Annotated in this window: 29 protein-coding genes, 1 pseudogene and 1 riboswitch; of the genes and pseudogenes, 10 read left to right on the forward strand and 20 right to left on the reverse strand. The window is 34.2% G+C overall.

Translation table 11 applies throughout. The features are described from left to right. Positions 1 to 783 precede the first annotated feature (783 nt). The 3 genes from B0A65_RS18070 to B0A65_RS18080 all read left to right on the forward strand — a co-directional run bounded on the left by B0A65_RS18070 (position 784) and on the right by B0A65_RS18080 (position 3,351). The gene (locus tag B0A65_RS18070) at positions 784 to 1,959 is read left to right on the forward strand and encodes an IS3 family transposase (protein WP_074663826.1); all 1,176 of its coding nucleotides are present in this window, start codon (positions 784 to 786) and stop codon (positions 1,957 to 1,959) included. A 73-nt stretch (positions 1,960 to 2,032) separates the two neighbouring features. After that, complete coding sequence (locus B0A65_RS18075) at positions 2,033 to 2,641, forward strand: IS3 family transposase (RefSeq protein WP_074663828.1); 609 nt, start codon at positions 2,033 to 2,035, stop codon at positions 2,639 to 2,641. A 176-nt stretch (positions 2,642 to 2,817) separates the two neighbouring features. Beyond that, the gene (locus tag B0A65_RS18080) at positions 2,818 to 3,351 is read left to right on the forward strand and encodes a DMP19 family protein (protein WP_074663831.1); all 534 of its coding nucleotides are present in this window, start codon (positions 2,818 to 2,820) and stop codon (positions 3,349 to 3,351) included. Between the two features lie 595 nt (positions 3,352 to 3,946). Here the strand turns inward: B0A65_RS18080 and B0A65_RS18085 are convergent. The 10 genes from B0A65_RS18085 to B0A65_RS18130 form a co-directional block, all read right to left on the reverse strand. Then, complete coding sequence (locus tag B0A65_RS18085; protein ID WP_083370538.1) at positions 3,947 to 4,927, reverse strand: glycoside hydrolase family 43 protein; 981 nt, start codon at positions 4,925 to 4,927, stop codon at positions 3,947 to 3,949. Next, complete coding sequence (locus B0A65_RS18090; RefSeq protein WP_074663834.1) at positions 4,924 to 5,952, reverse strand: glycoside hydrolase family 43 protein; 1,029 nt, start codon at positions 5,950 to 5,952, stop codon at positions 4,924 to 4,926. The genes B0A65_RS18085 and B0A65_RS18090 overlap by 4 nt, the downstream gene beginning before the upstream one ends. A gap of 20 nt (positions 5,953 to 5,972) precedes the next feature. Continuing rightward, entirely contained in the window at positions 5,973 to 7,148 is a 1,176-nt protein-coding gene (locus tag B0A65_RS18095) for an aldose epimerase family protein (protein ID WP_074663837.1), read from the reverse strand. A gap of 74 nt (positions 7,149 to 7,222) precedes the next feature. Continuing rightward, positions 7,223 to 8,251 carry a glycoside hydrolase family 43 protein gene (locus tag B0A65_RS18100; RefSeq protein ID WP_074663912.1) on the reverse strand — a complete coding sequence of 343 codons (1,029 nt, stop codon included), beginning with the start codon at positions 8,249 to 8,251 and terminating at the stop codon, positions 7,223 to 7,225. Positions 8,252 to 8,488: 237 nt separating this feature from the next. Further along, on the reverse strand, positions 8,489 to 10,303 hold the full coding sequence (locus B0A65_RS18105; protein WP_074663915.1) for a glycoside hydrolase family 2 protein: 1,815 nt from the start codon (positions 10,301 to 10,303) through the stop codon (positions 8,489 to 8,491). 125 nt (positions 10,304 to 10,428) lie between these two features. Beyond that, a complete protein-coding gene (locus B0A65_RS18110) occupies positions 10,429 to 12,183 on the reverse strand; it encodes a sugar-binding protein (RefSeq protein ID WP_074663839.1) in 1,755 nt (584 codons plus the stop codon). Continuing rightward, complete coding sequence (locus B0A65_RS18115; protein WP_074663842.1) at positions 12,184 to 13,227, reverse strand: glycoside hydrolase family 43 protein; 1,044 nt, start codon at positions 13,225 to 13,227, stop codon at positions 12,184 to 12,186. A 39-nt stretch (positions 13,228 to 13,266) separates the two neighbouring features. Next, complete coding sequence (locus B0A65_RS18120) at positions 13,267 to 14,394, reverse strand: cellulase family glycosylhydrolase (RefSeq protein ID WP_074663844.1); 1,128 nt, start codon at positions 14,392 to 14,394, stop codon at positions 13,267 to 13,269. Between the two features lie 82 nt (positions 14,395 to 14,476). After that, positions 14,477 to 16,003, reverse strand: a complete 1,527-nt coding sequence (locus B0A65_RS18125; protein WP_074663846.1) for a RagB/SusD family nutrient uptake outer membrane protein — start codon at positions 16,001 to 16,003, stop codon at positions 14,477 to 14,479. 16 nt (positions 16,004 to 16,019) lie between these two features. Then, positions 16,020 to 19,037, reverse strand: a complete 3,018-nt coding sequence (locus B0A65_RS18130; RefSeq protein WP_074663849.1) for a SusC/RagA family TonB-linked outer membrane protein — start codon at positions 19,035 to 19,037, stop codon at positions 16,020 to 16,022. A 390-nt stretch (positions 19,038 to 19,427) separates the two neighbouring features. Between B0A65_RS18130 and B0A65_RS18135 the strand changes: the two genes are divergently transcribed. The 3 genes from B0A65_RS18135 to B0A65_RS18145 all read left to right on the forward strand — a co-directional run bounded on the left by B0A65_RS18135 (position 19,428) and on the right by B0A65_RS18145 (position 28,025). After that, on the forward strand, positions 19,428 to 23,378 hold the full coding sequence (locus B0A65_RS18135; RefSeq protein ID WP_074663853.1) for a hybrid sensor histidine kinase/response regulator transcription factor: 3,951 nt from the start codon (positions 19,428 to 19,430) through the stop codon (positions 23,376 to 23,378). A gap of 1,341 nt (positions 23,379 to 24,719) precedes the next feature. Continuing rightward, on the forward strand, positions 24,720 to 25,913 hold the full coding sequence (locus tag B0A65_RS18140; RefSeq protein ID WP_074663856.1) for an SIR2 family protein: 1,194 nt from the start codon (positions 24,720 to 24,722) through the stop codon (positions 25,911 to 25,913). 6 nt (positions 25,914 to 25,919) lie between these two features. Next, the gene (locus B0A65_RS18145) at positions 25,920 to 28,025 is read left to right on the forward strand and encodes an ATP-binding protein (RefSeq protein ID WP_074663859.1); all 2,106 of its coding nucleotides are present in this window, start codon (positions 25,920 to 25,922) and stop codon (positions 28,023 to 28,025) included. Between the two features lie 190 nt (positions 28,026 to 28,215). On the opposite strand, the gene B0A65_RS23625 is transcribed toward B0A65_RS18145, so the two are convergent. The 4 genes and pseudogenes from B0A65_RS23625 to B0A65_RS18160 all read right to left on the reverse strand — a co-directional run bounded on the left by B0A65_RS23625 (position 28,216) and on the right by B0A65_RS18160 (position 32,784). Continuing rightward, positions 28,216 to 28,338 carry a hypothetical protein gene (locus B0A65_RS23625; protein ID WP_262490036.1) on the reverse strand — a complete coding sequence of 41 codons (123 nt, stop codon included), beginning with the start codon at positions 28,336 to 28,338 and terminating at the stop codon, positions 28,216 to 28,218. 146 nt (positions 28,339 to 28,484) lie between these two features. Then, positions 28,485 to 29,966: pseudogene (locus tag B0A65_RS18150) on the reverse strand (aminotransferase class V-fold PLP-dependent enzyme). Positions 29,967 to 30,043: 77 nt separating this feature from the next. Continuing rightward, positions 30,044 to 31,033, reverse strand: coding sequence for a TlpA disulfide reductase family protein (locus B0A65_RS18155; protein ID WP_074663862.1), 990 nt, complete (start codon positions 31,031 to 31,033; stop codon positions 30,044 to 30,046). A 279-nt stretch (positions 31,034 to 31,312) separates the two neighbouring features. After that, positions 31,313 to 31,412: riboswitch (SAM riboswitch) on the reverse strand. Between the two features lie 583 nt (positions 31,413 to 31,995). Beyond that, positions 31,996 to 32,784: a CPBP family intramembrane glutamic endopeptidase gene (locus B0A65_RS18160; RefSeq protein WP_074663864.1), complete on the reverse strand. Its 789-nt coding sequence runs from the start codon at positions 32,782 to 32,784 to the stop codon at positions 31,996 to 31,998. A gap of 74 nt (positions 32,785 to 32,858) precedes the next feature. On the opposite strand from B0A65_RS18160, the gene B0A65_RS18165 reads away from it, so the two are divergent. After that, the gene (locus tag B0A65_RS18165; RefSeq protein WP_207556453.1) at positions 32,859 to 33,314 is read left to right on the forward strand and encodes a helix-turn-helix domain-containing protein; all 456 of its coding nucleotides are present in this window, start codon (positions 32,859 to 32,861) and stop codon (positions 33,312 to 33,314) included. 416 nt (positions 33,315 to 33,730) lie between these two features. Here the strand turns inward: B0A65_RS18165 and B0A65_RS23325 are convergent, their stop codons facing one another. The 6 genes from B0A65_RS23325 to B0A65_RS18190 form a co-directional block, all read right to left on the reverse strand. After that, complete coding sequence (locus tag B0A65_RS23325) at positions 33,731 to 33,874, reverse strand: hypothetical protein (RefSeq protein ID WP_207556454.1); 144 nt, start codon at positions 33,872 to 33,874, stop codon at positions 33,731 to 33,733. A gap of 618 nt (positions 33,875 to 34,492) precedes the next feature. Further along, the gene (locus B0A65_RS18170; RefSeq protein ID WP_207556455.1) at positions 34,493 to 36,586 is read right to left on the reverse strand and encodes a RagB/SusD family nutrient uptake outer membrane protein; all 2,094 of its coding nucleotides are present in this window, start codon (positions 36,584 to 36,586) and stop codon (positions 34,493 to 34,495) included. 50 nt (positions 36,587 to 36,636) lie between these two features. Then, the gene (locus B0A65_RS18175) at positions 36,637 to 39,792 is read right to left on the reverse strand and encodes a SusC/RagA family TonB-linked outer membrane protein (protein ID WP_074663869.1); all 3,156 of its coding nucleotides are present in this window, start codon (positions 39,790 to 39,792) and stop codon (positions 36,637 to 36,639) included. 78 nt (positions 39,793 to 39,870) lie between these two features. After that, on the reverse strand, positions 39,871 to 42,279 hold the full coding sequence (locus tag B0A65_RS18180) for a glycoside hydrolase family 2 TIM barrel-domain containing protein (RefSeq protein WP_074663872.1): 2,409 nt from the start codon (positions 42,277 to 42,279) through the stop codon (positions 39,871 to 39,873). A 44-nt stretch (positions 42,280 to 42,323) separates the two neighbouring features. Next, the gene (locus tag B0A65_RS18185) at positions 42,324 to 45,617 is read right to left on the reverse strand and encodes a glycosyl hydrolase (RefSeq protein ID WP_074663874.1); all 3,294 of its coding nucleotides are present in this window, start codon (positions 45,615 to 45,617) and stop codon (positions 42,324 to 42,326) included. A 63-nt stretch (positions 45,618 to 45,680) separates the two neighbouring features. Then, on the reverse strand, positions 45,681 to 49,355 hold the full coding sequence (locus B0A65_RS18190) for a polysaccharide lyase family protein (RefSeq protein WP_083370537.1): 3,675 nt from the start codon (positions 49,353 to 49,355) through the stop codon (positions 45,681 to 45,683). A gap of 1,007 nt (positions 49,356 to 50,362) precedes the next feature. Here B0A65_RS18190 and B0A65_RS18195 point away from each other — a divergent pair. The 3 genes from B0A65_RS18195 (at position 50,363) to B0A65_RS18205 (ending at position 56,774) form a co-directional block, all read left to right on the forward strand. Continuing rightward, positions 50,363 to 51,394 (forward strand): GntR family transcriptional regulator, encoded by a 1,032-nt coding sequence (locus B0A65_RS18195; RefSeq protein WP_242670309.1) that lies wholly within the window; start codon positions 50,363 to 50,365, stop codon positions 51,392 to 51,394. 400 nt (positions 51,395 to 51,794) lie between these two features. Beyond that, positions 51,795 to 52,751, forward strand: a complete 957-nt coding sequence (locus B0A65_RS18200; protein WP_074663882.1) for an aldo/keto reductase — start codon at positions 51,795 to 51,797, stop codon at positions 52,749 to 52,751. A gap of 366 nt (positions 52,752 to 53,117) precedes the next feature. Continuing rightward, complete coding sequence (locus B0A65_RS18205; RefSeq protein WP_074663885.1) at positions 53,118 to 56,774, forward strand: two-component regulator propeller domain-containing protein; 3,657 nt, start codon at positions 53,118 to 53,120, stop codon at positions 56,772 to 56,774. Positions 56,775 to 57,671: the final 897 nt, after the last annotated feature.

Genomic DNA, 57,671 nt, shown 5'->3' on the forward strand with positions numbered 1-57,671 from the left:
CAATATGTCTACGAACGTGTGTTTCTTTTTGTTTCGCTTGTCTCTCAAAGCGGGTGCAAAAGTACACAGTTAATCAGCATTTACAAGACTTTCTGCCGATTTTTCACAATCTTTTTCAATACTTTTTCTTAACTTTCTGATAACAGTAAATTTAGATATTGGAATTTTATAATTATTTGAAAGTATTTTCCTGTATTAATATTTTTTAAACAAAAATACCCTAAAAAAAAGCACTGTATTTATGAAATATTCACCCAAATCCATATCATTATGTGATTTTTCAAAACACTATATTTTAAAAAAACATACATAATCGAATTGCTCACTAATTTGCTACAAAAAGTTAAGGATGTCAAGCTGGTCTTAACTATTATTAATATTGTTAGTTATTACAGCAAAATCATGGCTGAAAAATCTTTCAAAACTATAAAATCAATACTGACAAGGGCTTTAAGGTTTAGGCTCGAAACTTTATAACATCCTCGAAACAAAAAAAGACTAATTTCTCATTAGTGTTTTTTAATGTAAACTATCTGCTTAACAGTATTTATAAAACGCCGGAAAGCCACAGAATCTCACCTAATAGAAAAACTACAAAATCGAATACTTTGGGATTTGTAAATTGGGCAGCCACAAAGAATAATTATCTCCAATATCAAAATACAAAATATACTCTTCAAGAAAATAAAGTTCCATCAATTTAGATCTTCAAATACTGTTCAAACAGAAACTAATTTACTACATTGGAAGACAGATAGTTAAAACAACAACAAGTATTCAATTATGACAGAAAAACGCAAAAAATACGATTGCATTTTCAAAATAGATGCCGTAAAGTTAAGTTTTGAGAGAAGTAGTCTTAAAGAATTTGCAGATGAGCTCGGAATATCGCCTTGCCTTCTAACCAGTTGGCGCAAGACATATCAGAGATTTGGTGCTGGAAGTTTTCTGGGATCCGGTTACGCAAGAGTCCATCCTGAGGACATATTTACCTATGGGCTTGAAAAAAAAGCCAAAGAATCAGCACTCCGGTATGAGATTTTAAAAAATGCATCTCCGCATCTTTGTAGTGGAAAATTAGCGCTTTATCAATTCATTAAAAGTAACGAAAAAAAGTATCCAATAGCCAAAATGTGCAAAGTGCTTAACGTATGTAATGGAACATATATTACATGGAAATATAAAGGGATTCCAAAAAAACAGCAGCAGATAGCTCTGTTAAAAGAAAATATCGCAGCAATATTTTTACATTATAAGAAATATTACGGAAGAGCTAAAATTATAAAGGAACTAAGTGCTCAAGGCTATACAATATCTCCCAGAATGGTCAATACATATATGAAACAATTGGGATTGCGTAAGATTGCAAAAAGAAAATTTAAAGTAACAACCGATTCCAAACATACTCATTATATTTCTCCAAATGTTCTAAATAGAGCCTTTACAGTAAATTCCCCCTCTAAAATCTGGGTATCTGATATTACCTATATTCAAACTAAAAAAGGCTTTTTATACCTTACAATAATTATGGACTTATATGACAGGAAAATAATTGGCTGGAGTTTAGGTACCCGCCTCTCCACCTTGAGAACTACTTTAGCTGCCTGGGAGATGGCTATAGTTAACCGTACAGTTTCAAAAGGATTAATTTTTCACTCCGACAGAGGTGTTCAATATGCCAACAAAGCATTTACGAGTAAACTCAATTCTTACCAGTGCATAAGAAGTATGAGCCGTAAGGGCAATAGTATAGACAATGCAGTTTGCGAGAGTTTTTTCAATTCATTAAAAAGGGAACTAATCTATCGAAAAAGCGAACTGATTAATCAAAAGCTCATGAGAGGGGAAATATTTGAATTTATCGAAAATTGGTATAACAAAAACAGAATGCATTCTGCATTAAATTATAAAACAATAGAGCAGTTTAATACAAACAGAGATATGAAATCCCCATGGTAATTTTTTTAATTAAATGTAAAATTTACTGGCTCTTCAATAATAAAAATGACATAGCTTCTTATAAAATTTAAGTATGATCAAGAGAAAAACTCCAAAAAAATATGATTTTGCTTTCAAAGAAAAAGCAGTGCTTTTGAGTTATGAGAGACACAGTACAAGTTTAGCAAAACTAGAAAAGGAACTGGGCATATATACAGCCGCATTAAGCACTTGGCGTCGGGAATATGCAAAATTCAATACTGGGGATACCTCAGAAAACAACTACGTCAAGGTGAATATTGAAAAACAAAAAATTCAGGAGTTTGAAAAAAAAACTAAAAAATCAGATCTGAAATTTAAAATTTTAAAAAGTGCCGGAAAATATCTTCATCAAGGGAGACACATGGTTTTTTGTTTCATGGCAAGCAACGAAAAACTATATTCTATTAGATTAATGTGCGAAGTTTTAGATATTCACAGATGTACTTATAGACGATGGAAGAGCGGATATATTACAGAGAGGCAAAAAAGAAAAAGCCTAATACAGAAAGAAATAACATATATATTCTTTGCTTTTAAAGAGCGTTATGGATGTACAAGAATTACAAAAGAACTCCAAAATGCGGGATATAAAATATCATGCAGCACAGTATATGAATATATGAAAGAATTAGGTCTGTCCAGCAAAGTAAAAAAGGAATAAATGGCTTTATAAATAATTATTGAATATTAAGGTAAAGAGTAATAAATATAATTTATTAAATTTATTTTGAGTTAGTTAAACAAACAAAACCATAATTATACTCTCAAATATTTAATTATATTTGAGTATACAAATAAGAATTTTGCTAGGTATTATTAAAATATGTAATGCGAACGATGATGAAACAAGATAAAGACACATTTTATATAAACAAAACAGATAAAAAAACATTACCGCACATTAACATTGAAGAATTAATAAATGATGATACATGGGATTTATTCTTTAAGTTAATTTCTAAATATTATAAACTTTTGGATAACCAAATAGAAGAGCATGATCTTACCGATGCACAGCGTACCTTAATGGCTTTTAATATATTATATGGTGAAATTACAACTGGCGGTTTTTTAGAACTAATCAAAAATAGTCACTGCAATTACATTTTTGAATTCAAATTCTCTGAAACATTAAAAAAATGGGGAGCAATAGAATTGGCAGCAATTATTGATCAGGCCAGAAAAATATACTTTCTAAAGAAAATCGAAATTGAAACAGCAATAACTACTCACGAAATTTTTGAAATATATAATCATTATCCCGAGTTTAATATTTTAGATAATGGGTTCTTTAAAATTATGAATGTGGAAGCTGATAAAATTAAACGCTACATTCAGCTTCATATCGATGAATTTGTTATTGTTGTTTAATTTGACACCAGAATTATTTGTCCTTACAAAATGGTTACTGTTTTTAGTCTTTTCTTTTATATGTACTTGCTAATTTCATTTCCAGAAATTAGGTTTGTACTATTAGGATAAAATGCTGAAGTACACATAATATACAATATTATATATCATTACTTAAGACAAAAAGCGATACTTTGAGTTTTGTGGCAGAATCGTGGCAAATGCTATTTTTGGAAACTATAAATTCAGAAAAATCAAGCTCTAACAAGTTTAGGTTCGAAACTTAGAGTCCTTTACTAGCCTATCTTCGGCAATAAACTACTAAAACTCAATCTCGCAAACATCCGTATAGGCAGTACATTATTTTGATTGTTTAGAAGCCTTTTTTGGTTTCAAAGATTTCCATTTATCCCTTGAATAGAAATAACAACAGGTGCTTCAATTACCAGAAGCAATATCGGGGCCTAATGTTAAAAACAATTATATCAAAACGGTTTGCCTTAATAATATTTAAATGAACAAACATTCATCCATTTTTTGATTAATAAAACAAGAAGTTATCTAATTAACAAATATGAAGTTAAAAAAATAGTCACCTTTTTAATTTATAAAAAGATTATTCCAAATTTAAAAATCTGAAACTTTTACTATCAACTTTTATTTTATCGTCAATAAAATCGATAAAAATTATTCCTGTTTTCCTTGGTGAAACAGTGCTTTCGTTAAAATGTGTATGTAAAACATAATGCATTTTTTTGTTTTTATCCCAAAAAACATCACCATGGCCAATACCATTTTGTTTTACATTTTTTCTGCTAATAATTGGGCTTTCAACTGCCTTTTCCCAAGGCCCGTACGGACTTTTGCTTGTTGCATAACCAACGGCATAATCAGGATTTCTAAAATCATTCGCCGAATAAATTAAATAATACAGACCAACGTGTTTTAGCACCGTTGGCCCTTCTGTAACTGGCCAGGGTACATTTTGTGTGTTTTCCCAAGGTAAAGTTCCGGAAATACATTCCGTCAAAGTTTCTGGTTTAATACTTTGAAGATCATCGTTTATTTCGGCAACAAAAATTCGATTTCCGTTTGTTAATCGCACATGATACAAATATTTTTTTCCATCTTCATCAATAAAAATAAATGGATCAATTTGATTTCCTGTTTCGATAATTGGTTTTTGAGATTCGTTTTTAAATGGCCCTAACGGACTATTACTGCTCGCAATGGCAATATTTTCGTTAGCCGTATAAATCATATAAAAAATGTTTTTACACTTTAAAACCTGAGGCGCCCAAAATCCTTTATCGCCAAAAGAATCCCCTTTTTTCAAAGCCAGTCCATTTTGAGAACCTGCCGGACCATTCCATTTTTTTAAATCTGTCGAAGTATATACCATAAATCCTTGCCCGTTTAACGGCGTGTCACCGCCAGTAGTGCCGTATAAATAATAGTTTCCGTTCTCATAAAAGATTGTTGGATCTGCTAAAAGAATATTTTTTAGTTGCGGTTCTGTTGTCTTTGAAGCATTATTTTCCTGCGAACAACAAACGAAAATACACAGCGAACTAAGCATCGTTAATATTTTTCTCATTTTATTATAGGTTTTAGCATATTTGTACTTGATGGCGTTCCTGAATTTACAATCGGCCATCCGTTTTTATAGCTTATTTTATCAATCAGAACAATGCGTCCTCCATTTGGATTTTTTGAGTCTATCGCATGATAAACCATCCATTCCTGACCTTTTTCATCGGTTACAACTGAATTATGTCCTGGCGCAATCCATTGATCATTCTTGTTTAAAATTACACTGTTTGAAGTTTTTTCGGCTTCTGCCAAAGTTTCAAAAGGTCCTTCGGCATTTTTAGATCGGGCAACCATAACAGCATAATGGGCTTTTTCGCCACAGCAATTATCACCTGAATAATACAGATAATAAAATCCGTCATGAAACGTGACCCAGCTTCCTTCAACTAAATTTTGATAATTGGACGGATCATTATTGATAATCTGATTAACTAATTTTTTGACGCTGCTTGCTGTTTTAAAACTCAAACGATCTTCTGAAAGTTCCCGTACTTTTAAAGCTTCAAAACCAGAACCCCAATACAGTAATTTTTTTCCTGTTTTTGGATCATCAAAAGCCATTGGATCAATATTGATGAAACCATTTCCGCAAAGCAAAGGTTCTCCTTTATCGATAAAAGGTCCACTTGGTAATTTTGAAGTTGCAACGCCTAAACACTTCCCTTCCTTACTATCAGATTCTCCGGAATAATATAAAAAATACGTTTTCAATTTGGCATCGTACAAAACATGCGGCGCCCAAAAATCTTTGTCTGCCCATTTTGGTTTTGTAGGAAGTGCATCTCCAATAAAAATCCAATCAACCAAGTTTTTAGATTTTAGAACCTGAATATGAATATTTTTTCCGTCTAAAACTGTATTGGTTCCATAAGCATAATAATAGCCATCAGCCGCTTTAATCACAGTGGGATCTGCAAAATCTTTATTATAAACCGGATTTACAAATGTGTTTTGTTGTGCATTCGATTCTAATCCTGTTAAGCTTAAAACTGTAATTAAAAAACAGTAATATTTTTGAACAACATTCATAATCTTAAATTGATAAATGATTATTTAGCCGAAAACTGATAATAAGAAACCGTATGATATTTTTGTCCTGGCTTTAAAACTATCGGTGCAAATTTTGGCTGATTTGGAGCATCTGGAAAATGTTGTGTTTCTAAAGCAAAAGCAGTTCTGAAATCATCTTTTGCACCCGATTTAAAGGTGTTTTTAGATTGCATGAAGTTTCCGCTGTAGAATTGTAATCCAGGTTCTTGTGTATAAATATCCAGCGTAATTCCTGATTTATCTCCCGAAATTGTGGCGGCATGATTCAGTCCGTTTTTCTTAGATCCGTTTAAAACATAATTATGATCGTAGCCTTTTCCGAATTTTAACTGCTCGTCTTTGGTTTCAATTCGTTCGCCAATGGTGTGTTTTGAAGTAAAATCAAAAGGTGTATTTTGAACCGGTTTTAATTCGCCTGACGGAATCAAACCTTCATCAACCGGAGTAAATTCATTCGCATAAATCTGAAGCTCGTGATTTAATATTGAGCCACTTCCTTCTCCATTCAAATTAAAAAAGGCATGATTGGTCAAATTCACTAAAGTGGTCTTATCTGTCGTGGCTTCATATTCCATTTTTATGGTTTGATCTGCTTCAAGCGTATAAGTCACTTTAACCGTTAAATTTCCGGGAAAACCTTGTTCTCCATAGGGTGAAACATAACTAAAAACCAATGTGTTTTCATTCGTTTTACTGACATCCCAAACCACATCCTGAAAACCTTTTATACCGCCATGCAAAGCATTTTTGCCATTATTCAAAGGCACCTGATATTTTTTTCCTTCTAAAGTAAACTGACCTTTCGCGATACGATTTCCAACACGTCCGATTGTTGCGCCAAAATAAGGCTCGGTCGAAGTCTTAAAACCTTTTGCGCTGTTCATTCCCACTACAACATCCGTTTGTTTTCCGTTTTTATCAGCAACCCAAAGTCCAATTAATCTTCCTCCGTAATTGGTAAAAGCAGCTTTTATGCCTTTATTTTCTATCCAATACAAATTGACTTTTTTGCCTTCCATTATGGTGTCGAAATTTTTATTTGCTAAAATGGCTTTAACCGAATCTGTTTTTATTTCTGATGTTGTTTCAGAAGGTTTCACTTCCTTTTTATTGTCTTTACAACTAAATTGAAAAAGCGCCAGCAAAACAACCGCTGCTATTTGAATATTTTTCATTTTTATGTCATTGCGAGGAAGATTTGTTCGCCGGGGCGAAAGCAATCTCATCCTCTGGTTCATATTTTTATTTATTATTTTGATGGAATAGCCAATTTTGTTTCTTCGCTTACAGGTTCTCCCAAAACCGGAAGACCATTTGCATCCCAATTGATTTTTTGCATTCTTGGTGATCTTTGATTTCCGCATCCCTCACCCGGATTTGAATTGGCGTGATATAAAATCCAGTCTTCTTTTCCGTCTGGAGATTTAAAAAACGAATTATGCCCCGGAGCATAAACTTTATTTTTGTCCGATTGTTTGAAAATTGGTTCTGCAGCTTTTTCCCAGGCTGAAGCATTCAATAAATCGTTTCCTCCTTTAAAAGTTAATAATCCTAAAGCATAGAAATCTGTCCAGCAACCACTGGCCGAAAACACTATAAAAATTTTATCTCCCTTTTGTAAAAATTGCGGACCTTCATTCACATTTACCTGAGGCGGATTAACCGGATCATTCAATGCTCCGTGGGTTTCCCATCCGTGTGTTGGTGACGAAATCAAAACACGATCGCCTTCAATTCCAAGTGGATTTTTCATTTTGGCGATGTAAATATTCTGCTGCCCATTTGTGTCGCCTGCCCAGCCTGCCCAAATCATGTACAGCTGTTTTTTATATTCAAATACGTTTCCGTCAATCGCCCATTTGTCTGTTTTTGCAGCAATTTTTCCCTTAAAGTCCCATTTTCCTTTAAACGGATCTGAGGTTTTATTTTCCAAAACATACATTCTGTGTGTATTGTTATCCCCATTATCTGCAGCGAAATACGCATACCATTTTCCGTTGATGATATGAAATTCCGGCGCCCAGATTTCTGCCGAATAATCCGTTCCTTTTGGAGCTTCCCAAATCGTTTTACTTTCAGCATTTTTTAAATCAGATAAGTCTTTTGTTTTCCACAAAACCAATCTGTTCCCTAAAGTATTTGTATAATAATAAAAACCTTTATAATATGTACTGTAAGGGTCTGCACCCGAAAGTAAAATTGGATTTGAGAATGTTTTTTGCTGTGAAAATCCAGCAGAAACAATCATCAGCAAAAAGAGAATTAGGTACTTTTTCATTTTAATTTTAATTTTTATTTTTTGGCGTGTTTTTTTAACACATATAGACATAGTTTTTCTTTGTCTGTAAAGGCGTTTTACTTTTTTGAAAAAACATAGCTTTACGGTAAGCTTTGTCAAAGTTTTAAACTTTGACAAAGCTACTTCACGTAGAAACACCCTCAGCTATGTGTGGAAACTAGTTTCTTTTATCTCCTTTTTTCAACACTAAATCCTATGTTTCTATGTGTTTAAAACTTATTTATGATTTAAGGCATTAATGACTTCTGTATTAATGTCCTTAACCTTTTTAAAGTCCATTTTATCCACTTTTCTATCGTAGGTCATAAAGCCGTTTACTTCACCTTCAACATCTGTTGTTTGTGTGTAAACCGCTGCCGAAAATCCTGATTTTACGTAGTTTTTTAAAATTTGTGCATACTTGATATATTCTGCTGTAACTTCATTTTCATTTTTGAATTTTACGTATCCCCAATTGTCATTGGCACGCCATAAGTGTCCTTCAAGAGGCAAACCTATTCCGCCATATTCGCCTAAAACTGTGACTCTTCTTGCATCATATAAATACATTTCCGGTCCCGGATAATTGTGCAAATCTAAAATATCTCCAGTCTGGAAGTGGTTTCCTCCGCTTGAAGAATTTGTTAAGCGGCTTGGATCATGATTTTTGGTCCATTCTGTAATTTCAACTGTTTTAAATTGTCCCCAGGCTTCGTTAAACGGAACCCAAACGACAATACTTGGATACGAATACAAATGATCCATGATTGCTGCCCATTCCTTTTTATAAATTTCTTCAGACTTTGCAGTTCTTTTTAATTCGTTTCCTTCAAAATAGGTTTTGTTTTGCCAGGTTGGCTGTTCGTCGCCGCTTGGCATATCTTGCCAAACCAAAATTCCTAATTCGTCACAATGTGTATACCAGCGCTCCGGCTCTACTTTTACGTGTTTGCGAATCATATTAAAACCTAATTCTTTTGTTTTAATAATATCATATTTCAAAGCTTCGTCTGTTGGCGCTGTATATAATCCATCCGGCCACCAACCCTGATCCAATGGGCCGAACTGGAAATAATCTTTGTTGTTCAATTGCATTCTGATAATACCAAATTCATCTCGTTTTGATGAAATTTTTCGCATAGCAAAATAGCTTTTTACTTCGTCAATCACTTTATCATTGCTGATTAAACTGATTTTTGTCTGATATAAAAACGGACTTTCCGGCGACCATAATTTCAGATTATTTAAAGTAATGTCTAAATTTTCTCCGACGACTGCTTTTTCATTGGCGATTTCTTTTCCTCCGTCAAAAACAGTAATTTCAATAATATCTCCTTCTTGCGCCCCAACAACATCAGCTTTTATGCTAATAGAATTTTGATCAACATTTGGAGTTGTTTTTAAATTGGTAATGCTTTTTTTGTTTACAGGTTCGATCCAAACCGTTTGCCAAATTCCGGTAACGGGCGTGTACCAGATTCCTTCCGGATTTTTAACTTGTTTGCCTCTTGGTTGTGGTCCATCGTTTGAAGGATCCCAAACTTTTACCACCAGTTTTTGATTTTTGCCTTTTTTAACAAAAGGAGTAATATCAAATGAAAACGGAGTATAACCACCTGTGTGTGAGCCAACTTTTACGTTGTTTATCCAAACTTCCGTTTTCCAGTCAACAGCACCAAAATGCAATAAAATGTTTTTCTTTTTCCAGCCTGAATCTATGCTGAAAGTGGTGGAATACCAAAGTTCCTTCTCTGCTCCTACTTGTTTCATAACGCCGGATAAGCTTGATTCAACCGCAAACGGAACCAGAATTTGCCCATCATATTTTGAAGGTGCCGTTTTTCCTAAATCCTGAATGGCATAATTCCACAAACCATTCAAATTTTTCCATTGGCGACGCTCCATAATCGGACGGGGATACTCAGGTAAGGTTTTGTTCGGATCAACCTGTGCTGCCCATTTTGTTTTGATTTTATCTCCCTGAGGCTTCCATTGTGCATTTGTTATATATCCTAAAAACAGGAAAAGAAGCACTATTATTTTGTTTTTCATTATAATTTTTTCTGTTTTTAAATTTTTAAATAAATTACCAGGCCATCTCCACATAGCCTGGCAATTACAAACTAACTTAACTAACCAATCTTTATGTGAACTTTAGTTCACGTATATTTTAATGCTTATTTCAATTTGATGCTCGACCACGAATAAGGTTTGTCAGCGACATTGCTCGAAATATTTTCCAAATAACTGCTTGCTCCTTTTGATCTTAATTCTATATTGCAGCCTATTCTCGTTTGCTTGGCAGGCATTCCTCCTAATAAATTCCACGGAATTTTAGCTTCAATCTGATAACCATTTGCAGTTTTTATTGTTGTTGAAACAATTTCCTTCGTTTTATCTGATTTTTTCCATGTACTGTTTTCGCCTTCGGAGATTGAAAATGTGGCTGTCTGTCCAAATTCCAATTTAAAAATTGAATTTCCAGGTGCTATTAAATTCTGGTTTTTAGGATCTAAATACAGATTAAAACCGTCGCTATCGGCAACATTGCTTACATTAATAATCTCGCTGTCTTTTACTTTTGCAAAAACATATAAAAATGACGTATCAAAACTAAAATTTGCTTCAAGCTGCGTTGTTCCATTTTGGCCGATGAAAACTGGACTTGCCTTTTTCCATTCGGCTTCGTTGCTTTGTCCGTCAATTACAGCGGTTGCATTTACTGCATTTATTTCAGGCAAAACATGGCCTTTAATCATCCAGATTTGAGAGGAATTCCCAAACGAGTTTGTAGTAGTCAGCGCGATAATGGTGTCGTCATCTAATACAGAAATACTATTCCATAAACCCGATTTTCCAGCGCCAATTAAAAACGGAACTGATTTGCGATCGAAATTTTTAGCCTGGTTGTTTCCAATAACGACTTTCATTTCAGCATTATTAATGTCGTTTGAAGCTCTGTTTTCCGTTCCCTGATAAGACATTAAAACTTCTCCTGTACTTAATTGAGCCAAATAAGGCGCCCCTGCATACACAGCGTTATTTATTTCTTCTGCTAAAGCATAATTTCTGTTATTGCTTACTGCATCAACGGTCTGTTTCCAGTTTTCTGAAATTGTATTTCGAATGATATAAGGTTTGAACTGATTGTCGACACCATTATCTTCTATTGAAAAAACAATCTCATTTTGATTTTTCAACAGAATCGGCGATGGCATTCCGTCTCTTTTTCCAGCTCTAAAACTTACAATTTCAGGTGTTCCTGACCAAGTAGCACCATTATCAGTCGAACGCAGCAATGAAATATTTTGTTCATTTGAACTTTTATATACATTTTCATTCGAAAAAAACAATTGTACTTCTCCACTCGGAATTTGCAATGCTGAAGGTTCCCAACAGCCGTTTTCAAATTCGGAAGTCGCTTCATAAATAACTTTATTTTCGATCCAGGTTAATCCTCCGTCAATACTTTTTATGGTGTTTATAGAAAATTTTGCACCACCTGTATTGCCTGCAATAGGTCTTGGATTATAACAAATCAAAATTGAATTGTCTTTTAATTGCAAAATATCCGGCGTTGTCATATTCACAGCAGCCGTTCCTGAAATTACTTTTATGGGCGTACTCCAGGTTGCACCCAAATCATCGCTGATTTTGACTAAAATGGCACCACCAGATTCGTAAGTACACATTAATTTTTTGCTGTCTAATTGAATTAATCTGGCGTAACCATTATATTCAGTACTGTTTTTATCTGAAATTTGAGTCATCGTTGTATAATCCCAAGCTATCCTGATGCCTTCTGATGCAGGTTTTGATCCAATTGGTGTTACAACAACAGGTTCATCGACAACTGGATCGCTTGAAGAATCACTGCAGGAAAGCAACGGAATGAACATTAATCCCAGCAAAAAATTATTTATATTTTTCATTTATTTTTTAGATTTTGATTCTGTTTTGGTCAAGCCAAATTTCTTCACCAAACTATCATATTCATTTCTCGAAATGGTGACCATGCAGCCGTGGCGTACTTTTTCAGGGAAACTGTATTTGTCCCAATCGGCAAAAAAAGTGTAGCCAGAAGCCTGAAACCATGGTCCGTTTAAATTATCAGCAATTGATAATCCGTAAGAAACTCCAGGATATTGTTCGTAATACATGTACCAAATTTTATCATCTGGAGAAGGAATCAACATTGGCGCTTCCCTAAAATTTGGACTTATAGATTGTTGGGGCAAAGAATACGGTCCTAAAAGCGATTTCGATTTTGCAATTCGGATGGTTTTTCCGGTTGTCCAATACAAAGTTGGATAGGTTTCATCTTTGATCACGGCGTAGTAGGAATCGCCGATTTTACGGATAAAAACATCAATCGTTCCCATATCCCAATCGAATAAACGTTTTGGAGTTCCTTCAAAAGTTTTTAAATCTTTAGATAGAACATACAACGTTCTCTGGCTTGCCCAATAACGTTCCGGATCTTCTTTTGTTCCGTCCAGATGCGGAGTGTGCCAAGTCATGATGAATTTTTCAGAAGCTGCGTCGTAATATAATTTTGGAGCGCCAATTCGCTGCAAAGCATTCGCATAATCTGGCGTGCTTTTTAAATCGGGCGTATAATCTGAATGTTTTTTCCAGGTAATTAAATCGTCTGAAACCCAAATGTTAATGCTTTTTGCGTCATCGCCTGTGTTTCCGGCAATGTAATATTTACCATCTGGACCTTTGCAGATATCCGGATGTCCTTTATAGTCTTCAAAAACTCGTTTTCCGTTATTTAAATTGTCCCAATGCAAACCATCCAAACTAACCGAATAATACAATCTGCCGTAATCGTTATGCGTCATGTGCGCAAAAAGATAAGCTTCATTTTTAGGTTTTTCATTTCCTTTAATTTGTCCCGGCGGATCTGGTTGTTGCGCTTTCGCAGAAAATCCGATAAGAATTGCTACTAAGAAATATAGTCGTTTTATCATATTATTGGTTTTATTTGAATGTGCCAATTAGATAATTATCTAATTCTTCTTATTAGCCTCAGCTGTCATCTTTTTAATCAAATCCGTTTCAGCTTTAATGTATGGCGTTCCGTCGGTATGAAACACTTCGTGAAACCAAACTTCCGGATCTGCATCGTATTTTTTAGTCCAGCTGTCCCAGGCAAATTTTGTTTGTGTTTTTCCGTCAACCAGTCCCCAGTTGATCATACCCACTTTGTATTTTTGGGCGATTGGCAAAAATCCTTCAAACGTACTTCCATTTGGTCTGGCCATGTATTCTGTGCAAATCAGAGGTTTTCCGTAACGTTTTAATTGTTTAATTACCTTTTCAAAATCCTGTGGCGTGTTGTAATTGTGAAACGAAATAACATCAGACTGCTCGATTTGCAGTTTATGCATTGGCAGCATTTTCTTTGGATCACTCCAATCTCCAACCCAAACTCCAGAGGTTAAAGGTTGTGAAGGCTTACTTTCTCTTGCCCAAACAAAAACTTTCCTTAAAAGCGGTAAAATCAAATCGGCTTTGTTCTTAATTTCGACTTTTTCATAAGAAGGCCCAGTCATATTATCCGGTTCGTTCCAGACATCCCAACCTAAAATACGATCGTCTTTTTTGAATTTCGAAATCGTTTCTTTTACATATTTCTCTAAGCGAGGATATTGCAAGGAATCTTTCAGCACTTTTTGCCCCGGACTTTGTACCCAGCCAGAATTGTGCGTAAAAGGTTTTGGAGCTCTTTGTTTGCCTAAAGCAGGAAACGGATCCCAGCAGGAATCAAACAAAACAAATAAGATTTTGATATGATGTTTGTCTGCAATTTCAAGGAAAGTGTCCATTCTTTTATAAAGCCCTTCTGCATCTTGTTTGTGCAATAAATCGTGCAGGTAAACACGCATTACATTCATCCCGATACCTTCGGCCCAGCCTAATTCCTGATCAATTCTTTTGGGATCAAAGCTGTCAGCCTGCCACATTTCCAGTTGATTAATGGCTGTACTCGGAGCATAATTTGCGCCTACCAGCCACGGTTGTTTTCCGTACCATTCATTAGCTTGTTCTTTTGTCCAGATTTCTCTTTTTTTGTCACAGCTGAACAATACTAGTCCAGCCAACATTAAAGTTAGATACAGTTTTATCTTTCTCATTATAAATTTTCTTAAGTATGAACAATCGTTCGTTATGATAAGGGAATCTGATTTGAAGATCAGATTCCCTTAAAAAATAGTTTTAATATTGTGGGTTTTGGTCTAAGTTTGGATTGTTATCCACATCAACCTGCGGTATTGGCATTCTTTGATTTTTACCTACTTTAAAGTTTTTAAAATCAGGATCACGAAGCGAAATTTTGTCAACAGCAGCCTGAGAATCTAAATCTCCCCAACGTTTTAAATCTTCCCAACGAACACTTTCGCCAGCCAATTCTAAAACTCTTTCTGTTTTTAATCTTTCTAAAAATTTATCATGATCGTTTCCAATTTCAGGATGAGCAACCGCTAAAGTATTCATGTTTACACGTGCTCTCACCTGATCTACATATTGATAAGCTCCGGCAGTATTTCCTGTTTCGTTTAATACTTCTGCATAACGCAATAAAATATCAGCATAACGAACCAATCTGTAATTTACCTGGCTGTAATAATCTTCATTATTTCTGTAATAATCACGGCTTCCTTTTCTGAACCAAGCTTCATCTGCACCCCATTCCCAATTTTTACCGTACGTTTTATCTCCAAAATCGGCTAATAAATTTGGATAAAATAAAGTCCATCTTAAGCGATCATCAAGATTACCAGTCTTATTTTTTTCTTGTTTGAAAGCATTTACTAACCAGAAACGAGCCTGACCGTCAGACCATCCAATTCCTCTTGGTGCAAAAAACTGACTACGGTTACTGGAAAGTGCAGCATTTTGATCTTCTCCTGTTCCACCTTTTCTTTGATCTCCAAACTGAATTTCAAAAACAGATTCGGAATTGTTTTCATGTGTATCAGTAAAATTGTCCCTGTAATTTGTAGCTAAACTGTATTTCGCGCCAGGACCAGAAATTAAATATTCAAGAGCTGTTTTTGCCTCCGGCCATTTGTGTTGCTGCATGTATGCTTTTGCCAAAAAAGCTTCTGCTGCGCCTTTATCTGGTCTTCCTGTTTGATCTGCAGGCCATGAAGCAGGCAAATCGGCTAAAGCCTCATTTAAATCTTTTTCAATTTGAGCCCAAACTTCGGTTACATTTTTTTGCTGTGGTAAATCGGCTGGCGTAGATGGTTCTAGAACCAACGGAATATTTTCCCAAAGAATGGCTGCATAGTAGTAATGCAAAGCTCTGAAGAATTTTGCCTGAGCAAGAATTTTCTTTTTATCATCTTCATTTTGGAATGTGATATTCGGAACATTGGCCAATACCTGATTGCATCTAAAAACAGCTTTATAGGTATCTCTCCATGTTACTGCATTTCCTTCCCAAAAATTATAATTGATATAATTGAATCTCGTCCAGTCTGCTAATTCTGTCCACGGACTATTACTGAATCCTTCGTCAGAAGTTAAATCCAGACGGAAATAAATCCATCTTGCCCATAAACCATCTTTATAAAACATGGCGTAAATTGAATTCACACCGGCTTGTGCATCACTTTCCGTTTTCCAATATTGATCTACTGTGATATCATTTGGGCTGTTCAGATCTAATTCCTTTTCACAAGATGATGCAAAAAAGAGACCTAGAAAAACTACGGTTGTTAGTATTATTTTTTTCATTATCCTATTTTTTTAATTAAAAGCTAAATTCAACACCAAGAGAATATGTTCTAAGATTCGGGAAAGATCCGTTATCAACACCTCTTTCAAAAATTCTATTATCGCCTGTATTACTGAACTCAGGATCTAAGCCTTTGTATTTTGTAATGGTAATAATATTTTGTGCCGATAAGGTTAATCTTGCTCTTGCTATTCCAGATTTATTCAAAACACTTTCTGGCAAATTATAACCAAACCCAATGTATTTAAGTCTGATAAAATCACCACTTTCTAAGAAACGGTCACTATCTCCTCTTGAATTAAGAGTTGAACCTTTTGTAATTCTAGGAAAATCAGTATTTGGGTTTTCAGGTGTCCAGGGCTGTACGCCCGCTCTGTAATTACTATTGTCGTCAAAACGGTCTACAACACTTCTATATCCGTCGTAAACAGTAGCGCCGTGAGAAGCAATCCAGTTCATCGAAAAATCAAAACCTTTGTAGTCTGCTCCGGCATTAAGACCCATTTCGAATTCAGGCCATGGACTTCCAACAACAGCTTTGTCGTCACTGGTAATTTGTCCGTCACCGTTAACATCTTTAAAACGAATATCTCCAGGTACTGCACTTGGCATAATTACTTTTCCATCAGCATTTTTATAGTTGTTAATTTCATCCTGATTTTGGAATAATCCATCAGTCTGCAGTACATACCACATTCCTACGGGTTGTCCGTCGCGGGTCATTGTGTTTCCAATAATGCTTTCATTTTGTCCGTTACCTAAAGAAACCAGCTTGTTGTTTACTTTTGTAAAGTTTACAGAAGCGTTGAAAGAGAAATCGTTGATTTTTTTACTATAAGCCAATTCTAATTCAAAACCTTTGTTTTCAACAGTTGCTGCATTTGAAATCGGGTTTCCACCGTCGTTTCCTGTAGTCAATAAAATTGGAAAACCAAACAATACATCTTCTGTACGGGCAATAAAATAATCTGCTGTAAGACGTAGATCATTATTTAAAACACCAAGATCTAATCCAATATTGGTTTGTTTTAATTTTTCCCAACGTAACTGAGAATTGGATAATTTAACTTGGGTTGCAGACGGATATGTACCTTGTCCATTTCCTAAAACAATTTGTCCAAAATTATTGATGAAACTTTTAGATTCATACTCTCCAATATTTCCAGAACCTAATTCTCCGTAACTCGCTCTTAATTTTAAATCTTTAATGAAGTCTGATTTAAAAAACGATTCGTTGCTAATTCTCCATCCTGCAGAAAGTGAAGGGAAATTTCCCCATTTATTACCATCACTGAATCTTGAAGATCCATCACGTCTGATCACGGCATTGAATAGGTAACGATTATCATAATTGTACTCTAATCTTCCTAAATAAGATGCCAGAGAAGCCTCGTTGATAAAACCACCAACTACCGGTGTATCTCCCTGATTTAAAACCTGATAATATTGTCCTGTTCCTGAGTTGATTGGGATATTTCTCTTTTGTCCGTAAATTTGCTCGTATCTGTCTTTTTGAAAAGTTTGACCCACTAAAACAGTTACATCATGTTTTCCAAATTGTTTCTTGAAATTCAATGTATTTTCAAATAACATCGTTTCTGATCTTGCTTTATTTTGATCAATGATAGATGGATCTGCTGGCTGATTTAATGTCCAGTTCCCTACTTTTCTCAAAAATTTATACGAATCAAAACTAGTTTCATATCCAAAATTGAAACGGTACTTTAACCAAGAGGCTAATTTTAATTCGGACCACACATTTCCTCTGATTCTAAAATTTTCATTTACAGCATTCGCAAAATCAGCAATAGCTAACGGATTTGTACCAAAAGTATCTGCAACACCTTGTTTTCCATAACCATAACCTCCTGGATTTGCAGGATCGTAAAGCGGAATCGTAGGAGTCATTCTGTACACATCAATAATTGGATTTCCAGATATTTCATCTGTTTTTGAATTACTGATGGCCAAATTTTCTCCAATACTGAAAATTCCTTTTGAACCGCTTGAATTTACTCTGAATGAAATTCTGTCAAAATCAGTTCCAACAACAGTTCCTTCATTTCCAAAATAATTTCCCGACATAAAAAAGGTTGAATTATCGCCACCGCCAGAAGCACTCACATTATAATCCTGAATCATTCCGGTTTTAAAAACTGCATCCTGCCAGTCTGTATTTACTGCCATATTAAGATTTTGTCTCGGATATCCAGCATTATCATAGGCCTGATTATTTAATTTTGCAAATTCTTCAGTTCCCATTAAATTATATCTAGGCATAGTTGTAAGACTGGATTTGGCAGAAGCTTCAATCTTAAGCGGTCCTTTTTTACCTTTTTTGGTTGTAATGATAATTACACCATTTGCCGCTCGGGAACCGTAGATTGCTGCGGCAGATGCATCTTTTAAAACCTGAATACTTTCGATATCGTTCGGGTTAAAATCTCTGTTTGCAGAAGTAATCAATCCGTCAATTACATATAAGGGATTTGTATTTTGAAGATTTTTAAGACCACGAATTTCAATATTCGCTTCTTGACCCGGACGTCCGCCGCCACGAACTTTAACACCAGTTACCAAGCCTTGTAATCCGTCAGCAACAGTTGTAACCTGTCTTTTCGAAATTTCGTCTGCTTTCACCAGAGAAACTGCTCCTGTAAGATCTTTTTTCTGTTGCGAGCCATAACCTACAACTACTATTTCGTCAAGCTTCATGGCATCTTCTGCTAAAGTTGCATTTACAGTAGTTTGATTGTTAATAGCAATTTCTATGGTTTTATATCCTTGCGAACTAAAAACCAAAGTTTGGTTTGATTTAGCTACAATAGAATATTTTCCGTCAAAATCGGTAGCAGCACCGTTTGTTGTATTTTTTATTAAAACATTAGCAAAAGGAATTGGATCTCCATTTGCTGAAGTAATTGTTCCTTTAACAGTAATTTGCTCTTGGGCATACGTTTGTTGTAATAATAAACTAAAGAAAAACAAGAGGTAATATCTCTGCTTTAAAATTTGAGTGAACTTTGTTTTCATTGATTTTTCATTTTAGATAGTTTTCATTTTGTGGTTGGTTTTACATTTAAATTTTAAAAATTCTAATCATCTCTGATTCGAGCAAAAAAATAATTAATATTGCTCATTAGTAATAATGTGTTCATTTAATTTGAAAATTGTGGTTGATGTAATTTTTCAAACCTAATTTTATTGATACTATATTTTTTTTGCCTAAAAATTATCAATAATGTTTATTTGAAAATCCAAAGTAGATGATTTTAATTCAAAACAAAATGCTTCATTTGTGTCAATATCTCTCTCAAATGATTCAAATTGTATAAATATTTGGAAATTTTCAATCTCTTGCAACATTTTGTGGAAGATTGACACGATTTGAGGAATCCTATTTTTAGTCTAAAAAATATAACAATGCGTAAATTCTTTCTTTTTTTAGTTTTATTCTTTTTTTCGATAAATTTTATCCATTCACAGGAATATTATTTTAAGCATTTCCAGGTAGAAGACGGGCTTTCCAACAACACCGTAATTACTTCCATGCAAGATGAAGACGGCTTTATGTGGTTTGGTACTAAAGACGGCTTGAACCGATTTGACGGCTACCGATTTAAAACCTATCGCAGCCAATCTGATCCTCTTCATAGTTTGGGAAGCAATTATATTCAGTCTCTGCATGAATATAAAGGTGTTATTTGGGTTGGAACAGATAAGGGTTTGTATCATTATGATAAAAAAACGGATCGCTTTACCGTACTCAATGAGGCGATAAACGACAGAATAAACGACATCAATCATGATAAAAAGGGGAATATTTGGTTTATCTCTGGAAACATTCTGTACAAATATTCTACTTCTAAAAAAGAAACCAAAACTTTTAATCCCAATAAATATTTTATTACTACATCGATTACCAGAGATGAAAACGGAGAGATTTGGGCTTCTTCAATGAATAAAATCTATCATTATTCTGAAGAAAGTCTTTCGTTTGAAAATATTCCGTTAAGTCCTCCAGCCAATAAAGCCAGCTTTAGAATTACCGTTATTTATGCTTTAGACAAAAACAATATTTTACTGGGCACTCAGGATCATGGCGTGCTAGTCTATAATAATAAAGACAAAAGCACAACATCATTGCCGTTTGCTGATAAAGAACCCGTTTTTGTGCGCCAGTTTAAAAAGAAAGGAAATGAAGAACTCTGGATTGCTTGTGAATCTGGTGTTTACGTTTATAATCTTAAAACTAAGAAAAGCGTTAACCTCAAAAAAAACTACAATGATCCATATGCCCTTTCAGACAATGCGGCCTACTCTATTACGATTGATAAGGAAAACGGAATATGGATTGGAACTTATTTTGGAGGAATTAATTATCATCAGAAACAGTACACACAATTTAAAAAGTATTTTCCGCAGAAAAATCAGAATTCCATCAGCGGAAGCGCAGTCAGAGAAATCCATAAAGATGATTACGGCGATTTTTGGATTGGTACAGAAGATGCCGGTTTAAACCGATTTAATCCAAAGACACAAAAATTCACCTCTTATTTGCCCAACGGAAGCAAAAATGGCGTTTCCTATTATAATATTCATGCTTTGCTGCCTCGAAAAAACAAAATCTGGGTGGGAACTTTTGAACATGGTTTAGATGTTTTAGATCAAAAATCTGGTGCTGTAATTAAGCATTACAGCGCAAACGATCCGTCCACAGGATTGCGAAGTAATTTTATCTTTTCGTTTTCTGAAACAAAAAATAAAGATTTGATTGTCGTAACTACAATGGGATTGTACCGTTACAATGAACAAAATGACAATTTTGATACTTTAAAAATGTTTCCTGAAACTACGCATTATACCAATTTCAAAGAAGACTTTGATGGAAACTATTGGGCGGGAAGTTATAGAGACGGTTTGTTTTTCTATAATCCGAAAACACACAAAAGAGAGGTTTTTATATACGATTATAAAAACAGTAAAGGCATTAGCAATAATTCCATCAATTCAATTTTTGAAGACAGTCACAAAAATTTATGGTTTGCAACCGAAAATGGTTTGAATCTTTTTGATAAAAAAACGAGAACATTTACCAAGTTCACTACCAAAAACGGATTTCCGAGCAATGTGATTTATTCTATTTTAGAAGATGAAAATAAAAATTTATGGTTGACTACTTCAAAAGGTTTGGTAAAATTTAGTCCCAATCACAAAAACATTAAAATATATACCACTGCTAATGGTTTATTGAGCGATCAGTTTAATTATAGTTCGGCTTTTAGAGATACAAGTGGCGATATGTATTTTGGAAATCTAAACGGAATGATCAGTTTCAATCCGAAGAATTTCACCAAAAACAAGTATACGCCTTCAATGTTCATCACAAATCTTCAAATCAATAATAAAGATATTGACGCCAATGAAAATGATTCGCCTATAAAACAATCCATTTCGCATCTTGACGAACTCGAACTCAATAACGATCAATCTTCATTTAATCTTGAATTTGCCTCTTTAAATTACACGGCACCGGAGCTTACAGAATATTGGTATAAGCTTGAAAACGTTAACAATGACTGGGTGTATCTGGAAAGAAACAATAAAGTTTTCTTTACAGAATTGGCTCCTGGAGATTATGTATTTAAAGTAAAATCATTGAACAGTTTTGGTGTCTGGAGCAAAGAAGTGAAACTAAAAATCGTAATTCTGCCTCCTTTCTGGGCGAGTTCTTATGCTTATTTTTTCTATTTTCTGTTGATTTGTGGTTCGTTTTATTATATCATTCGTTATTCTCAAAATTTGACACAGATTAAAAATAATAGAAAAATAAAGCATCTGAATGATGAAAAAGAAAAGGAAATCTATCAGGCTAAAATTGACTTTTTTACGAACGTTGCCCACGAAATCAGAACGCCCTTAACGCTTATAAAAGGGCCTCTGGAGAAACTTTTGGTGATGGAACATCAATCACCTGAAGTGCCTCAGAATCTTTCCATAATGAAGAAAAACACTTCCCGATTATTGAAATTGGTAAACGAATTATTAGACTTTAGAAAGTCGGAAATTGGCGGATTGAAACTCACTTTCGTGGAAGCCAATATTTCTTCTCAGGTTCGTAATTTACATTTGAGATTCAGTCCCTTAATTGAAGAAAAGGGAATTGAATTTGAATTAGAACTGGGTGAAAAAGACATTTTTGCTTTTGTAGACAAGGAAGCTTTCAAAAAAATCCTGAGCAATTTAATTAGCAACGCCATTAAATATTCTAAAGACAAGGTTTCTATATCTTTATTCAGGGATGACAAAAAACTGACTTTGGTAGTTAAAAACGACGGAAATTTGATTCCGTTTCAACTAAAAGACAAGATTTTCGAACCGTTTTTCAGAGTGGATAATATGGATTCGACTTCCGGAACCGGAATTGGACTTTCGCTGGCGCATTCGCTAACACAATTGCACAACGGAAATTTACAATTGATTCCGGATTCAGAACTCAATGTTTTTGAACTGATTGTACCATTGCATCAAAAAGAAGAATTTATGTTGTATACCGATTCTGAAAAAGAAGAAGTTCAGACTAAAATTGAAAAAATTGAAACCGAAAGCAAAAATGAAAAAGCACAAATTTTAGTGGTGGAAGACAACGAAGATTTATTAAATTTTATTACTTCTGAATTAACTTCAACCTATACGATTTTAAAAGCTGATAACGGAGAAAACGCACTAAAAATTATTCATAACGAAAATATTCAGCTTGTTATAAGCGATGTTTCCATGCCGGTTATGGACGGAATTGAAATGTGCAAAGAGATTAAAACGAATCTGGTAACCAGTCACATTCCGGTAATTTTATTGACGGCTAAAAACTCCCTTAAATCACAAATTGATGGTTTAGAAGTGGGTGCCGATGCCTATATCGCAAAACCATTTTCAATGGATTATTTAAAAGTTCAGGTCAATAATCTGATTGAAAACAGAAAACAGATCATGAACTATTATGCGAGTTCTCCGCTTTCACATATCAAAAGCATTGCGCACAATAAAACAGATGAAAAATTTCTAAAAAAACTGGATGATGAGATCCTGCAGAACATTACGGATCCTGATTTAAGCGTAGAATCTTTAGCAGAAATCATGAACATGAGCCGTTCAACTTTATACCGAAAAATCAAAGATATCTCGAATTTAAGTCCGAATGAACTGATCAATATTGTACGATTAAAAAGAGCTGCTGAATTACTTTTAAATGAAAACTACAAAATGTATGAAATCGCCGAAATGGTTGGTTATAAATCACAGACAAGTTTTGGAAGAAATTTTCAAAAGCATTTTTCAATGTCGCCTTCTGAATACATTGCAAAAAACAGATAATCATTTTGTGGAATTGTCTTCAATTTTGCCACAAAAACTTAAGACTATCATTTTTAATATGTAGAAGTAATTTATCTAGAAAAAACTACTTCATCTATAATATTTTTTTCCGTTTCAAAATTTTGGTGTAAATTTATTCCCATCTGCTGCCCAGATCAAAAGAGGCTATCGTTCTTGTGTTTGTGGAGTTGATACTATTTACTATCAAATAAATGGAGATAAACCTGTAGAGATTATTATCATTATTGGAAGGCAAGACTTTTAAAACCGTTCAATTTTAGAAGAGGTTTCTTTTTTTTTAACAAAAAGCTAAAGCAGTCTGTCTTAATATTTTTAAACCAAATACAAATCCTTAAGTAAGTTGAATCACACTATCGGCAAAAAATAGGTACTCATTTTGCTAAATTTTATCATATATTGCCGATAGCGGAACTTTTTAAAACATTAAATATTAGTCACAATAATTAAAAATCAGTTCTAAATCATTTCGAGATAGCAAACTAAAACAAGACAAATGAATCAATTTTATAAATAAAACACCTTATATTTACAACAAAAAGAAGGTTAGCAATCAAAAACAAGTCAACTGACTGAAAATCAAAATATTACACACGTAAAATTAACAGTTTCATTTTCGTGGCAAAATCGTGGCAACACATGTTTAAGAAAAGTAAAAATGCAGTAAATAAGAGGGTTCCGGGCTTAGGGTTCGAATCCTGCTCTCCCCACGGAAAGGCCTAAAAGGAGGAAAACTTAAAGTTTTCAATCTTTTCAAAAAGCCACAAAAAATGTCTGAAGACCTGCAAATTCAACGATTTGCAGGTTTTTTTTATTTTAGGCCTGTTTTCAATATTTATAAATCCTCACAAAATTAAAGGTGCAGAATCGGTGCACTTTCCGGCTGGAGTGAATACCTTTTTTGCCACAAAAAGCTAAGGCGTTTTTTTAGAAATATTTCTGCAAGCTTTCAAAAACAAAATTAGATTTAAAATATTTTGCTAATTACACCTTCAGAAATTAAATTTCCAGCTATGACCAAAGTAAAAGGAATTCGAGATACAGGTAAGATATATCGTAAAGAAGTACAATGGTAAATCGATTTTGATTTATTTTACTCAAGATTTAATACTTAAAATTTTATAGTAAAGTCCCAATAATTAATAAGGTTCGAATCCCGTTCCCGCTACTAAGACAAAAAGCTTCAGAGAAATCTGGAGCTTTTTTTTGTTTTAACTATCTTTGGCAAGATTCGTTGCGTTCACGAGTGGGACGCTCGCGCCAGCAGGGGAATCCCTAGCCGAAATATTTTCTAGAGAGAATTAAAACTAAACTAACCAAAAAATGATCGCAAACAATATTGAAAATATCAAATTAAGAATTAAAAAATATCTTGAGCTGGAGAATGTAAGTATTTTATTTGGTGCTGGTTCAAGTTTTCATTTAGGTGCACCAGTTATTAGAACTATTCCTCAAGAATTAAAAAGCGCATGTCTAACAGAAATAGCTAATTATTTTGGGGAGGGTGCTGATCCTTCATTTGAAGATTTATTTAATTGTTTACAAGCAGATCGCTATTTACATGAAATGAGAGGTCAGGATATTACAGCTATTAACGCATCAATGGTAAAAATGCAAAAATGGTTATTTGAGCAATGTGATACCAATAAAACTACCATTAATAGTAATTATAAATCAGACTCTAAATTACTTAATAATAGATATCATTATCACGAAGTTTTAGTTAAAAAGTTATTACAAAGACCAGTACATTTAAAAAGAGTCAATCTTTTTACTACTAATTATGATATGGCATTTGATTATGCTTTAGATAATTTAGGGGTGCATTATGTAAATGGCTTTATGGGGGTACATAATAGATGCTTTCGTCCAGAAGTATACGATTACGACTTGTACTATCCCGGTCAAAGTGTAATAGGAAAAGTACACAGAGCTGAAAAGGTTTTACGTTATTATAAAATGCATGGTTCATTATCATGGGTATCTTCTCCTCCATCTATTTCAAATACTTATGGTATTAAAGAAATTCCTTTGAATGGAAATTTTACCCCTGATGAAAACAATGAAATAATGATTTATCCATGTGTTAGTAAAAAATCATTTACGTTAGATTTACCTTACTCTGAATTGTTTAGACAGTTTTCTCATGCAATTAACCAACCACAGTCTGTATTGATTTGTGTTGGTTATTCATTTTATGATGAACATATAAATGATATCATTAAGCAGGCATTGTCAATTCCATCATTTACTTTAATCATAGCAAATTTTTCCCCTTCTATAGATCAAGATTCTGAAATTGAAAGATTAAGAGCTTTAGGTGATAAACGAATTATCATTTTAGATCAAGAAGATCCCAACCAGTCAACTTTTATAAGTTTTGTTGACAAAATAATGCCTGATTTGTACGAAGAAGAAGAACTTTCTTATGTAGCAGAAACATTACAAAAACTTTATCCATCAAATAGCGAAGAAGAAGTAAAATTTGATGAAGATAGCGAAACTAAACAAAACTAATTTCTAATGAGTAGCGATAATAGATTGATTGGAAGGGTTTTATCTGTAGATAATTTTAGGGTTTTTATAAAAATTGAAGATGATTTAAGAGGAACATATAAAAGTGGTGTTTTAGATATATATGAAGTAGCTAGAATTAATTCTTATCTAATAATTCCTGTGGGAGCAGATCGCGTGGTGGCTTTAATTACAAGGGTAACTATGAAAGAAGAAGTTGAATTCGGAAAAAATTCTACCTCTATTTCATTACCCACTTCTTCAAGATATATATCAGCTACTATGTTGGGGACTATTGCAAATAATGATAGTAATGAGAAATTTGTCCAAGGAGTCTATAATTTCCCAACATTAGATAACCCGGTATGGTATGTAACTGAAAAAGATTTGCTTCATATTTTTGATGATAAACTTGATGTAGCTCAAATAAAATGGGACAAAGATTTTTATTTACCAGTAGGAACCTCACCTGCATTTTCTAATTATAAAGTAAAAATTTCACCAGACCAGTTTTTTGTAAAACATGCAGCAATTTTAGGAAATACTGGTTCGGGTAAGTCGTGCACATTGACTTCAATTTTGAGGAATTTGTTCAGATACGATTATAAAGGAAGTAATCTTAATAATGCACATTTTGTAATTTTCGATACAAATGGTGAATATAAAGATGCATTTTTGCCAGAGCAAGAAGTTTTGACCACTTTAGATGATAAGACCCAAAAGGAATTAGAGTTAATAAACGCGAATTATTATGGTGGCGAAGATAAAGTTCAAGTTCCCTATTGGCTAATGAATTGGTCTGACTTTAGAGCATTACTAAATCCGAGTGATGCCACACAAGCTCCTTTATTAAATAGTGCAATTGGTTTAGCAAAAAATAATGAGGAGAGTTTAAATATTTCAATTTTACCAATTTATTTAAAAGCCGATGTGGAAAGCATTTTATCTTGTTCAACTGAAGAACTTAAAAAAAGGACATGGGATGCGGGAGGAAATTGGAGATGGAAAGCTAATAATGAAATTTTGAATATTGCAGAAGCTATACGCCCATTTGATGATGAATTGGCTACTTTGCTTTCTCATTTGGGAGGAGAAGTAAATTTTAATAATGCGGGATTACAGACTCCAATTAGAGAATCTATTTATAATCGGTTAAATAAATTACTTACACTAGCAGTCGACATTCAAATTACAAGTTCACATAATATCGATCTACCTATCTATTTTAATTACCAACAACTTTGTAATAAATTTTTAGATGCTGCAATTAAAAATGAAGGCTCAGGAAATACAAGATTGAATGAATTTATTTCAACTTTGCGATTAAGGATGAATAGCTTTTTAAATGATAAAAGAATGGCTATTCCTTTGATGCTAAAAAATACAGAAGAAATAAATAAAAATGTATTGCCTCAGTTTTTAGCTTTCCTTTTAGGGGATTATAATAAGGTCTTTTCATCTGAAACTGAAAACCATTTTGTGAAAAAATATAATGATTCGACAGGTTTTTTTGATTTGAAAAGAACACATCAAATAAATATCATAGATGTTTCTCAATTGCCTTTTGAAGTTTTAGAAACTATAACAGCACTATTAGGCCGAATTATTCTAGAATTTGTTTCCTATTTTGTTCCAAGTGATAGGGGTAAATTTCCGATAGTAATCATATTAGAAGAAGCTCAAAACTATATTGCTGAAAACAAATATTCTGTTGCAAAAACAATATTTGAAAGAATCGCACGTGAAGGTAGAAAGTATGGTATTTCATTAATCGTAAGTAGTCAAAGACCTTCAGAATTATCAAAAACAGTTTTATCACAATGTAATTCATTTATCATTCATCGCTTACAAAATCCAGAAGATCAAAAATATATAAGAGGACTCGTTTCTAGTGCTAATGCAGATATTTTAGAACAACTACCCGTTATTCCACAACAACATGCAATTATCACAGGTGATTGTGTTCGAGCTCCAATTCAAGTTAGAATTGATGATGTTCATCCAACACCCAACAGTCATAATCCAAAATATATTGAAAGTTGGTTGGCTTCGAGTACAATACCATATGAGGCAACAGTTAATAAATGGATAGGAAATTCACAATCAGCGGAATAATATTTTTTTTAAAATAAAAATAATAAATCTACTTAACAGCGCAGAAATGTATCTGAAATTGAACTGATCTACAAAACAAAAGTAAAAAACTCCGAAAGACTACAAATCTAATCTTCAAAAAATGCATACAAACTAGCTCTTTCATCTGGGACATTAGAATAGAAATTCTAGGACAGTTTAACCCCCGAATTTAATACGGAATGATATTTATTTTCTTTAAATCATCCACAAAATGGTTCGGAAATTGTCCCGTTAGGGCTACTAAAACAAAAGCTTCAGAGAAATCTGAAGTTTTTTTGTTTTTTAATTTCATTGAAAGTCTAATTTGTTACGTTCACGAACTTGATACTCGCGTTAGCGGGAAATTTAGTAAAATGGGGAATTACACATAGACAAAAAATTATTGAATCTCTTAAATAATAAATTCATAACCTTTCAGGTTTAACCCTATTTAAACATTTAATCCAACTTAAACCATTCATTTACTTCTTCGGCTATAGTTTCTTTAATTTCAGCATTTTCAAATTCATTTGTTATTGAATTATATTCGTAATCTTTCTGCCATTTTTTATAATGTAAAGACACTTGTTCAATTGCATCGCAAACAAAATTCAGTTCATTATTAGTCATAATCGGATGCAGTGATAAACGTACCCAGCCCGGTTTATTTATTTGATTTTTCTCTAAAAGTTCGTTTGTAATTATTGCTGATTTCTTTTCGTTTATATTAAATAAATAATGCGCATAAGTACTTGCACATGACTAGCCGCCGCGAACCTGAATCCCGAAACGGTCATTTAAAAGCCTTACGATTAAATTATAGTGAATATCTTCAATTACAAAAGAAACACAGCCGATTCTTTCCGTTTTTAAATCTCCTAAAATTGACAAACCTTTTACTTTTTGAAGTCTTGAAAAACAAAGAGCAAGCAGTTCTTTTTCTCTGTTTTTGATGTTTGAAACTCCCATCTTGTCTTTTAATTCTAAAGCTAAAGCAGCTCTTATTACTTGTAGAAAGCCTGGTGTTCCGCCATCTTCTCTAACTTCTATGACCTCGCTATAACAATATCTGCCTAACGGATTTGTCCATCTTACATTTCCACCGCCCGGATTATCGGGAAAATCTGCTTTGTATAATTTTTCATTAAAAACCAAAACGCCGCAAGTTCCCGGGCCGCCTAAGAATTTGTGAGGAGAAAAGAAAATGGCATCTAATTGCTGTTCCGAATCTTTTGGGTGCATATCGATTTTGACATACGGTGCCGAAGCTGCAAAATCAACAAAACAAAGTCCGCCGTTTTGATGCATGATTTTGGCCAATTCATGATAAGGCGTAATAATTCCTGTAACATTTGAACAAGCTGTAAATGAGCCTATCTTTAAGCTTCTGTCAGCATATTTTTTAATTTCTTCGGAAAGAATATTGGGATCCACTAAATTATTTTCATCTGGTGGTAAAATCACAACATCAGCATTTGTTTCATACCACGAAACCTGATTGGAATGATGCTCCATATGTGTAATAAAAACAACTGGTGTATCGTTTTCATCATCTTTTCGTAAACGCATAATGCGATGTAATTTTGACAAAGCAGCCGTCATTCCGGTTCCGGTTGTTACTAAAACATCAGAATCATTTGCGTTTACTGACTTTTTAATTATATCTCTCGCATATTGATAAGCATAAGTTGAAGTCTTTCCTGTCTGACTAGAAAGTGAATGCGTATTGGCAATCATTGGTCCAATTTTATTGAGCATAATATCTTCAATTGGTGCGTATAATCTTCCGCTGGCAACCCAATCTGCATAAAGCAGGTTTTGCTTTCCATAAACCGATTTAAAGCGGTGATCTACTCCTACTGTATTTTCTCTAAATTTAGAGAAGTAACACTCCAATTCTATTGGTTTTGTTGTCTCAATAGCATTCATTTCCTTTATCATTTTAATAACTAAATTTATTGTTGTTTTAATTTTTCGAAGAATTAAAAAGTTTAGAGCAGCTGATTATTCTCATACTATTAATTTGCCTGCCCTAATAGCGATTTAAGTGTAGTTTGCAATTCTTCTCCGTGAAGATTTTTCGCTACGATTATTCCTTTTGAATCGACTAAATAATTCCCCGGAATGGCTCTTACTCCATATAATTTGGCAATGGCGCTGTTCCAGAAAAGTAAATCAGAAACATGTAACCAAGTCAAATTATCATCCTGAATTCCTTTAATCCAATTTTCTTTCTTTTTATCCAAAGAAACGCCTATGATGTTAAAACCTTTGTCGTGATACTCTTTATAAGCCGCAACGATATTTGGATTTTCTCTTCGGCAAGGTCCGCACCAAGAAGCCCAAAAATCAACTAGAGTATAACCTTTTAAATTTTCAGAAAGACGTACTGGTTTACCCTGCGGATCATTAGCTGTGAAATCAGGGGCTTTTTTACCAACCGCTAATCCGTCCAAAACAGTAACCAGCTCTTTTAGTTCTTTTACGTAAGTGGTGCTTTGCAGATTTTTATCGAGCAATGCAATGTTTTGAGTTATTTGTTCCGGCGTTAATCTATACGACCAGTTTCTGTACAATACATAAGCCGAAACTATAGATTTAGGGTTTTCAGTAATGAATTTACTGATTTCTACATCTTTTGATTTTTTATAGGCTTCGAATAAATTCTGAGATTCAGAGCCTTCAACTATAGAACTTGTATAATATTTCTTTGGACTTAATTTTACTGTAATTGACGTTTTTTCAAGGAAAATATACAATGGAGACTCTTCTGTGTTTACACTTAATCCGTATAATTCGGGTGTTTTAACTTTAGTTTTAAAACTAAAATTTCCATCTTTTACTTTTACCGAATCGATTGTCGTAAACATTTTATTGTGGAATTTTTGCAAATACACATATTGCGCAACTGTATCTGTAACAGTTCCTTTTAACTGTAAATTACTTTCTTGCGCCTGAGTTTGTGAAACTCCAAGAAATAAAGCAAAACCTAATAGTATTTTTTTCATTTTATTTTGATTTTAAGTTGATCATGTGATTTTTTATTTTAGTTTAATATTGGGCAAAAGAATTCCTTTAGGCCATTGAAAAAGGCTTTCGGTAGATGGTATTTAAAAAGAAATGAGAGAGAGAATTAATGCTTTCGCATTCGGAAACCTGCAAGACTATATTCTTCGAAGATTGAATTCAAAAGTTCGTTACTGTCGTGTAAAAAATGCAGTTTGGTTTTCATTTTAAAAAATAAATAATTTCAACAATGATGACCTTATTCAGATTTAAGCAAATCTTTCTTATCTGTCCGCTACAGCGGAAGGATTTAGCACCTTATTCGGTAACAGGTTGCTAAGACGTCAATGGGCCTACTCCCTCAGTCTTTCTGGATAAGTATCATTCAGAATTTTTCTGTGAAACAAATATATACATAAATTCTATAGAACTAATATAGTTTAAAGTTTTTTTTGGATTTTATATTTCAAAAATTTAAATTAAAAAAACAGGACAGCAGAATTTTTGGAGTTCATACCTTAAAGTGGACATAGAAAACAAAATCTTTGGCGTTAAAACAAGAAAACGCATAAACAAAAAAAATACTTTAAAATATTTTGCTAATTACATTTACAGAAATTAACTGTACAGTATTGAGTAGAATAAAATGTATTTGAGGTACAAGTAAGATACAATTTAAAGAATTACTATTAGAAACATAATCAAAACAATTTTATAACACAGGCCTAAAATTTTAGTATTTAAAAGTTTTGTGGCATAATCATGGCGCAATGTAATTTATAAAACTAAAATTCCAGCAAAACAAAGGTTTGACAAGCTTAGGTTCGAAACTTTTAGAAAAACATTAATTTCTTCATTGGGTTTAAAACATGGGTTCGGAATGATACTGCTCTATAAAAAATTAGTACTCTGTTTTTGTGCAAAATTGAGGAATACCGAAAACTATTCCCATTTATAACTAATACTATATATATTGGCTCTTATCCTTAAAAAGGATTCTAACAGCTACAATAATTATCAATGGTACAGCAATACCCAATATCAAAAGGCCAAAATACTGATAATAGTCCTTGATGTAGTCATTTTGGTCTGCTAAAAAAATAAATGAAGTTTTCATTTCATTTTGTGTAATCAAATAGGAATTTGAAAAATTGTTTCCCCAATGCAGGCCTATGGGCAGTAATATGCTTCCAGATCGATTAAGTGCATTGGAAAAGATGAGTATTGCAAAAAAATAATTTGATAATTGAAAAGGGAAATTCCACATATTACCCGAGATATCATGCATACTCATGAAAACAATAGATGTTAATAAGACTGCAAAGATACTCCCGCCAATTTGTTTAGCTTTATAAAACCCGTAACCCATGATGTAAAACTGCTGTACAATCACAGTAGGAAGCACAGTTACCAATGCAATCGATAAAGCTTTTATATTTGGAGAATAGTGTATTTGAAAGTTTCCACCTTTAATAATAACCTGAATGCAGAGGTTAAAAAAAACAAAACAAATTCCTAAAAGAAAACCCATCAGAATTTTATTCACCGGCTTATGGCTTTTATCTATTCCAAGATAATTGAGGGATAAACCTTCCGATTTGAACATCATCCAATTTGCAAGAATAACTAATATACATCCTAAAGGTAAAAATGAAAACAATTGGCTGTCTACTAAACCACTTAGAAAAAGTGACAAAGCGATTAAGCATGCAAAAATCAGGAGCTGTTTTAGTTTTGGTAATCTTGCTTTCATAATTATAGCTTTTTTTCTTCAAAACTATTAATTTTAACCTCGATTTATCAGTTACAATTAAAATGTCATCTCAAATGTCGTCAAATGCCGTTAAAGAATTTATAGATTTTGCAGCTTATAATAAGCAGGATATTGCTGGGATGGTAAAGCGTGAAAGATTAAAAAGAAAATTGACACAAAAGGAACTCGCTGAACTCTCAGGTATAACTATTCGTGCCGTTCAGCGAATAGAAAACGCAATCGTTATGCCGAGAAGATATACATTGAATGCTTTATTTGAACATATTGATGTCCCGTTAGAATTTATAAAAAAGAAAGCACTTTCTTCTGACGAAAAAGAAGCAGTTGTAAAACCTTCAAGAATTTCAAAATTGATCTTAACTTTTGGCATTCCTGTTTTACTTGTAATTGGCTGCTATGCCTATATCCTTCAATCACCTACATTTCCCGAAAATGCATTTGAAATGTGCGTATTGATTTTCTGTATGAGTTTTATTTATTTCATACTATTACTAAAAATTTGGAAATAAAAATTCATATGAAATACATTATGCTATTGCACCTAAAAAGAACTATAATTGAGGACTGACAGTCTAATATCATTACAATAATATAGAAGTTATTAGTATAATACGTTATCTTTACTAATAATTAATTTTTTTAGAGTGACCCTATAGGTGACCTTGTTCTTAAATAGTCTGTGAAAGCCCATCATTATTGGGATTAAAGTAAGGTTTGCGGAGCCTCTTTCTCCGCTGAAGGCTAAAAAAGAGACTTTTCAAAGTTTTCAAAAAAGGCCAAAAAGAGCGGTAAACCCTGCAAATCAAACGATTTGCAGGGTTTTTTCTTTTATACCGCTTTTCAATATTTATAAAATCGAACAAAAACTTTGTGGCGCATTCGTGGCGCATTTTCAAAGTTCAAAGTTGCGCCACAAAATTTCATCTTAAGTCCCGATATCAACTAAACCATCACTACTTGAAGTAACCTTTCCTTTAAGTACAGTCTGACAATCTGTGCGGGCTTCTCCAGCAAAAATATTAATACTCAAAAATAAAAACAACAATAGCATCTTGCCTTGCATTGTCATAAATATGTTATTAATTCTCATAAATATAATATTTAATGGTTAAGAAAATCATGTGATAAAACAGCAGGAAAATATTTAATTTTCTCTTTATTAATTGTTTTTGCGTTTGTCATATTTAAATTGGTTTTTTGGTTACTTAGTTAATTTATTCTGCACAGCATACAACAAATAGAAATGGTATATAATGAATAGCCTTTCCAATAATTGATTGTATTGATGAATACAAATGAAGGTTAATTTTTCAGCTCCACTAATAGAATATTTTACTATTTAAATGGACTATATTCTTATTTATGATTTAACATCAAAAAATTGTTGCTATTTTTATATATAATAAAAAAATACCCTTAATTATCCTATAAATCAGAAATTATGTTTTACGAAAGTATTCTGAATTCGGCACCAACATTCTGATAAAAACTGATGCTACCATTTCCAATTCTATAATTAATTTCAATTTTACAAATAAAAAAACTGGCTGCAGATTCTAATTTCCACAGCCAGTTAAAAACTAATTAATAAAACTCAGGTAACATTTTTTTAGTAAGTAAAAGTTTTTATATAATCTAATACCTTTTCAAATTCGTGTCATATTAGAAAATAAAAATTATATCAATATTAATAGCCAGGATTCTGCCATTGTGCTTTTTGTGAATCTGACAAATTTGAACCATCATCATTTAGCAATCCATCAATAAATGATTGTGGAATTGGACGGAGTTCATGTTTATGCGCTGTTATATTGGTTGCTTCGGCATTGAACGCTTTTGCACGTTTGATTAATGTTCCAGTACGAGAAAGTGTTTCCCAACGTTGCCATTCACCTAGTAATTCACGTGTATATTCATTAAGAATAAAATTTAACGCACGATCATATTCACTTGCTGCTCCAATTTTGCTAAGAATAGCCTCATCTTCACTAGGCAAACTCGCTGGAAAAGATGTTAATCTCAAATCTGATGCTGCCGTCGTAACAGGCACAGTTGGATTTGACAAATAATATGTGTTCATATCTAAATTTGAAGCCGTATAGTTTGTTGCTGCGGTTCCAGTATTTAATGCATTATTTTTAAACGCCTGAGAACCGTCACTGTAAAATGATCTATTTTCTCCGTTTTTCCATTGCGCTCTGGCTCTGACAACATTTATATCTTGCATTGCCAGACCGTATTTTTGTAATCGAACATAACATTCTGCTCGTACAAGATAAGTTTCAGCAAGACGTGCTATAATCACATCGCGATGTGCATCCGCTTTTTCAGCGGTTCTTGAACCATCATCTGTCTTATTAATTCCGGCAAAGAAATTACAAATAGGTTGATTTTTAAATGTTGGAGCAACATAGGTTCCCTTTTGATACAAAACTAAAGAATTAGGTACAAATTGCCCTTTGACAGCCGTTAGGGCACCAGCTGTTGCAGTTTGTCTTTTTCCTGTAGTCCATTCCGGTAAACGACCAGCCTGATCTTTCCATGTCGGATTTTGAATGGTAGCTCCAAATTTAGCATTATCATAAGTATTGTCATTCTGCGTATTTAGAATCATTACAATTGCAGGGTCTCCAATTTTGACACCTGCACTGGCAGTTACCACAGTGTTCGCGCCATAAACCGTTTTAAAAGTCTTCCACATTCTTGCATCATTAATGTGATCATAAACAGCATAAGAATATTCAGTTGGACGACAACGCTGGAAATCCATACCGCCAATCCATACTCCTCGCTTTACCCAACCTCCAGAAAAACTAGAAAATTGAGGTGTAAAATAGTTATATGTACGATTTCCGAAACGACCTACAGTTGTTGGATCACCATTATGTCCTGCTGCCATCAATATTTCATTAAGCTGTTCATTTGGACAGTCAATACCGGTCCAGTTTGCATACAGGTCGCTATAATTATTAGTTAATGCCCCGCGAGCTGTAATTGCGTAACTACAGGCATCGATAGCTTCTTGAAGATCTGTCTCTTTATATTTACTATTCCATGCATCGTTACGCTCTGAAACACGAAACAACAAAGCTTTAGCTAAAAAGTGCGCTGCTGTTGCCTTAGTCCAGGTAATTCCTTTTCCATAAGTGTATACTTCCCCTTCAAAAAGTTTATATGCGTTACGTAAGTCAGATATACTCTGCTCCCAAGCCTGTTCATCCGTAGCACGTGTAAAATTACGAACAACGCCAACGGCAGGTTTTGTTTGAAGAGGAACTCCTCCATATTGAGCAGTAAGTTTATAGTAATTAAAACCCCTCAAAAAATAAGCATGCGCCAAACAACGATTACGAATTTTAAGATCATCTATCTTATCCGCATTTGCTATTATCGTGTTACAAGATGCAATACCATAATACATTTCATCCCACAAATCTGATGGTAACGTAGCATTTGCATTAGCCGCTCCAGTTGCTATTGTTGCTCCGGCAGGTCCTAAACGATTATCATACGTATTCCACATTTCATTAGTAAGATCATTCGCATTGGTGAATTCGTCAGTACCATAAAGTGTAGTTCCATAAGACCACTCTGAACCAAAATGCCATCTAATATTCCCATATAGTGAAACTGTCAAAGCCTGGAGGCCTTCAGATGTTTCGAAATATTGAGTCGAATATTGAGTGGTCAACTCTTCATCAAGAAAGTCTTTCGAGCAAGACGAAAATGCTAAAGCCAAAATGGCAAATAGGCCGATTCCGATATTTTTTATTTTATTCATTTTTATATTTTTAAATTTTATTTCATTAATTCGTTTAAGAAAAATAATTACTAAAATCCAACTTCAACTCCCATAACGAAGCTACGGTTGAAATAGGTTGAATTAGCATCAAAATCATACCAATCTAATGATTGATAGATACTGCCGGGATTTACTGCTTGCACATAGAGTTTCATGTTAGCTAACCCTAATTTGTTTGCGTAGTCTTTATCAAAATTATACCCTAACGAAATATTACGAATTTTCACAAATGATGCTTTTTGAAAGCCTAGAAGACTTGAGAATTGGTCGGCTGAACCTGAAGTAGCCTGTCCGAGAATTGGTTTTTGGAATTCTGCGTTTGGGTTCTCAGGAGTCCAGTAATTTACTTCACGTTGATTCGAATGAGCCGTCAAAGCTTCTCCTCCTAATGCAGACATATAGCCCATTCGCCCATACAAATTGAATCCAACTTCAATACCTTTATAACTGAAGTTGTTATTCCATCCCATCGTCCAATGTGGACTACTATTTCCTAAAACTACACGATCCTTTGCATCCATTTTATAATCTCCATTTTGATCTTTAGGATGAACATTACCTGGCGTAAATTTGTAACCATTTGCATTCCATTTCGCCATCTCAGCAAGGTCCTCAGGTGTATTTTGCCACATTCCCTGATTATCGTAACCGTAACGAACAGTTAATGAATTACCTATAAACCACGCGTTGTCAATCATATCATTTTTACCATAAGCTAACTCATCTATTTGATCTTTTTGCCACGCACCATTTAAATTAGATTCCCATGTAAAACCGCCAGCAGTCTCAATTGGTATGAAATTTAGCGTAACTTCTATCCCTTTATTGCTCGTTTTTCCAATATTTGCGGTCGTAGAAGGAAACCCAGTCAGTGTTGGAATTTTCACTTCCATTAGTAAATCACTTGTAAATGATCTATAAGTATCAATAGAACCACTAAACCTGTTTTTAAAGAAACTAAAATCTATTCCAAGGTTATATTGCGTCGTTTTTTCCCATCCAAGTTCAGGATTTGCCATCGTCAGCTGATCTTTTGTGTAATAAGGTTCATTTGTAGTATATCCGATTTGATTACCCATTCCGTTAAATGGAAGATAAAAAGATGTAATATTTCCTTTCGTTTGATAAGGATCAACTGATGAATTACCTGTAGTTCCAAAACCTATACGAAGCTTTAGATTTTCAAGCCAATTAACATCTTTTAAAAACGTTTCATTTTTGATACGCCAAGCCAATGCTGCTGATGGGAAAAAATCCCATTTGTAACCTTCTGCCAATTGTGATGCTCCATCCCAACGTCCGGAAATTGTCAATAAATAACGATTGTCAAATCCATAATTAGCACGAATCATATAAGAACTTAGCTGACGCTCAGTAATAGAAGAGCTCATGGCTGCGCCATTAGCTGCATTTGTAATATCCACACTTCCCATTGCATTCCATAATGATGATGGTTTTGGTATGTTGTTTGCACTCATTGCAGACTCTTCAATATTCCATGCTGATGCAGTCTGAAGCAAAGTTAAACCTACTTTATGTTTTGCTGCAAATGTTCGGTCATATGTTATTATATTATCTACAGTCCATGAAATATCTCGACGATTTTTAAGACGTGCATAATTTGCTCCTGCACTTCCGTCAGAATTGATTTTAATTGATGATGTTCCGTCAATAAATGCCCCTTCTCTCCAATGGCGAAAATCCGGTCCAAAATTAATTTTATAGCTCAGTCCTTCTGCAGGTTTCCATATTTTACCAAAATCAACAGTAGCAGAAAAATTACCCAAAGCTCGCAGTGTTTGTGTCTGCTGTGTACTTTTTTCCCATTCATTCATAATAGTATAGATACTGGACTCACCTCCTGGATTAATAACTTCCTTGCCATTTTCATAATAAGGCACTGCAATATTATAAATTGATTTCGCAGCTCCGTAAATTGCATTAGAACTTCCATTACTACGTCCTCCTAAAGTTGACATTCCATAATCCTGGTCACTCCACGAAACATTTAAAGACGCATTGATCTTGAACCATTCCACGGGATTAATATTTGAAGTAATCTTAGCTGTATAACGCTTGTACCATTGTCCTTTTTGAGTTCCTTCATTATCCAAGTATCCTAGTGAACCATAAGTATTTACTTTCTCCGAACCTCCACTGGCGCTAATAACATGTTCTTTACTGATTCCGGCTTGTGTTACAAAGTCTGTCCAATCAGTATTTGTTACCTTTGAGGCATCATATGTTCCATTTGCCCATCCTTTCAAAACATTATCTCTTGATGTCTGGCCGTCTAAAGCACTGTCAAAAATCAATTTATCATTTTCATAAGTTGGCGCATTCGGATTTGCGTAAGTATTAGGATTAAGATTATAAGCAGCAGTACGTCTGAACTTTATAAAATCGGCAGCATTCATTGATGGAGAACGATCAACAAGCTGAGAAGTAGTCAGTGTTCCCGCATAATTTAAAGTAAACTGACCTGCTTTTCCTTGTTTTGTTGTCACTATAATAACCCCATTTGCTCCTCGAGAACCATAAATAGCAGTTGCTGAAGCATCTTTAAGAATATCCATACTTTCAATATCACGAGGATTGATTGTTTCAATAGAAGAACCTGACATTAAAGGCACACCGTCTACAACATAAAGTGGCGAATTTCCTGCCGATAATGACCTATTACCACGAATACGAACAACTCCAACAGATCCCGGACGCTCACTAATTGTTATGTCAACCCCTGCTGCTTTGCCTTGCAATGCTTCCAGCGCATTATTAACTGGTCTGGTCATTAATTGCTCAGCACTTACACTCACGACTGCTCCTGTTACGTCAGATTTCTTCTGCGTACCATATCCCACAACAACAACTTCATTTAGCTCTGATACATCATCTACAAGAACCACTTTAATAACGGCTGCGCTAGTTATAGCGGTCTCAACTGTTTTTGATCCTGTAGAAGAAATTACTAAAATTTGACCAGAAGTGGCACTAATAGAAAAATTGCCGTCAAAATCAGAACTAGTGCCTGTCTTAGTTCCTTTAATAAGTACGTTTGCTCCTGGAATTGGTAATCCGGACGCATCTGTAATTACTCCTTTAATTGTTTTGTTCTGCGCATAGCCTGTTGCATTGAATAATGCAAAAACAGCAATAATGAGCAAAAAAATAAATTTGTTTTTCATAAAGTTAAATTTGGTTAGTTAGTATTGTATTGTAAATCATATTATTATTAATTGAGTTGAAATATTATCATCACAATTTTACTTTACAGTTAAAGTTTTGTTAGCCTCTTTCAATCCTGTTGCAGTAACTTTCACTTTTACTGTTCCTGCTTTTTGTTCTGATCTTAAAATGGCCATGGCAAACCCATTATATAGGGCTTTTTTATTACCTGCAAATAAATCATTGCTTAAATGATTGCCGTTATCTACCGCAATTATATTTGCCACTCCGTTAATATTGAAAGTTATTTCTCCTTCAGCTGTTGGTACTTTACGACCTTTGCTATCAACAGCATATACTTTCAAATATTGAAGATCCATTCCGTCCCCTTTCCAACTATCGTTTTCTGTTTCTATTTTTAATGCTACAGCTTTTCCAGTTGTTTCTAATTCATGGCGCGCTACTTCTTTTCCGCCAGTTCTTGCGATAGCCGTTATATTACCTGCACTAAAAGGAATATCCTTCCAGTATATCGTATTGCGCTTTCTAACATCGGTACTGTTTTGTTGCACACCAAAAGATTTTCCATTTACCAGAAGTTCAACCTCATCAGCATTAGTATACGTATAGAGATTATATTTTTTTCCTGACTGCCTGTTCCAATGTGCAGAAATTACCTTTTGGCCCACTACCTGATCGTTCCACATCTTTACATCTCCTTCATTATCAACTACACCAATATAAACTAGAGGTTCGTCCTTGAATATACTTTTAGTTAACCAAGCTTGTGGAAAAGGTTCCATGGCATGATTGAAAAAAGAATAATTCCAGCCTTTTCTCGGCCAACCTTGTGATTCTCCCCAATACTCGATGGCTCCCCAATAAGCTAGTCCAACCATTTTTTCTCTATCCATTCCAAAAAAAGGTGCAGCAAGCTCATTAGTTACCGCTTCACTTTGATAAACTATCATATTGGGAGCATGTTTTAAATATTCTTGGTAATCCTCCCAAGTGTAATTAAAACTCGCGATTTCAGTAACAGTAGCTAATTCTGGAGGAATGATGTTTTCCTTAATTCGGAAATCAGGGTTTGCTCTAATAATACCACCGGCACGAGCTGGGTACATGGCAACTGTAGTTTTACGGGTAGGATCGTAACGTTTAGCCACTACATCCATTAGTCGATAGGTAGTTACACCCCAGTCAGTTGTTGAAAAATTCCAACGCTCTTCCTGGAACTGTAATTCGTTTCCAAAACTCCACATGATAACAGAAGGATGATTTCGGTCGCGTTTGATCCATTCTTTTATATTGTCATACCATATATCATTCCATGGGGCACTTCCTGCCCATGCGACTGTACTTCCCCATTTATCATATAATTCATCTACGATCAAAATACCCTTCTCATCTGCAAGATCAAAAAATGATTCTGAATAGGGATTGTGTGAAGTTCTTATATGGTTAAAACCAAAAGCTTTCAGTTGATCCATCATTCGTGCAATTGACGTACTATAAGCAGCAACACCAACAGCTCCCAAGTCATCATGGTTAGCTACGCCTTTAAGGAAGACCTTTTTACCATTTAATTTAAGACCAAAATCTTTCGAGAATTCAATGCTACGGATACCAAACTTTTTGGTAATTTTATCAATGACTTTCCCGTTTAACATTAATACAACTTCCGCAGAATACAGATTAGGACTTTCGCATGACCATAGTTGTGGATTAGAAACAGTAACCTGTGGCAACTTAACTTCTACTTCAACAAGATTTGACTTTTTTGGAGCCATTGTTTTTGTTTCAGCTACTTGTTTTCCTTCAGGCGAGAATATTTTTGTATTTATTTCCAGTTCATATTCTTTATTTTTAATTCCTGCCACTTCTACTTGCACATTAACTTCAGCCTGCTGATCGGAAATTTTTGGGGTGGAAATAAAAACACCATGGCGGGCTATAGAAACCATATCTTTTGCGATCAAATGCACATCACGAAACAATCCTCCACCTGTGTACCAACGTGAACCGCCCTCAGTAGTAGCCCGAACAGCAACTACATTGTCGGTATCGTATTTTATAACATCTGTTATGTTTGCTTCAAAACCAAGATAGCCATAACTTGTTCCTCCTATTTTCTTTCCGTTAACCCAAACTTCTCCAGAAAGCATAATTCCTTCAAAATCAATAATTATTTGCTTCCCGGCCCATTTTGAATCCACTTTAAAAGTTTTACGATACCATCCTACACCCAAAGCTTTAAATCCTCGCCCCTTATTTGCTGTTTGATCCCAGGGCTGTTCAAATTGAAAATCATGCGGTAAATCCAACTTCCGCCAATCATCATCATTGAAAGTCATATCCTGTGCATTTGTGATCTCACCTGCCTTGAATTTCCAGCCAAAATTAAATAATTGGTTTACCCTAACCTGTTCATTACTGCTCTGTGCAAATAGAAATATTGTGCAAAAAAATGCAATAATAGTGGTCCAAATTCTCCTATTCTTCATTATATATAATTTGATTTAAATGTTCTATTGAATATTTGTGTTACTTATTTTAATCGCTTTACAAGCAAAACTTGGTTAATAATACCAGATGATACTAACGAAGTATTTGGATTTGCTACCTCTGGGAAAGCATATGTAAAACGTTTGGATTGAGGTAATGACGAATCCCCTACCATTCGATTGGTCAACGAGTTTACTACCTCGATCTCAAGGGTGTTTTTACCATTCTGGATATAAGAAGTTATATCTGCTTCCCACGGACTGCACCAAACAGTAGACACAGTCTTTCCATTAACGATGACACGTGCTATAGCTCCTAATTCAGGAAAACGTAGTAATACCTGTTCACTCGATTCTAGTTTGTCAAATTGAATATATTTTTTATAAATTGCTGTGCCAGAATAGTATTTAATACGGTCATCTATATTTTTGCTCCAGTCTGTTAGCTCACTAAAAATGACTTCACCTGGTCCTCCCTTATTTGGATCAAAAAAAACTTTCCAATCTCCTTCAATCTCCGTTACTTTTTCCTCAACACCATTCCATCTTAGTGGAAGTGCTGATGAACTACCATCAGTAGTAACAATAAATCCAGATTCATTCGACTGAAGAACAACATCTACCAATAGTCCGTCTTTGCCAGATGCTGCAACAGGAAGAGAATATTGTTTGCCTGTTGTTGGATCCCAATATTCAGCATTTGAGACATTTGTACGTAAACGAATCGAATCCTTAAAAACATTTTTACTATGATTGTTTAAAAAATAAATATCAATGCCTTCTCCTAAACTGCGATGTGCAAAGTAGAGTTTATCGGTAACGATATTTCCGCTTTTGAAACCAGCATCCGGTTTAATATTTTGTTTTGACAATACTTCTGCAAGGGTCATTCCCCAATACACTCTTCCTTTACCGAATATTTTAGTACCTGTTTGTGTTTTATCCCATAATTGACTTACCAATGTCTGGTATTCGTTTGCAAACACTGCATCGTTTAATGAACCTGAACTAAGCGGACGTGCTCCATAAACTGGAACACCGTCCTTTACCATTTTGGCAATTTGACGCAATGCTTCCAGCGAAATATCTCCATTATCAGGAAGTATCAAAATCTGATAATTCACTCCATCGGGAAGAACAATTCGGCCGTCCTTGGCAGACATTCTTGTAATTAAGGCATCTTTAGTACAGACATCGAAATCATATCCTTCCGGAATTTGTGGTAAACGGTTAGCTAAAAGTTTTACCGGGGCATTTTCTCCCAAATAAATACACAAATCAGCCACTGAAATACCATTTCGCATCAATGCAGCACATCTTGCCTGATAATCCCAAAATGGTTTGCTATAATTCCAATATGTATTATTTCTGTTTAATACGTATTGCCGCCCTCCACCAGTGCTTCCTGGGATTTTGTCTAACCAAGGTTGATATGCTGAGGCACAAACAACAAATTCCTGAGCACCAAAAGCATAAGCATAATCCGCTACATTCTTTGCATCCGCTAACGATTGACTAAATTTCAAATCGGTAAAGGCCTCTGCCGAGGCAATTGGTTTTCCGTAAATATGTGCAGCTGAAGAAGTTTCCTTTACGTCATAACTTCCATGGGTCTGATATGCCCAAAACTCGCCCTGCGGTTTCTCTACGCGTCCTTTTGCTTTAAAATTATCTGCCACCATGGTAAGTCCGTTTCCAACTGCTTGTGCAGTAAAAACTACTCCGGCCTTTCTGCATAAACTATCCAACGTTCCAAAATATTCATCAGATACAAGATCTGATAGTGTTAGTCTCATATCATACAGAAATCCGCTAGTTTCCTCTTTCGACCCCACTATATATCCTAGCAATGCAGGCAGGTATTTGTGAATATCATATCCTCGAAGTTGTTTAAACTTATTTTCAAAACCTTCTGTCCAGTTTTGAGAACCCGCTTCATGGCTATCCATATGCAAACCTGTTAATGGAATTCCTACTTTTTTTAAGGAATCCTGCATAACTTTAAAATAGCTATTCCATTGAACTGTTGTTGCTTTTGCCGAGAGTTTATCACTCTCCAAGCCTTTAAAATTGGCCCGTCCATGTTTGGTAGACACTCCAATAGGTACACGAACAAATCGCATAATCACCCATTTTCCAGCTGGTACATTCCACTCCAGTTGCCCGTCCTTCATTTTAGTTGTCAAATCCACTATTTTTTTTGGATCAATAACTGCTGACTTAGAATACAACGGAGTGTTATTTTTCTCAACGTATTCAGAATTTAATGCCGCCTTTTCTTCCCATTGGTCAGTTTTCGCCTGTGATGAGATAATTACATTTCCTAACGGCAAATCTTCTCCAACATCTTTAGGATTTGACCAATCGTGAAGGTTAAGTCGGAAATATTTTCCTTTTACTGCTGGAAAAGAAATAGTTTTTTGATTCCAAGTTGGCGATTCGTAAATTGGTTTTAAATCGCAAACCTTCGTATATTTTACACCATCTTCAGAAACTTCCATCTGACCGAAATCCGGTTGTTTTACATAACCATAACCATAAAAATTTTCAGATGTTGGCCCTGGCATATTCATCGCGCCTGTTCTTGATTTACCTTTTGCGCGAACTCGGTAAGTAATACTTCGTGCCGTAAAAAATTTCTTGAATTCTAAATTAATATAAACAGAAGACCCGCCCTTTTGTACAGGAATATTAGTTAGTTTATTAGTCGTTGAAAAAACAAGCTCTTTTGTATTCAGTTGTTCAACATTGCTAGATACCTTTGGTAACTGATTTAAACTTGTTTCCCAATTTCCTTCTGGAACGGGAAAGGCCATAACGGCTACATCACGTACAATTCCTGATTTATTTTTACGCTGTGGAGCAGGAAGTTTGCCATTAAAAAGCTTTCCTCCATTGACCAATGTATCAGTTGCGTCAAGGCGTTGCATACTTAGGTCCTCTGTTATCCATGGTCCCCCTGAAACATAACCATCTGATAGATGAGTTTCAAATGTTAATCCTAAACGTTTTGCTTCGGCAGCTGCAAAACGAAACATCTCCCACCACGCCGGCGAAAATGACAATAATGCATTTTTTCCATTTCCATGCACTTGATCATAATATACAACCCCACCAACACCTTCACGCTTAAATGCCTCTAAATCGGCAGTAATTCCTTCTCGTGTTGTTTCTGTTTCACCATGAAACCACCAAAGTTTTGTACGTGCGATATCAGATGGATTATTAAATTCGTTTCTAATTTGATTAATCGAAGTTTTTTCAGCTTGAGCCAAAGTAGAAGTACTGTAAAAAGCTATAAAGCTATAAACGACAGTAAATAAAAATTGCTTGTTCATCTATTTTAATTATTGGTATTCCCTCTAAAACAATATTGCATTAGAGCGTTTTTAATTGATTAATTATATTTTAAGGACTGTTTTAAAATAATTACCTTGTGATGTAACTATTAAAAAATGATAACAACCACTATTAAACTTTTCTAGCGAAACAATATTTTTAAATTCTGTAGTTACCAACTGTCCTAAATTATTGTATACTATTATTTTTTCGAGAGTAATATTATCCGGAACAGTAACATTTACAATATTGTTTGTAGGATTTGGAAATACTTTTACTAACTGAGAATTTTTAAAAGATTCAACGGATAAATGTTTTTCCAAATTTGCTTCTAATCTCACATAGTCAAACATTACATTCCCCAACGTCGCGCTACCTCCCACTCTTATTGTAAAAGTGATTTGATTAGCTCCTTTTTTAAGAAGTTCAGCCGGAAAATTAAATCGAGTATCGTTAAATGTACCATGAGTTCCTTTTCGAATCATTGCATTAGAATTCTCCGCAAAATATACACCTGTCAATGGATTAGTTACATTTGTTCCATTTACATTTAAAATAAGATTTGCCCCTTTCATTTCAGCAAGAGCTACGTATACAGATGCAATCGATCCACTTGTTGGATTATTATCTAGATTGAAATTAATATTCCATGCTGGCGATGAAGCCCTTATGGTCTTATCCCAATATTGTACAAAATTCCAATCAGTGGAAATATTGCTTTCTCCTATTGTAAAATTCACATCATTTGGAAACTCATCCGGATAATTAAGAAAAATACCCCAACGTAAATCAGGACTAGTATTACTCGTCCACCAATCACTTCCGTGTTTAAATTCTTTTGTATCTCTATCGGGTATACCAAGTTCCCATACCGTTTTAGCGACCCTTGTTGGCTCCCAATTTACGGTACCCAATGTAGTGTTTTGACCCGCTGTAACTGTGGCATAATTTGGTATTGTAAGTTGTCCTCTGGCTCCAGGGCCATAAGCGAAAAGAGTATACGTACCAGGTATTACATCTGGAATAGTAAAATTACCATTTGAATCAGTCTTAACCCAAAATTGATAATTTTTACTCCAACGTTGAAATTGAGTATTGTCATTACTCCCGGCAGGAGGTATTCCCAGCCCAACCCAAGTATTAGCAGCTGATGCCGAAGGATTTCCAGAATCGTTAATAGTCAGCTTACCAATAACGGTACCGCGTCCATTTTGTTTAATATAAGCTGGATTATTATGCCATTCATAAGGCCATGCTGTTTGTTCAATTTTGGCTTGTGTTTTGGCATCTTGCCACAAAACCATCTGTGCATTTGTAGTGCCAGCAGCTACTTTATTACAATAAAGTAGAAATGGTCCATAATTTTTTTGCCATTCCTCTCCTGCTGCTACTGCGGTTTCCTGACCATAACCAAAATGAGTTCCTCCCAACATATTTAACATAACAGGATTAGCGTGACACATTAATTCTGTATGTTCCGGTCCGCCTGAATAGTATTCTTTACTTGGTGCAGTTACATATAATCCTACATTGTCTACTGTACTACTCCATCCCCAAGTATCTATTTTTCCCAAGTCAGCACTGTAGTCGTATTTACATTCATATTTATCTTTGTAAATTCCTGTGGTCAAACGTGTAACTTCTGGTGGTGCTCCCGTCACTGCCACAGCATTATCAACATCGAATTTACTTGGCATAATTTTATTTCGTAAGGCATCGACACTTAGCCAATCCAATCTAGGATTTGGATAACTTGCCATTCTCCACTCGCCACCAGCAAGCGCAGGATAAGCAGCAGGATGTGAAAGAACTGCGGCAGCATATAATCCTGAAACATTTCGCTGGAGCGAATAATATACATCTACATCCATAGCAGCTGTGGCCGAATTGCCATTCCACGACATGTGCAGTTTAATTTCTGCAGAATTAAAATTATTAACGCCTGGATCTGTAACGAGAGAATAAGTACAGCCTTCAGGGTTTTGATACGCAGGCATATTCCAGCTCCAATATATTAATCCTCCCCCATAACCTCCCTGAATCATTTCAAGTCCATTATAAATAAGACTGGTAACAGATCCATTAGTTTTATTGATAGTAGCCTTAACAATTCCGTTGTTCATTACAACTGTAGTTCCATTATCGATTATCCTTACGTTAGTAGGATCCGATATAGGAGTACTGAAAGTTTCATTATTTCCATAGCTTACAACATTATTACTGTTAATGCTATATGCTCTGACATTGTACCCTGTATCGGATAAAAGTCCACTTATTATGGTCGTAAACGAACCCGGTCCTGTAGATACATCAATAACTTTATTAGCAGTAATTGTCGGGTTAGCACCAGTACTGTAAACAATTCCGCGCTCTATAATAGTGGATAATCCATCAGAGGCAACTTCTCCTCCTGTTGTAGCAGAGGTATAATTAATATTAGTTACTGGTTTGGTTGAAACTAATCGGGAAAAAAATTGTACAATTGGTGTTACTACGCCAGTTGAATTAGTTTTGGTATAAATTATATAGGGCTTTGAAGTGTCATTCCCTACAGCAATTGAAAGCGTCGCAATTTTTGTTGTTCTGGCCACAGTAGAATTTTCACCCGTAGCATCAATACCAACACCAGAAGGTGAGGTTGTTGGTATGTTTTCCAACTCATTAAAAGTACCACTACCATTAGCTTTCTTAAATACTCTGACAGTACTCGATAAACCGTTGCCAATTAATGCATCCGTAAAAATATTATATAAATTTCCAGCGCTATCATTAATCAAATAAAGATTACTGGCGTCTCGCGTACTTAAAACTGTTGGAGAATCCCAAAGTGCTGTCGTTTTATTATAACGAATAGTAGTAGATTTATTACTGTTCGAAGAATTAAAATAGCATACAATTGGATTATTTTCACTATCCATTGTAATGCTACTGTACCGGGCAGTAAGTGTTGAGGAAGATACTACGGGACTTGGCGGAGTTATACTTTCCCAGTTTGCACTACTGTAACGATAAACTCTTACAGGTGAAGGACTCGTAGCGTTATAGACCTGACTTATGTAAACCAAATATGGTACGTTATCGGAATCAAGGCCAACATCAACTGCTGATGCGTAAAGGTCCGTTTGTTGAACAGCTCCCTGGCCTACTGTTTCCCAAATACCATTAACTAATCTTTTTACCCACGGATAACCAGATGTCGTGCCGACACGCTCAGAATAAGCAATGTAAGGTATATTATTACTGTCAAAAGAAATATCAAATCGTGTTTCAGACGGACCTGTATAAGCAACAGAATTTGTTGAAACACTTGATCTTATCCATTCATCATTGGCTCCTAAAACAGCAACCGATAGTAGACCGCCTGTTTTATCTACTGCGCCAATATAAACTTTACCAGTCTTGTCGTTAAATATTCTAGGGTAAGTAACTTGAGTTGAGCCAAAGGGATTATTTGTTCCAACTTGTGACCAGGTTCCATCAATATTTCTTTTTTTAACTCTTGATACTCCACCAGTAGCATTTCCTTCGACATAGGCAATATATGGAACGTCGCCGACCACAGTTATGGATGTATAATATGTAGCTATACTTGATAGATTACCCTCATTGCCAATTATGCTCCATTGTTGCGCATAGGATGACTGTACACTCAATATCAAAAATAAGTATACGGCATTTCTAACAGGAATCTTTTGGAAAAGAAAGACCCTTATCTTAAAAGATAGTTTGTTTTTCATTGAATGGTTGGTTGGTTAGATAGTTAGCTATACTGGCATTTCTTGTAATTAAGTTAAACCAGCAGTTTGGTCAATTATAAATCATTTTTTAATTAAAATTAGAGGTCAAAATTATCTTTAAAACCAGTAAATTGACTATTCAAAACAAATCAAAATGATTCAAAACAAATCATTTTAACTCTCGTCTTGTCAATTAATACAAGTATTCACACAATAATCCTATCTAAGAATGGCCCACGTTAAGAGCTATTTTGAATAACATTTATAAAATCGTAAGATTCAGAACGAAGACCTAAAAGATTGATTGGAGAAAGAACTCCTGAAAAAGAAGGAATTATTACAAAAAGGCTTTACATAGAAAGGATAATTGCCACTGAACAAATTATTTCAATAATCTAACTCAGAGCAGAAATGTTGCTAAGATGAAATAATTTTGAAAATGCAGAAGGACACTTTTATAAATTACTTAGCAAAAAAGCAACTCCTGACCAGAAAAAACAGCATTTATTACCAAAATCTGCCTTGATAAACAGACAAAAAAATATTTAAAATATACTTCCCTGTTCAAAATGTATATAATTAACTTTTATTCATAACTAGTGGTAAACTTCCAATTTCTGTAAACCTCTTTTTTGCATTACTTAGATTAGTGCTCCAGCGGCACGCATTTACAAGCAGTTTCTAGAAAGTCGTAAAACTCATACTTTAAGATCAAAATGATTTGTTTTGAATCATTTTGATTTGTTTTGAATAGCTATTTTACTGGTTTTAAAGATAATTTTGATTTCTAATTTTTTAGTATTAAGTATAAATTGCTACTTGATATTTTACATTTATCTGCTATAGCTAAAGGCATTAATAACTGTATTACAACTTGTGATTCTGTTAAAGCAGGAGTAGCATTAATAAACTTTTCTTTTTATTATTAATCAACTACAGATTTCCAATAGCTACGGTCTGTTTTGTACCTAATTCGATTTATTATTATGAGTCCACATGTTCCCTTAATGGCCCTTGAAGTTAATAAACGTTCAAGTATACCCAAATACATTCAAATTGCGGAATGCATCAGCAATGATATTGCTGAAGGTCGAATCAATCTAGGAGATCGCATTCCATCTATAAACGATCTTAGTGAAACAAATAAGGTATCGCGGGATACTATTGAAAAAGCGTATAAAATTCTTAGAAAGCGTAGCTTGATCTTTTCGGTATTAGGAGTAGGCAATTTTGTTTCTGCGAATTGTACATCAACAGTAAAAGTTCTATTTCTTATCAATAAACCAAGCTCCTACAAAATGGAAATTTATAATGCCTTTGCCAATTCAATAGGCACAAGAGCACAGATTAATATGTTTCTTTACAATTGTGATGAACAGCTTTTTATTGATGTGCTTCAAAAGAATAGTGCTAGCCATAATTTTGTTGTTATAATGCCTCATTTTAAAGGCTTAGGAAACACACATGTAAACTATACACCTGAGGTCATACGATCAATTGAGAAGATAGATAAGGATAAACTTATTATATTAGATAATTCCCATGTTGAAATTGCAGGAATTCTTTCTGCTGTTTACCAGGATTATAAAAAAGACACCTTTAATGCTCTTTTTGACGGACTTGAAAAATTTAAAAAATATAAAAGAATTAATTTTGTATATCCTACAAATTCCGTTTTTCCTTACCCTGCAAGAGTCCAGGATGCCTTTATTGAATTTTGCATGTTGAATGGTATTGAATACCAGCTTTTGGAAAAAATTGAAGAAGATCTTGAGTTTGACCAAAAAGAAGTTTATATAACTATTGAGGACGGGGATCTAGTTCGTTTAATGCAGCAGATCAAGAAAAGGAGTAAACTTTTGGGCAAAGATGTGGGTGTTATATCCTATAATGACACTCCGTTAAAAGCACTTTTAGGTATCACAGTAATGAGTACTGATTTTAAAGCCATGGGCGAAATGGCAGCGGAGCTTATACTGACAAATAAAAAACGTATTTTAAAGAATCCATTCCGATATATCGAAAGAAATTCTCTTTAAGAAAGAAATAACAATCAAAAGCGAAGAAGGAATTATTCAATATTCTTGAAATTTTTTTATTCATTGACACTTATTTAATAAAAAAATAAAGGGGTCTCTGATGTCCCACTTTTATTATACTTGAGTACCAACTTTATTACTGAGAAAATAAAATTAATATTGATTTGAAATACATTAATGCAAATTCTACATTTAGGCTATTTCAAAATTACCTAGGTTAATACGCAAATCCCCTGACTTTTTATTGCTCTGCATTTCAGCGGAAGAAAAGGAGGAAAACTTTTCTGTTTTATTATAAATGAGATTTTACAAACTCGAGAAAATACATAAATATGGTTACAAACAATAACGTTCTTTTATTGCTTTTAACAACTTAACTATAAAACAAATAATAACTAATATGAAATACAACAGGTGTGGAATGAGTGGACTATTATTGCCGCAAATTTCTTTAGGATTATGGCATAACTTCGGTTCTGTAGATAGTTTTGAAAATGCGGAAAGCATTGCAAAAGAAGCTTTTGACAAAGGAATTACACATTTTGATATAGCCAACAACTATGGTCCTATTCCCGGGTCCGCTGAAACTAATTTCGGAGAAATTTTGTCAGATAATTTTAAGGGAAATTTGCGCGACGAAATCATTATTTCAACAAAAGCCGGTTATACAATGTGGGATGGGCCTTATGGAGACTGGGGTTCACGCAAATATTTATTATCAAGTTTAGATCAGAGTTTGAAGAGATTGAAAGTCGACTATGTCGATATTTTTTATTCACACCGCCCAGATCCTGAAACTCCGATTGAAGAAACCATGATGGCTTTAGATTATGCTGTAAGAAGCGGAAAAGCATTATATGTTGGGATCAGTAACTATTCGGCTGAACAAACCCGTGTTGCAGTTGATGTTTTGAAACAGTTAGGAACACCTTGTTTAATTCATCAAGCGAAATATTCGATGTTGGTGCGTTGGGTTGAAGAAAGGTTGTTAGATGTTTTGGAGCAAAAGGGCGTAGGTTGTATTGCTTTTTCACCTTTGGCACAAGGGCTTTTAACAGATAAATACTTAAACGGGATTCCACAAAATTCAAGGGCTCATAATCCGAACGGTCATTTGAAAGAAAATGAAGTTACTGCAGAGAGAATTCAAAAATTGGTTCAACTGAATGAGATAGCTCGAAATAGAAATCAATCTTTGGCACAAATGGCATTAGCATGGTTACAAAAAGACAAACGTGTTACATCAGTTTTAATTGGTGCAAGTTCTGTAAGACAATTGAATAACAATATAGATACACTGCAAAATCTCGAATTTACGTTGGATGAATTAAACTTAATAGAAACAATTTTAAAATAAATATGCTGTTTAATACGGTATCAATAATTAAAATAATCAATAAAAAAGCGAAACAGTATATTATAGTATAAATATGTTTCGCTTTTTTTAGTTAAAGCTATTTTATACTATATCTGCTTACTTCACTATTTCACCCACAAAATTTGAGTTACAAATGAAAAACAGACAATCTGTTAAATTTTAAGTACTACATTTGTCAAGTTAAGACCTCAATAAAAGTAATTCTTTACATCATGAAGCATCGTTCAATGAGCAGTACCGTTTTTACTTTATTTTAATGTTAATACATTAATTGAGATTTTCATTTTCTTTGTGTTTGGACTGGCTGTAGTTTATAAGTCATCTCCAAACAAAAAACTCTGCTGTATGAATATATTCTTCAAACGTTTTAATGCATTAACTGCATTCTTATTATTGCTTCAGTTTCCTATAGTGCAGATGGAAGCTCAGGAAAATATTTTAAAATTCAATCATCTGACTGTAAATGATGGACTACCTCAAAATTCTATTCATGCGATTGCAAAAGACAAATATGGATTTATGTGGTTTGGAACATGGGGTGGCGTTTGCAGATATGACGGATATACTTTTAAAGTCTTCAGAGCAAACGAAAATGATCCAACTGCTTTTGCCGATAATATGATTGATGCTATCGTATCCGATTCACAACAGAATATTTGGATAAAAACCGGCGAATCTGACTGTTTGTATAAATTCAGCTACGAATATGAAACTTTTCAACGCTTTGCAAAAAAAAATGTAGCAACCTATATCGTTAACCTTACTGAACAACAGCCAGTTTCTGAAAATAAAAAATTCAAATTTACTTACGATGAATCTGGTTTAAAACAAACCGATAAAATTTCAGGTAAGCAAACAATATATAAGCTAAATCCAAACAATCCATTTGCAATTTCCGATGAATCAATTTATACAACTTATCTAGATGATGCTCAAAATCTCTGGATAGGTACAAGAAAAGGCGGGATAAATCATGCAAACTTAAACGTTAAACCATTTACTTATTATGCCGGAAATACAACAAAAAAACTCATCAGTAATGAAGTGAGAGCCATCTGCAAGGATAAGATGGGTAGGCTGTGGATAGGGTCAGAAGATATGGGAGTGACAGTTTTGGATAATAATAAAACCAAAAATCTTTATTTTAATACTAAAACCGACATTAACAATAGAAGAATTCGTTCCCTTTATTGTGACAGACTTGGCTATGTATGGATTGGGACAAAGGGCGGACTTCATAGATATGATCCTAAATCCAATTCCATTAAAAGCTATTTTAAAGATAAAACAAAGGCAGGTCATCTTACCGATCCTAATGTTTTTGATATGCTTGAAGACAGCGAAGGGACTTTGTGGATCGGAACATTTAGCGGATTAGCCAAATATGACAGGAAAAATGATAGGTTTTTATATGTTCCAAAAAATTTAATTAGTGGTGTACAAATAAGAAGCATAATTGAAGATCATCAAAAAAACCTCTGGATAGCAACAGAAGACAGAGGCTTAACCAAACTAACTCAGCGCTCTGATAATAATGATGCAGCTAAATTCAAATCCGTCCGCTATATTCACACACAAGGAAATGATAAGATGCTTATTTCAAATCGTTTATATTCCCTTGTAGAAGATGGATCAGGCAAGATATGGATTGCCTCAAATCAAGGATTAATTCGACTAGATCCCAAAAATAATTCGTTCAAAAATTTCTTTATTAAGGATGGTCTGCCAGATGATATTATTATGGGAGTATTATATGATGGCAAAAAGTCAATTTGGGTAAGTCACAAAAAAGGTTTGAGTCAAATAAATACAACAACTTTAGAAATCCAGAATTTCAATGTAAATGATGGCTTACAGAGTAATGAATTTAATCAAAATGCATGTTTCCGTGATTATAAAACTGGTGAGATGTTTTTTGGAGGCCCCAACGGATTAAATTCATTTTTCCCTGATAAAATACAAATTAATAAGTATAAACCAAAAACAGTCCTTTCTCAATTAAGAATAATGAATCAGGTCGTAAAACCTGGATTGAGGATTAACGATCAGATAATTTTAAATAAATCGTTGTTATGTACGAATGAGATTCTGTTATCGTGGTGGAATAAAAACTTTAGCCTAGATTTTGCTGCGTTACATTATGCAAATCCTCTTGGGAATAAATATAAATATAAACTTGAAGGTTATGATCATCACTGGATTTTCACTTCAGGCTACATGCATACAGCTTCTTATACAAATCTTCCATCTGGTAATTATACATTTAAAGTTTACGGTTCCAATAACGATGGAATTTGGAGCGACAAGCCAGCAGTTCTATATATAGAAATACTTCCTCCGTGGTGGCTTTCATGGTGGTCGATAATGCTTTATCTTATTGTAGCACTTGGAATTATTTTGATTATATATAAATATATTGCCGCGCGCATTGAATTCAACAAAAATGAAGAAATTCAACAGTCAAAACTTCATTTTTTTACTGGTATTTCACATGAATTCCGTACACCTCTTACTTTGATAATTGACCCGTTAGAAAAACTTATTTCAGAAAAACTCGATAAAGAAACTATAAATCATTACCATGCCCTGATGCATCGCAATGCAAAACAGCTGCTTTTACTCATCAACCAATTGCTTGATTTTCGTAAACTGGAATCAGGACATCTTACTTTAAATCTTGAACAGACAGACATTATTGCTTTTGTTAAAACTGTTGTTGCTTCTTTCGAGTCAAGAGCGCAAGACAAAAACATTCAATTTCTTCTTCAATCAAACATAGAAAGTCAGAAAATACTTTTTGATGCAGCAAAAATGAATATGGTCTTAAATAACCTTTTATCAAATGCATTTAAATTTACACCTCAAGGTGGTGAAGTAGTCATAGATGTATCTTTTCTGCTTCTTGATAAGCAAATGCTTGTTGTAAAGATTCAAGATACAGGAACGGGAATTGCAGAGCAAGAAATTGACAAAGTTTTTGATATTTTTTATCAATCACCAGCCTCAACTACTCAACAAGAAGGTTCCGGAGTTGGACTAGCTTTGACGAAAGAACTCATACAACTACACGGCGGCGAAATAACTCTTGAAAGCAGAATTGGCCAAGGTTCAATCTTTTCTGTTTTTCTCCCAGTCTTAGGTATTGAACAACCACAAAAACAGGTACATTATCACGAAATTATTCAAAATCATAACGAAAGTGTACCTACAGAAACGTTAAAGCACATTGAGGTAGATACTGAAGCCCCTTTGCTATTAATTGTGGATGACAATATGGATATACGTAATTATATTGCGCTCAATTTTAATACAGAGTACCGAATTATTTTGTCCAATAACGGTACAGAAGGTTTCCTGCAGGCTATAGAAATGATACCTGATCTTATAATAAGTGATGTTATGATGCCAGAAATGAATGGACTGGAATTATCTAACAAGCTGAAATCTGATGAGCGTACAAGTCATATACCTATAATTCTGCTCACAGCACGTCAATCAGATGAATCAAAAACGGAAGGTTATCAAACCGGCGCCGATGCGTATGTCACAAAACCGTTTAATACCAATGTACTGCGAGCTCAAATACAAAATCTACTTAAGCAGAGACAACGGCTCCGCGAGTTATTTTCTCATGGCTCTACAATGGAAATAAATAAAATTGCAATAAATGTTACTGATGAAGCTTTTCTTAAGAAAGTAATAGAGCATATACATAAAAATATCGAAAACGAAGAATTTAATATCGATAACCTTGCAGAAATTCTTAAAATGAGTCGATCGCAATTTTATAGGAAGATAAAAGCACTTACAAATCAGTCATTGCTCGATTTTGTAACGACAATCCGCATGAACAAGGCATTAGAGTTTTTGTTAAGTGGAAATTACAATATTTCAGAAACAGCTCACAAAGTCGGATACAGTATGTCAAGTAATTTTACCAGAACTTTTACTCGTCATTTTGGAGTAAGTCCTTCTAAATATATAGAGTCTTTTAGAAAGTAGAAGATCAAACATTTATAATGTAATGTAGAAGCAATAATACTTAAACCTTTGACTAATATCAAAATGAATAGTAATGATTCGATTTGAATAATCGCTCTTTCTCATTTACAGATAATTTTGTATATAATTTTATACGGTCAAATTATTGCCTTAAATAATGTATGAACTCAAAAAAGGTAAGATGTATAGATTGAAATTACCTTAGAAAATTGGAGTGGATATCATTTCTGCCATAGAAGTATGGGCGACTTCTGTTTAAAATGACAAAAGTGAGAACTTTTTTTCACAAAAGTCATTATACGATATCCTAATTTCTCTGTCAAATCACGTAATGCAGTGAAATTATTTGTCATTGCTTTTCATAAAAAAAAACTTATTTTTGCGTCTGAATCAATTAACGAATTATAACGTTAATTTAAATAGATATAGCAAGCTACTACGTTCAATATTTATAAAAATAACGAAAATTTCGGTGGCAGAATCGTGGCGCAGTACATTTCGAACCCGGTAATAAATATTAAAAATGCAGTATATAAAGGAGGTCTTGAATTTACAGTTCGAATCCCTCTTTCTCCTCGGTTGATTTAAAAAGGAAACTTTTCAAAGTCTACAAAAAAGTCAAAATTTATGGAAGCCCTGCATTTTAAATATTTATAATTATATTTGTAAAGCAAAAGAATAATACAACTTCTTGTTAGTTCGTTAGTACTCTAATTTCTGTGCATGATTTAATATTGAAATAGCAAAATTGAATTTGGTGCAGAATCGGTGCACAGAGGTTCAAGACATAGATAAAAGTGAGATATACAGCGGTTTCCAAGCTAAAAGTTCGAATCCTGCTCTCCCCACTAAAAGGGTAAAAGAAGTAAAAAGGTCACTTTTTCAATCTTTTCAAAA

The sequence above is a fragment of the Flavobacterium frigidimaris genome, assembly GCF_002217275.1.
GTDB lineage: Bacteria > Bacteroidota > Bacteroidia > Flavobacteriales > Flavobacteriaceae > Flavobacterium > Flavobacterium aquidurense.

Excerpts from the sequence above, each read along its gene's own strand:
- B0A65_RS18100 (WP_074663912.1), bottom strand. The coding sequence starts at position 8,251 with ATGAAAAAGTACCTAATTCTCTTTTTGCTGATGATTGTTTCTGCTGGA.
- B0A65_RS18195 (WP_242670309.1), top strand. The coding sequence starts at position 50,363 with ATGGCCCTTGAAGTTAATAAACGTTCAAGTATACCCAAATACATTCAA.
- B0A65_RS18155 (WP_074663862.1), bottom strand. The coding sequence starts at position 31,033 with ATGAAAAAAATACTATTAGGTTTTGCTTTATTTCTTGGAGTTTCACAA.
- B0A65_RS18085 (WP_083370538.1), bottom strand. The coding sequence starts at position 4,927 with ATGAGAAAAATATTAACGATGCTTAGTTCGCTGTGTATTTTCGTTTGT.
- B0A65_RS18160 (WP_074663864.1), bottom strand. The coding sequence starts at position 32,784 with ATGAAAGCAAGATTACCAAAACTAAAACAGCTCCTGATTTTTGCATGC.
- B0A65_RS18200 (WP_074663882.1), top strand. The coding sequence starts at position 51,795 with ATGAAATACAACAGGTGTGGAATGAGTGGACTATTATTGCCGCAAATT.
- B0A65_RS18110 (WP_074663839.1), bottom strand. The coding sequence starts at position 12,183 with ATGAAAAATATAAATAATTTTTTGCTGGGATTAATGTTCATTCCGTTG.
- B0A65_RS23625 (WP_262490036.1), bottom strand. The coding sequence starts at position 28,338 with ATGAAATTAAAAAACAAAAAAACTTCAGATTTCTCTGAAGCTTTTGTT.
- B0A65_RS18175 (WP_074663869.1), bottom strand. The coding sequence starts at position 39,792 with ATGAAAAACAAATTTATTTTTTTGCTCATTATTGCTGTTTTTGCATTA.
- B0A65_RS18205 (WP_074663885.1), top strand. The coding sequence starts at position 53,118 with ATGAATATATTCTTCAAACGTTTTAATGCATTAACTGCATTCTTATTA.
- B0A65_RS18075 (WP_074663828.1), top strand. The coding sequence starts at position 2,033 with ATGATCAAGAGAAAAACTCCAAAAAAATATGATTTTGCTTTCAAAGAA.
- B0A65_RS18080 (WP_074663831.1), top strand. The coding sequence starts at position 2,818 with ATGATGAAACAAGATAAAGACACATTTTATATAAACAAAACAGATAAA.
- B0A65_RS18140 (WP_074663856.1), top strand. The coding sequence starts at position 24,720 with ATGATCGCAAACAATATTGAAAATATCAAATTAAGAATTAAAAAATAT.
- B0A65_RS18165 (WP_207556453.1), top strand. The coding sequence starts at position 32,859 with ATGTCGTCAAATGCCGTTAAAGAATTTATAGATTTTGCAGCTTATAAT.
- B0A65_RS18190 (WP_083370537.1), bottom strand. The coding sequence starts at position 49,355 with ATGAAAAACAAACTATCTTTTAAGATAAGGGTCTTTCTTTTCCAAAAG.
- B0A65_RS18120 (WP_074663844.1), bottom strand. The coding sequence starts at position 14,394 with ATGAGAAAGATAAAACTGTATCTAACTTTAATGTTGGCTGGACTAGTA.
- B0A65_RS18095 (WP_074663837.1), bottom strand. The coding sequence starts at position 7,148 with ATGAAAAATATTCAAATAGCAGCGGTTGTTTTGCTGGCGCTTTTTCAA.
- B0A65_RS23325 (WP_207556454.1), bottom strand. The coding sequence starts at position 33,874 with ATGACAATGCAAGGCAAGATGCTATTGTTGTTTTTATTTTTGAGTATT.
- B0A65_RS18125 (WP_074663846.1), bottom strand. The coding sequence starts at position 16,003 with ATGAAAAAAATAATACTAACAACCGTAGTTTTTCTAGGTCTCTTTTTT.
- B0A65_RS18105 (WP_074663915.1), bottom strand. The coding sequence starts at position 10,303 with ATGAAAAACAAAATAATAGTGCTTCTTTTCCTGTTTTTAGGATATATA.
- B0A65_RS18180 (WP_074663872.1), bottom strand. The coding sequence starts at position 42,279 with ATGAAGAATAGGAGAATTTGGACCACTATTATTGCATTTTTTTGCACA.
- B0A65_RS18115 (WP_074663842.1), bottom strand. The coding sequence starts at position 13,227 with ATGATAAAACGACTATATTTCTTAGTAGCAATTCTTATCGGATTTTCT.
- B0A65_RS18130 (WP_074663849.1), bottom strand. The coding sequence starts at position 19,037 with ATGAAAACAAAGTTCACTCAAATTTTAAAGCAGAGATATTACCTCTTG.
- B0A65_RS18135 (WP_074663853.1), top strand. The coding sequence starts at position 19,428 with ATGCGTAAATTCTTTCTTTTTTTAGTTTTATTCTTTTTTTCGATAAAT.
- B0A65_RS18090 (WP_074663834.1), bottom strand. The coding sequence starts at position 5,952 with ATGAATGTTGTTCAAAAATATTACTGTTTTTTAATTACAGTTTTAAGC.
- B0A65_RS18185 (WP_074663874.1), bottom strand. The coding sequence starts at position 45,617 with ATGAACAAGCAATTTTTATTTACTGTCGTTTATAGCTTTATAGCTTTT.
- B0A65_RS18145 (WP_074663859.1), top strand. The coding sequence starts at position 25,920 with ATGAGTAGCGATAATAGATTGATTGGAAGGGTTTTATCTGTAGATAAT.
- B0A65_RS18170 (WP_207556455.1), bottom strand. The coding sequence starts at position 36,586 with ATGAATAAAATAAAAAATATCGGAATCGGCCTATTTGCCATTTTGGCT.
- B0A65_RS18070 (WP_074663826.1), top strand. The coding sequence starts at position 784 with ATGACAGAAAAACGCAAAAAATACGATTGCATTTTCAAAATAGATGCC.